Here is a 57671-nt window from a genome sequence, read left to right on the forward strand (position 1 = left end):
TTTTTTTTACCATTCCTTCATCAAGTATTTCAACTGCAGCCGAATGCTTATCCACTTCATACTCCAGAGAGATTATTGTGACCCAATGCCACTTATCAAGACACTTTTCTTCCCCGTTGCATAAATTTAAAAATGCAATGGGAATATCATTGTCCAAAGACGACTCAATAAAATCAAACATCATTTCATATGATGGGCGTAGTTCTTTTTCCTTAGGTATGTCCAATACCTTAAACAAAGCTTTTCTGCTATTTTCAGCAGCGTATTTCATAAAACCATCATAGAAAATTTCAGTTGTGTTCACTCCCATTAAAGTAGGAGTAACGTAATTCCATAATTCATCCATTATTTCTAAAGCACTGCGTTTGTTTATTATGTTTTTGTTGCTGTATATAACAATGTTGGACGCTGCCGTTGGTCCGCAGCCAGCCATCTTCCGCCACTTCTTTTTGTACCATACCTGGCTGCAGCCTTTGTAAACGGCTTTGTTTTCTTCATCCAGAATTTCAAAATATTCGAGATTTCTCAGAACTTTTTTTGTCATAATTTCACCGCCATAATAGTTCATAACCATAAACTTACATTTAGATTATGTATGAATTATAACATAGATTCATATCCATATACAAATGAACATTATGGAATTAACCAAATCATAAATAATGGAGCTTTGCAGGACTTCATTCATCATTTTAATTTACCTCATACATGAAGGTTTTAATAATATATGTTTCGAATTTATTCTGATTTTCCAATGAATTGTGACATATATTCCTGCCATTGTACAATTATGTTATACTGCTTGCCAAAAATGTTTCCAATTAGTGTTGACTTTTCATGAATTTCGTCTTATAATTTACTTAAACGTTTAAATAAGGAATTTATTATGAAAATAACTATAAAAGAAATTGCAAAAGAAGCTAATGTATCCATAGCAACCGTTTCCATGGTCATAAACAAAAAAGATCAAAACATTACAGAAGTTACAAGGAATCGTGTTCTTGAAGTTGTAAAAAAGTACAATTATCTTCCAAACGCCATGGCAGGAAGTCTTGTAACACAAAGAACACACATTATTGGTCTTGTACTGCCTGACATCACAAATCCATTTTTCCCAGGTATTGCAAGAGGAGCTGAAGACAAAGCCAATGAAAAAGGTTACAGCATAATTTTCTGCAACACAGACGATAAGCTGGAAGTCCAGGAAAAATACATTGAATCCTTAACAAAAAAAATGGCTGACGGAATTATTATAGCACATTCATCAAGCAGTGAGAAAATGCCTGAAATATTGGAAAGATGCAAGGTTCCAATTATTTTAATCGACAGGGACTTTGATTCTGAAAATATATGCGGCAAAGTTCTTGTTGACAACTCAAGTGGCGCTCATAAGGCTGTATCATTCCTCATTGAACAGGGATATAAAAAAATAGCGTATCTTTCAGGACCATTAAAGACAAGGACTGCATACGAAAGGCTTGAAGGTTATAAAAACGCACTTCGTGATTGTGAAATTCCTTTCAATGATAACCTTGTAAAATTCGGCGAATACAGAATTGAATGGGGTAGAAATGGAGTCAATGAACTTCTTGAGGAAAAGGAAGATTTTGATGTAATATTCTGCGGCAACGACCTAATTGCAATCGGAGCCATGAAACAACTCAAGGAAAAGGGCTATAGCATTCCGGATGACATAGGAGTTATGGGATATGATGACATTTACATGGCAAGTCTTGTTGAGCCATCACTCACCACAATAAGACAGCCAAATTACCAGATGGGTTACAAGGCAATGGAACTTTTGGAAGAAAGGCTTAAAAAGGCCCCCGGAAGTAATAACACCCCCTCTGAGATGAAAACAATCACTCTTAATACTGAAATAATTGTAAGAAATTCAGTAAAAATTAATAAGTAGGTGAAGTCATGAAAAAAGGAACATTATTAAATTCAGAAATTTCATATGTAATCAGTAAAATGGGACATACAAACACCCTTACAATTGGTGACTGCGGTCTCCCCGTTCCTGAAGGAGTTCAAAGAATAGATCTGGCCGTTATTAAAGGATTGCCTGAATTCATGCCAGTCTTAAAAGCTGTTCTTGATGAACTGTCAGTTGAAAAAATTATACTGGCTGAAGAAATAAGGGATAAAAGTCCTGATATTCTTAAAAATATACTTGAAATCATAAATTTGACTGAGGCAGAAGAAAACAAGAAAATTGATGTGGAGTTCATACCTCACGAAGAGTTCAAAGAAAAAACAAGAAGTTCGAAAGCTGTTATACGCACAGGAGAATATAAACCCTTTGCCAACATCATCCTTGTTTCTGGCGTGACTTTTTAGAATATTAACCAGGCGGTGATCTAGTGAAAGAAATTGTAGTATCCATGCAGCATATAAGCAAGGATTTTTCAGGAGTAAAGGTTTTGAAAGATGTAAGCTTCAACATATACAAAGGCAGTGTAATGGCTCTTGTAGGTGAAAATGGAGCAGGAAAATCAACGCTGATGAAAATACTTACAGGAGTATATTTAAAGACCCAGGGTGAAATTTTCCTGGAAAATGAATCAGTTAACTTTTCCGATACCAGTGCTTCTCAATCAAAAGGAATAGCAATAATTCATCAGGAACTCAACCTTGTAAAGGATCTTTCCATAGGGGAAAATATTTATTTGGGAAGAGAGCCTGTCTCTGGGGGGAAAAGAATAATTTGGAACAAACTCCATAAGGATGCAGGATATTGGCTGGATAAACTTGGCCTTAAGGAAGATTCAAGAGAACTTGTTAAAAATATAAGTGTTGGAAAGCAGCAGCTTGTAGAAATAGCAAAAGCTCTTTCCATTGATGCAAAAGTGATTATTATGGATGAACCTACAGGAGCCCTTACTCCTGCAGAAACCGAAAAGCTTTTTGAAGTAATAAAAGATTTGAAAAAGAGCGGCAAAAGCATAGTATACATTTCCCACAGACTTCATGAAATTTTTGAAATATGCGATGATGTAACTGTTTTAAGAGACGGTGAGCTCATAGGTGAAGAGGAAATTGCCGATCTTGATGAAGATAAAATCATAGAAATGATGGTAGGAAGAAAACTAAGTGAGCAATACCCAAGAATTGAAACTGAACCAGCTGAAGAAATACTTAAAGTTGAAAATTTGTCCAATCAGTTTGTGAAGGATATTTCCTTTTCTCTTAAAAAAGGAGAAACTCTGGGGGTTGCAGGACTAATGGGTTCTGAAAGAACAGAGCTTATGAGAAGCATCTACGGCATATATCCTGCAAAAGGTTCTGTTTACTTAAATGGAGAAAAAATAAAAATAAATTCTCCATTGGATTCGCTGAGGCACGGAATAGCCTATGTTACAGAAGACAGAAAAGCCAACGGAATTATAACCGGAATGAACGTCCGCGAAAATATAACACTTTCTTCCCTTGAACTTTTCAAAGGACCTCTGGGATTTGTAAGCAAATCCAAAGAAGAAACATCATCAAAAGAATATATTGAAAAAATGTCAATTAAGACTTCCGGAACAAAGCAACAGCTGAGGTTTTTAAGCGGAGGCAACCAGCAGAAGGTATCTATAGCTAAAAGTCTTATGACAAATCCTAAAATACTCATACTGGATGAACCTACAAGAGGCGTTGACGTTGGGGCAAAAAAAGAAATTTATGACCTTATAAACAAGTTTAAATCTGAAGGCATGAGCATCATCATGGTATCTTCAGACATTCCTGAAGTTCTTGGAATTTCGGATAGAATAATGGTAATGCACGAAGGCCGCGTTTCAGGTTTTCTGGATAGAGATGAAGCTACACAGGAAAGCATAATGACTCTTGCAGTAGGAAAGGATGTAATATGATGAACAATTTTAAAAAGTTTCTGAAAAACAAACCTCTGATTGTGCTTATTGCAACTTCTGTTGCAATAGCTCTTTTAAACCCCAGGTTTCTTTCATGGAGCAATATATTGACAGTGCTTAGGCAAACTTCCATCAATGCTGTAATTGCAACAGGAATGACATTTGCCATCTTAATTGGAGGCATTGATTTGTCTGTTGGTTCTGTTCTCGGGCTTTGCGGAGCCATTGCAGCTACAATGGTTTCTTCAGGGACAAATGTTGTGCTTGCAGTCCTCACAGTCTTGGTGCTTGGAACGGCCATAGGTTATTTAAACGGAACATTAATAACAACAGGAGGCCTTCAGCCTTTCATTGCAACGTTGGGAACCGTGACACTTTTAAGAGGAGCAATACTTGTATTCACCCAGGGTCGTCCTATCAGCACAGGAAATACTCCATCTTCTGAATATTTTTCAGAAATAGGAACAGGTTTTTTAGGTCCCATACCGGTTCCTGTGTACATCATGATATTGGTTTTCATTGTAGCTTATTACATTTTAAACCATACACGCATAGGAAGATATATTTATGCAACAGGATCAAATGAGGAAGCAACAATGTATTCCGGCATTAAAACAGCCCGTGTTAAGCGTTTTGTGTATGCCGTATCAGGAATGATGGCTGCTCTTGCAGGAATTCTTCTCACAGCAAGACTCGGGTCTGCTCAGCCAACTGCAGGTGCCGGATATGAACTTGATGCAATTGCTGCAGTTGTTCTCGGAGGAACAAGCATGGCAGGAGGCATAGGAACAATCGGGGGAACAGCAATAGGAGCACTTATAATAGGTGTTCTGAACAATGCCCTTAACCTCATGAAAGTATCATCTTACTATCAAGACGTTGCAAAAGGTATAGTAATACTTATTGCCGTTTTATTAGATAGAAAACAAAAATCATCAAGGTAGTAAAAAAAATATTATATGGAGGAGTATCATGAAAAAATTATTAAGTCTTGTAGTTGCATCAATAATGATAATGTCATTATTTGTGGGATGCACTAACACACAGGAACAACCTGCACCTGAAAAGCCTGCAGAAGAAGCAAAAACAATTGGTCTTGCAATTTCAACTTTAAACAATCCGTTCTTTGTTGACCTTGAAGCAGGAGCAAAGGCAAAAGCTCAAGAGCTTGGTGCAACACTTGTAACTTTGGATTCACAGGATGATTCAGCAACAGAAATGTCAAACGTGGAAGATTTAATCAATCAAGGCGTTGATTTAATCCTCATCAATCCTACAGATTCAGATGCTGTAAAGAGTGCAGTTGAAGCTGCCAACAAGGCAGGAATACCTGTTATAACTCTTGACAGAAGCGCTAACGGCGGCGAAGTTGTATCTCACATTGCTTCTGACAACGTAGCTGGTGGAAAACTTGCCGGTGAGTACATAGTAGAATTATTAGGCGGAAAAGGAAATGTTGTTGAACTTGAAGGAGTACCCGGAGCTTCTGCAGCAAGAGAAAGAGGCGAAGGCTTCAATGCTGCAATTGCTGAAAGCGACATCAAAGTAGTTGCAAAACAAACTGCTAACTTCGACAGAGCAGAAGGTTTGACAGTTATGGAGAATATTCTTCAGGCACAACCTGAAATAGACGCTGTATTTGCACACAATGATGAAATGGCTTTAGGAGCACTTGAAGCTATAAAAGCTTCAGGAAGAGATATAATAGTAGTTGGATTTGATGCTACTGACGATGCTAAAGCTGCAGTTGAAAGCGGTAAAATGGCAGCAACAGTTGAACAGCTACCAAAAGAAATCGGATCATTGGGAGTTGACACGGCAATTAAATTATTAAAGGGCGAAACAGTTGAAAAATCTATACCAGTAGCATTGCAGCTTGTTACAAAAAAATAAATTACACAAAAAAGGAGACGCAAGTCTCCTTTTTAAATGTTGTACAATATTTTAGAAAGAAATTCCTTTGACCTATCATGTACAGGATTTGAAAAGAAATCCTGCGGATTGTTTTCTTCAAGAATCTGCCCTTCGTCCATGAACAAAATTCTGTTTGCAACGCTTTTTGCAAAACCCATTTCATGAGTAACAACAACCATTGTCATACCTTCCTCAGCAAGATCCTTCATGAGCTTTAAAACCTCTCCAATCATCTCAGGGTCAAGAGCCGATGTAGGTTCATCAAACAGCATTATTTCAGGTTTCATGGCTAGAGAGCGCACTATGGCAATTCTTTGTTTCTGTCCTCCTGAAAGCAATGCAGGATATTCGTCTTTTTTATCAGACAATCCTATTCTTTCAAGCAGTTTCAGAGCATTTTCTTTTGCTTCTTCCTTTGTCTGAAGATTTAATTTAACAGGTGCCAGCACTATGTTTTCCAATACCGTAAGATGAGGAAACAAATTGAAGTGCTGAAAAACCATTCCCATTCTTTGCCTGATCTTATTTATGTCAGTTTTTTTATCAGTTATGTGGTCTCCTTGAAAAATGATGCTGCCTGATGTAGGTGTTTCAAGAAGGTTCATACATCTTAAAAGCGTACTCTTTCCTGAACCTGAAGGGCCTATTATTACAACCTTGTCCCCTTTTTTTATCTCAGTGTTTATATTTTTTAAAACTTCATTTTTACCAAAGTTTTTTCTGATGTTTTTAATTTCTATCACTTTCAGCCAGCCTCCTTTCAAGTCTTTTCTGCACTGCAGTAAGTCCTACTACCATTACAAGATAAAACAATGCAACTGAATACAGCGGAAAAAACGGCTCCCATGTCCTGCTTCTCACTATGTCTCCTGCCTTTGTAAGATCTATGATGGGAACATATCCTGCAACTGAAGTTTCTTTTAATAGGGCAATAAACTCATTCCCCAATGCAGGCAGAATATTTTTAAGAGCCTGTGGAAATATGATGTAAATCATGGTCTTCTTTCTGTCCAGCCCCAGGGACATGCCTGCTTCAATCTGTCCCTTGTCAACTGATTCAATTCCTGCCCTGGCAATTTCAGAAACATATGCTCCTGAATTGATGCCAAATGTGAGTATTGCAACTAATATGCTGTTGTCTATGTTCACAAAAATCACATAGTACATAATAAGAAGCTGAACAACAACCGGTGTTCCTCTTATAATGGTGACATAAAGGCTGCAGATTTTATCAAGAACAAAAAGTTTTCTGTTGTTTTTTGCATTTGTTTTTACCATGGCAATAAAAAGTCCTATGGCAATTCCCATGAGAGTTGCAAAAAAAGCAATAAAAATAGTGTTATATATACCAGAAGCAAATAACTTGTATCTACCTTCTACAATAAATGTTTTATTAAAACTGTTTATAAAATTTTCTAATTTTGTCATGGTGCCTCCTGCTGAAAAAAAGGCGATAATAACAAATTATCGCCTATAAGCATCTATTATTTTGAATGATTTTCTATGAACTCTGCGATTTTGCCCTCGTCAAGCAATCTCTGAAGTGTTGAGTTTATTGAGTTTAAAAGTTCTTCATTTCCTTTTTTAACACATATGCCGTATGCTTCGCTGATGTCCCCGAATACTACAGATTTAAGACCTTCATTGCCATTTACAATTTCTTCTGCAGGCAGCTTGTCTATTACCACTGCATCAACTCTTCCTGCAAGAAGGTCCTGGGATGCTTCAAGTGCATTTTTATATGTTTTCACTTCAGCCCCTGAATTATACAGTTCCCCTTCCGGAAGATTAACAGCATCTGATATGGCAAGGTCTCCGGTTGTTCCCAGCTGAACGCCAATTTTCTTTCCTTTTAAGCCTTCCATATCCAATATTTCAGCGTCATTTTTAGATATGATGTGCTGAATTGATTCAACATAGCTGATTGAAAAGTCAACTTGTTCCTGTCTTTCAGCAGTGATTGTCATTCCTGCTGCTCCAAAGTCAGCCTTATCATTTAAAACCGCAGGAATTATGCTTGAAAAGTCTATGTGCTTAACAACTAATTCTTTTCCCATGTCCTTTGCAATTTCATTTGCAATGTCAACATCAACACCTACTATTTTTTCGCCTTCAAAATATTCAAACGGCGGAAATTCCGCATTTGTGTACATTACCAAAGTGTTGTCTTCTGCCGGTGCAGCAGTTTCCTGACTTGTTGTATTTTCTGCTGTTTGTTCAGTTGTCTTTGAACTGCAGCCTGTAGTTAATGCAAAAATCATTGTTACAATCAATAATACCGATAATACTTTTTTCATTTTTCCCTCCAAGAAAGTAATTTTTACGATAAACGTATGGTATCACTTTTTGGAGCCCCTGTCAAATATTTTTTCATATTTTTGTATAAATATATATTTATTCTCTTGATGCATTCTTATACTTAATAAATGTTCATTGAAAATGCAGTTTATTTTTTATCAATTCGTTTTCCAACTTTAAACTTTTCTGAATTTTTTTGCATTTTATGTTTATCGTTCAACTTAATAAAAAGCTGTGCTGTTATGAGAGAGACTATTACTGCCAGAGCAGAAAAACCTTCTTTGTTATTTATTCCAGGAAGCAACTGTACAACTACAACGGATGTTACTACAAGTGATGCAGACAGGGCATAGAGCATGGCACTGCTTTTTGCAGTAACTTCGCCTTCTGCAATTATTTCAACATAATCTCCTTCTTTAACATTTTCTTCAACATGCTTTTCTATGCGTGCAGAATAGTGTTTGCAGCCGGCGGAACAATTTCTGCAGTTATCACCGCATGGGAGCACTTTTTTAATGTATATGGTTGCAGTTGTGCCTTTCTTTTTTTCAATTTTGCCTATGAGAGCCATTAAATTTTTCCTTTCGATAATTATTAAAAAGTATTAACTATGAGAATATTTTTACCCTGTTTCTAACAATTCAAATTTTAATAAATTGTAACAAATAAAAAAGGACTTAAGTCCTTTTTATGACAAAGTTGTTTAATATTCTAGCAGAGGACTACTGTCCTCCCGAAGATTACAAGATTTATTGGCTTAATAACACGGGCGGATACAAGATACCCCTATGTTTTTGATTATATCAACATCTTGCGATGAATTCGGTTACCGTTTCATTCCAGTTTGTAGGGGAGGACCTCGTGTCCTCCCGAAGATAACAAAATTATTAGCTTAATAACACGGGCGGATACAAGATTAATTCAAGATCCGCCTCATACGGTTTGTGAAAATCAGGTTTATCAATGGTCTGTGGACTTCCATCCCTTTTTAATCAACTATTTCAATTTCGACTTCATTCAGCCAGTTTATGAGCTCACTCTTTTCAAAAGGCTCCATGTGACCAAACAATGCAGTTTCAAATTCAAGTTCCTTGAACTTTTCAGTAAGGCTTAAAAGCTTATGTTTGTAATAGACAGGCTCTCCGTGATGGAAATCCTCGCTTATGATATCACCTATGAATATTGTTTTTTCCTCCGGAATGAATACAACAACGCAGTCATCGGCATGGGAGCTGTCAAGCTTCATTGCTTGGGCAACAATACCACCCAGATTTATGTTCAAATTTTCTTCAAACACTATGTCAGCAGTTGTGACGTTTATTTCTTTCCTGTCAGGATATTCTCTTCGTATCATTGTATCACAAAACTCTATGTCTTCTCCGGACTTAAGTCTTTCTTCCATTGCCTCATCAGACCACTGCCACTTGCTCATATTTTCAAGATACTCGTTTGTTCTCCTGCATACAATGCTTGGTGCATCAACATACTTCATGCCATATGTGTGATCCCAATGCGAATGTGTTATGACAACAAAATCAGGATATTTGAGATTTTCTTTTTTAATTTCCTCCATGAATAATTCAACATGTTTTTTTGAATTTCCTGCATCAACCATGAGAGAATATTTTTCTCCCTTTACATAACCTAATATCGGTCTGTCAGTTTCTTCATTAAATGGCAGGTAATAAATTTTATCTGTTAATTTTTTAAGCATATTGTCTCCTTAATTTTATTCATATCTCAGTGCTTCTATAGGATCTGCCTTTGCAGCCTTTCTCGCAGGATAGTAACCAAAAAATATACCGATTACCATGGCAAATACAACTGCTGCAACAACGGATACGGGATTTACAACTATTGGTATGGATATAAATGAGCCTCCAATCATTACAAGGCCGATGCCAAATGCTGTTCCTGCAATACCGCCTATGGCGGAAAGAGTTGCAGATTCTATTAAAAACTGAAAGAGAACGTCTTTTGTCCTGGCTCCAAGAGCTTTTTTAATTCCTATTTCCCTGGTTCTTTCTGTAACTGACACAAGCATGATGTTCATTATTCCTATGCCGCCAACAAGCAGGGATATGGCAGCAATGCAGGCAACTGCTATGGACATTCCTCCAACAATGCTGTCAACCTGTGCCTGATCTTCTTCAACAGTGTAAAATATGTAATTTTCAGGATTTCTGTTTTTCAAATTTGCAATGAAGTTAAGAATTTCATCTCCAGACTGTTCAACGGAATATTTTTCAGCAACAAACACATCAAGGCTGTAAAAACCGTAGGCTGACGAAAATGCCATGGTATAAGGAACGAAACTGTCCTCATATTCATCCTGCCCCTGAAGTAGAGACAGAACCGGTGATTTTTCTTCTTTGTATACTCCAACCACCAAAAGGTCTTCCATGCTGTTGTCAATTTTAACCCTCACTGTCATTCCGGTTGCATTTTCTTTTCCAAACATCTTCACTGCAGCATTTTGCTCAAGTACAATCACTCTTGATTTCCTATCAACGTCGTTTTTGTTTATCATTCTTCCGTAAAGCATTTTCACTTCCTGCACGCTGTCATAGCCATAATCCACGCATGCCATTCTTAGTTTCACAGTGTTTTTTTTAATTGTAACATCGCTTCTTAAATTTTCGTTAATGCCAAGGTATTCAATTTTATCCCCAAACCTTTCCTTTAGCAGTTCAATATCGTCTAAGTAGAAAAAATCCGTGGACCTGAAGTCGTCAACGTTGCCAACATAAAGTACAGCTCTGTTTTTGCCTATTCCCTTGTATATGTCATCCATAACTCCCTTCATGCTGTCTCCAATTGAAACTATTGCAATTACTGAGCTTATTCCAATTATTATTCCAAGCATGGTAAGAAGGGAACGCATTTTATTGGAAAGAATAGACCGGAATGCTATTTTAATGTTCTCCAGCCACATTATATTCACCTTCCTTCCTGCTGTCTTTTATAATTTCACCATCTTTGAACATTATAACTCTATTTGCATGTTCTGCAATGTCTGCTTCGTGTGTTACCAGTATTATGGTGTTTCCTTCCTTGTTGAGTTCCTTGAATATGTTTATTATTTCTTCTGAAGACTGCGTGTCCAGATTTCCTGTTGGTTCATCTGCAAGTATTATTGGAGGATGATTTGCAAGAGCTCTTGCAATTGCAGCTCTTTGTTTTTGCCCCCCTGAAAGTTCATTTGGAAGGTGGTCTATCCTTTCTCCAAGACCCACCTTATTAAGAAGCTCCAGTGCCCTTTCATGTCTTTCTGATGTCTTTATCTTTGCATAAATCATGGGAAGCTCAACATTTCTTAAAACATTGGTTCGTGGAATGAGATTGAATGCCTGAAACACAAAGCCTATTTTTTTATTTCTGATAAGAGACAGCTCATCTGCATTTTGTTTTTCTATTTCAAGTCCGTCCAGATAATATTTGCCTGTTGTGGGTCTGTCCAGGCAGCCTAAAATATTCATGAGCGTTGACTTTCCTGAACCTGAATGTCCCATTATGGCAATAAATTCTCCCTTTTCTATTTCAATGTTCACATTTTTTAAGGCATGAACTTCAACTGAGCCTGTTTTGTATATTTTATTTAAATTAACGATGCTGATTAACTTTTCCATAGGGCACCTATTTGTCTTCTTTATGTTCTTCGTTAAGTGATGCTGCCATGCCGTCAGTCAATGTGTTGTTGGGGTTCACCACAACATTCATTCCTTCTTGAAGACCTTCTCCCCATATTTCAGTTTCCAGGTCTGTTTCAAGACCAATTTCAACAGCAACGGATTTAACAGTCTTGTCATCATTCAGGATAAAAATTTTATGCTTTTCATTTTCATCCTGCAGTATTGCTCCGGCTGGAACAGCAAAAACATTTTCTGACTTGTCAACATTGATTTTGGCAGATGCAATTACTCCGGCTATGAGGGTGTCAGGCTTTTTTACAATATCAATTAATACAGGAATTACTCTTTCCATGTTGTTGCTGTCCTTTTGCTCAGCTGTAGGTGAAATTCTAGTAACTGTCCCTTCAGCAAACTCGTTTCCAAGAATATCAGAATAAACTTTAACAGTCTGACCGTTCTTTATTTTTCCAATGTCAAATTCGCTTATGGATACTTTCATCTGTAGATTTTGAAGATTTTCAACAACAAACATGGCTTTTTCGTCCTCTGTGTCCTTTGCATATCTTCCTATGTTTACATTGACTCTAGTGACTGTTCCGTCTATAGGACTTTTTATGTATATTTTATCAAGGTCTTCTTTTTTCTCTTCAAGCTGCTGTCTTTGTATTTCAAGCTGTTTTTCTTCAGCGCTGCTTAAAGACACCTTTCCGTTTACAGCATTATATCCTTCAACATTTTTTCTAGCTTCCACAAGACTTGTTTCTATTTTTTTAAAGTTCTCTTCCGTTATTATATCATTTTCGAAAAGAGCCTTGTTGCTTTCATAGCTGTCTTTCACATTTTCAAGTTCCAAAACTGCCTTGTCATACTCAAGCTGCAGAGATTTAAGCTTCTCCTGCTGCTGAAGATATGTAAGCTCGATTTGATTTTCTTCTGTCTTGATTTGTTTTTCAAGCTCTTCACTATCAAGAACTGCAAGAACCTGGTCCTTCTTGACAATATCACCTTCCTTAACCTTTATGTCTATAATTTCATAGTTAAGCGCTGAAACAACATCAGCCTTTTCTATACCTTCCAAAGGTGCCTTAACAGATATGATCTGTTCAATTGTCTTTTTCTCAAGAGGTGCAACATTTGCAGCAAATACATCCTCTGTCTTTGAATTGTTCAGCATTTTGAATACCACAATTACTGCAGCTAAAACAACAAGTAAAATCACTATTTTTTTTCGTGTAAATATTTTTTTCATTTCCCTCTCCTAATTATAATTCAATTTAACACTATTTTTAAATCCGGTAAAATCAAGCTTTAAATAATCCATGTTATCTTGTTTCACGGTGTTTATTGCCTTAATATTCCGGTATGTGTTGTCTATTTTCATATTTTCAAAGCCAAAGCCTACAAAATTGTAAAAGCTAATTCTGCATTCTCCGTTTTCATTTTCTTCAAGCACTGCTGCTACATGAAATCCAAGTCCAAAATAATCTCCAAATGCTATGTCTTTTAATTGCCACGAGCTAAAAAATGAACCCAGCCATTTCTTATTTAGTTTTTCTCCATCCCAGGAATAAAAAAACGGTCTTCTCATGACATTGTTATAAAACACCGTTTCTTTCTCAACGCCTATGAATATGTCAGAAATACTATCATTGTCAAGATCACATGCTTCAATCTTCCATGGCAATATATCAGAAAAATCTTCCCGGTAAATTTCCTCGGCAATAATCTTTCCTTCTGAAATTTTCACGTCATAAAAAACAGCATGTTTTCCCCATAAATCAGAGCCATCAGTCTTTGTCAGAGCAATGATTTCATCATCTTTGTCTCTGTCAATGTCATAAAAGCAATAATCAAACAGTCTTTCTTCAATTAATTTTTCTATACTCAGATTGTTCATTGAATAAATATATCCGCCAGCTTCAAATAAATTATATGTTACTCCGTCTGCTTCAATGCATAACTCAGGCTGCCTTGTAAAAAACCAGACAGCCACAAGCGATGAAAATATTAAAATTGTGAGTTTCTTTGTCATTTTAACCAGTCAAGCTCCATATTTTCTTTAATTGAAACATTGTTGCTTTCTGTGGAAACAAACGAATTTGTCCACTCCGGCTTTGAAACTACAGGTATATCAGGTTCTTCAACTTCAATAATTTCATAGTAATCTGAGCTTTGAAACAGATCAATTCCTTCATTGTTATATGTATCTGTTTCTTCATATTGGCCCGTTGCAGGATTTAATGCCATAACAACCTTTCTAATGCCAAGCATGTTATGCCATTTTAAATCCGTAAGTCTTTCATGGGACAAGAATTCATAATAGTTGAAAAGAGCACCCCTGGCAAGATACGTCTTTCCGTTTGTGCGGCATACAACATAAATTTCAAGAGGCAGTCCATTTCCTACTTCAAGATAATTTGATGCAGGGTAAAGTGAATTTGGAGCAATTGTTGCTATGTCTGCAACAAGAGCTGTAGTATAATCATTTCCCGCATCAATATTTTTTTCCCACATCATGTAGTTCATTATCTGAACCATGCTGTCGATTCTTCCACCGTATGTATAGAGCATATCATTTTCTTCAGCTGTAATTTCCTGGTTTGTAAGTTCCTTTACGGATACGTTCATCAGAACTTCCTGCATTTCTATGATGCTGTCAAGAACATTAGCTGATTGTTCATTTAACATATTCCTGATTCTAAGGTGTTCTTTTGTATACTCAGTAAGCCATTTTAGATTTGCATACACTTCTGCGTTAGGCTCAACATAATTGTAAGGAATGCTTAAGTCAGGTCCTCCTCCCATTTCTGCTACAGCCTGTTTCATGTATAAAATTGTGTCATGCTTAAGTTCTGCGTAACTTCCAAGTGCAGTGTGAATATTCTTGTCAGTCCATTTTTCACTTCTCATGAACTTTGGCATTCCATCTGTTTTTTCATAATTTGCAGCTGATGATTTTATGGTCCATAGCCAGCCTTTGTACAAATACTTCTGCCAATCATCAGTTGTAAAGCCTTCTTGTTTTTGTCTAAGCAGATTTAAATTGTATTCGTATTTATTCCACTTTATTTTAGGCTGATAGTACTTATCAAGAATTTCTTCAGCTCTTTCACTTCCAAGAGATGCAACAACATCAAGTCCTGAAGGTACAGGACGCTGTATTGGTTCCATGAGATTTTGAAGAGATTCTGCATCAAATGAATATCTCTGGCCCATGAAGCGGAACTGCCTGCCCGCAGGGGCTGTAGAATCTGTATATTTAGGCTTTATTTGAGGCTGGGGAAGAAGAAGCGCAGCCTTAAGAAGATCATCATTGTATGAACTGTCCTTGAATTTGTTCAAGTCCGGATCAGCTCCGTACACTTTAACTATCATATCCCTCAATTCAAACAAACCCAAATCGTCAGACATTCCTGTGTAAAGAGCAGTTGTGGAATATATGTTTTCAAAGTCCTTGAAGATTTCTTCCCTTTCCAGTGCAAGACATGTGATTGTCATTGCAATTGTAAGATTTTCCATGTCGAGCTCAGGGTCTATTTTTGTTTCATCAAAAATAGGAAAGCCGCACAATCCATACCACATCATTGCTTTAAAATATTTTTCAAGTTTCTCATTGCCTGCATAATGTCCTCGAACTGTGAACTGGGAATAATCAATATCTTTTTTAGTTATGGGTGATTTTGAATATCCTTCTGCTGCATCTATAAGATTTGTTTCCTCTTGTGCAAGAGAAATAACTTCTTCTGGAACATCAATGGACGAGGTTTCTATGTCAAGCAGCATGTCTGCAGTCAAAAAATAAGCTGCAACAGATTTAAGTTCTTCTCTCATATTGCTAAGCTTTTCATCTTTATATGCTTCAATGCTTTCAATGAGCATGTTTTTCGAAATGTTTTCAAGCTTTTCATATAGCACTGATGATTCCACCATTTTCAGCGAATTATCAAAATAAAGTCGGTACATATGAAGGGCGGAATCAACTGTTATGAAAGTTGGAATTTGCTTGTAAAGAGAACTTTCGTACAAATGATGCATCTTTAAAGCTTCATAGCTTGGTTTTAAAACTACAAAACCATCCTGATAAATCGCAGTTTTCTGATTGTCGGTAAAGCCTTCAAACTGCCCGGCATTGAAAAGCTCAACCAAATCTTGGCTGAGTCTCACTTCTTCAGCCTGAGGTTTAAAATCCGGAAGATCATAGGGTACCTTAACGTTGTATGAAGAAACATCAAGGTTCCAAGCTGTTGGAATCTGCTTTTCATCTTCCTGCTCAGGTTTTTCATCAGTATAGTCTTCAGTTTTAATTGTTCTGTCGGAACATGATGTTATAAAAATACTCATAACAACAATCAGAAACAAGAATTTAGTAAACTTTTTCACTTATACCTCCCTTGATAGCCTATGCTATACAGCCAAGAGCCATTGCTACGGGCTATTAATTTCTTTCCTGTATTACTACATGCACCGTATCTCCAGCTTGTTTGCCGATTTTAGAACGTATGTCTTTCTTAAGTCCTATAATGTGGCCAGGAGTTCCCATTCTCACAAGGCTTCCGTCATATTCTACTCCGTCAAATACAGCATGTACCTTGACCCTGCCCTTACCGAATTCATTTTTCACATCATATGGAAATTCCACATAGGCTCCGTCAATGTCCGGAACCTTCATAATAACTGCATCAAATTCATATTTTTTTTCGTTCATATAATCTCCTTTTCTGAACACTCAAAGAGCTTAGTTCTCAGATGATTTCTTGCATTGTTTAGTTCACAGTACAATGTTTGTTTGGAACATTTAGCTGCAACTGCCAAATCATCGATCTTAAAACCAAGCATGTCTCGCCACACTATGGCAGCCCTGTTTATGGGTTCAAGAGACAACACGGCTTTTTGCAGCATCAAATTTTGTGATACTGTATCATTTGATGTTTTATTGAAATAAAATGTTTGAAAATCAGGTTCAGAAAGAAATATTTTCATTATTTCCATGGCTGTATCCTTTAGTACAATTGAAGGAATGTCCCCAGTATTCATTTTTGGTGCAATATTTTCAATTGCTAAAACTGACATTTGGCTGGCAATACGTTCTTCGCCTGTCAATCGGAAAGCAATTGTATACACTTTGCAAAAGTACTCATTATTTCCCAAGGTATACCTCCATTGTAAATTTATCTCATTGAATATATCACAAAAAATTACAATGTGCGCGGAGTTGTAATAATTAATATGACTTCATGTAAAAACTTAAGCCTTGGCTTCTGAGCTGTAATTGTAGATTAAGACATCAGCAAAAAACATATTGTCGCTGTGATGTATGGACATTGTACCATTGTAATTTTCAACAGATTTCATGACGCTGTTAAGTCCTATACCATGCTTTTCATTATCTGTCTTTGTTGAATCAAGTTTTCCATCCTTATAGTTCAGCTTTCCGTCAAAGCTGTTTGCAATGTTTATGTAAAGAACATTCCTTTCCAGTTCTGCATTAACTCTTACCACCTTTTCTTCGGCTTTTGCAGCTGCTTCAATGGCATTGTCAAGAAGGTTTCCGAGAACAACGCTTAAGTCAAATGGCCTTATGTTCAGCTTGTCAGGAACCTTTAGGTTTATTTCTGATTTTATTCCATGCATCCTTGCCTTGTCGATTTTGTAATTAATAATGCTGTCAAATTCTGCATTTCCTGATTTTGCATATTCTCCTGAATAATTGATGTAATCAATCATTGTGTCAAGATAATCTGAAGCACCTTCCTTGTCTCCGCCTTCAATTAGCACTTTAAGTGAAAGCACATGATTTTTTATGTCATGCCTTATTGTTTTTATATTTTCCTGAGATTGATTTATTATATCCAGCTGTTTCATATATGCATTGTTTTGCTGCAGCAATATGAGTTTATCCATTTTTTCGTCATAAGACTTCATGAGAGCATCATAAAGATAAAAAACAAAAATATTAATTATGAACAATATTACAATGCTTGCTGTCATACCTGTAAGATTATTAGGATTAACCTGTGTCATAAGCATAAGAGCTGAAACAAGTGTACCTGCAGGTATAACAAAAATAGACAGCCAGTGCAGATACGAAACATTGATATTGTTCCTAACCATTTTAAAATTCGAAATAAAGAGCACAACAATGTATGAAACTATTTTTATGCTTACCATTCCTGATATTACAGCCAGGTCCTTGTCCCTGGAAATAATGCTTACATCAAAATGCTGCATTATTAGTATTACAAGTGTTTCTATTATCATAAGAACCGTGTACACAGAAACAGCTGCAATAAGCCTTGTTTTCATTGAAGAATGATAATTGTATGTAAGAAGAAAAAACATTATCAGATTAGCCGCAACATTCACTACAGGATTGTTAAATGCAAGAAATAAAAGGTTTATTATAAAATAATAAGCTGCATATGAAACGAATTCAATCTTTTTATCCGTTCCTGTACGGTCGAAAAAAACACTGATGAATCGGAAAATAATATAGGCACCAAACAAATTTACAATCAAGTACACTATTGTGGCACTACTTGTCATGATTCAGCCTCTGCTTCCTTCTAAGCAGCTGTTCTCTAACAGCCTTTCTGTTGTTCTGGCTTATTGTAAGTGTTTCTTTGTTGGACATTTTAACATAATCATAAGTGTATTCTATTACATGGTTGAAATTAATCAGATATGATTTATGTATCATTATAAAATCCTGGTTTCTCAATTTTTCTTCAACTTCTGAAAGCTTGCCGTAAAACGACTTAATATCATCCATCAAAATGATGTTTACCTTTCTTCCGTCACTTTCAAAATACAGTATATCTCCAACCGCAACGCTGAAATTAACATTACCGTTTTTATACTCATAAAAATGCTTGCTTTCACCTAAGATTTTGATTGCTTTGTTTACAGCAGCTTCAACCTTGTTTTTTGAAACAGGTTTAATGAGAAAATTAAGAGGCCTCACTTCAAATAAATCCATGGCATAGTCTTCTCTCCCAGATATATAAACAATCTGAGTTGTTTCATCGTTCATTTCATCACGGATTTTTTTGCCCACTTCCACTCCGTTTAAATCACGCATTTCGATATCCAAAAAAATCAGATTATATCTATTGTTTTTCTTTAAATATCTGTACAGTTCCTCACCGGAATAAAACACTTCCACTTCATACTGTTCATTTGTCTCTTCTTCAATGTCAGTCAGCATATCTTCAAGCTGCTGGCATATGATTTTATCATCGTCACAAATTGCAATTCGCAACATACTATCCCCGCTATCAATTGAAAATTTTATTATTTGATGTTAATTATATCATAATACAAGTTGTTTTTCATCTAATTAATTAAGATTAGGTATAAATATTTATTATACAAAGAAATTAATCCAAACTTATTTCTATTGTACATTCCATATTTTGTGAAATATAATACAAGTGTTGGAATTACTTATATTAGGAGGAAATAATGGAAAAGGAAGACATGGTTCAAAATGAAAAAGTGCCTTTTTTTGAAAGCAAAAAAGGTATTATTTTAACAGGCAGTGTTGTGGGTTTCATAGCAGTGCTGCTGGTTGCTCTTGGAAATCCCAAGAACATGGGTTTTTGCATTGCATGTTTTGAAAGAGACATAGCAGGAGCATTGGGGCTTCACAGAGCAGAAATAGTTCAATACATAAGACCAGAAATAATAGGACTGATTCTAGGAGCTTTTATATGTTCCGTAACCGGCAGAGAATTTCAGTCTAAAGGAGGTTCATCACCCATTACAAGGTTTTTCCTTGGTATGGCTGTTATGGTAGGAGCCTTGATGTTTTTAGGGTGCCCTCTTCGAATGGTACTGAGAATAGGAGGAGGAGACCTGAATGCTGTTGTGGGACTTGTTGGTTTCGCAGCCGGTATAGGTGTTGGAATATTATTTTTAAATAAAGGATTTACACTGAAAAGAAATTACAAAACATCTTCATTTGATGGATACATCATGCCTGTATTTGCTCTTTCACTGCTTGCACTTTTAATAATAGCTCCGGCATTTATATTCTTCAGCAAAGAAGGTCCAGGCTCCATGTATGCTCCAATGTTCGCATCATTGGCTGCAGGTCTTGTGGTTGGAGCACTTGCTCAGAAAACAAGGCTATGTATGGTTGGGGGTATGAGAGACAAAATTATGTTTAATGAAAATTACCTGCTCCTAGGCTTCATAGCAATAATAGTTGTCACTGCTGCAGGAAACATGGCCATGGGGAATTTCAAACTTGGCTTCACTGAACAGCCCATAGCCCATACAGACGGATTGTGGAACTTCATGGGAATGCTTCTTGTGGGCTGGGGATCAGTGCTTCTGGGAGGCTGCCCTTTAAGGCAGCTTATCTTATCAGGAGAAGGAAATTCAGACTCAGCGGTTACTGTTATGGGAATGATAGCAGGAGCTGCTGTGTGCCACAACTTTGCTCTAGCTTCAAGCGGAAAAGGACCTACAGCAAACGGCCAGACAGCTGTAATAATTTGCCTCGTTATGCTGTTAATATTGTCCGTAGCCAATTCAGATCTTGTTAAAAAAAATAATTTGAGGTGAAATATGAAAATAGATACATGCGGAACATCTTGTCCTCAGCCAGTCCTGATGACAAAAAAAGCACTGGAAACAAATCCTGGTTCTGTTGAGGTAATCGTGGACAACAACACTTCCAAAACAAACGTAAAAAAATTTCTTACAAGCAAGGGATATTCCGTGGAAATTGAAACTCACGACGACATTTCCACCATTAAAGGATTAAAATGAATTATACAATAGTATTTTTCACACATTCCGGTGCAATCAAATTTGAGAAAAAAATGATTAAAATGAACATTTCCTGTTTGCTGCAGCCAGTACCCAGAAAATTAAGCTCCAGCTGCGGAATTTGTGCAAGAATAAATTATGATGGCAGTATAACAGATTTGATTGAATCTGAAATTGAAAGCATTTACAAAGACATCTCAAAAAACCAGTATGAAAGAATGTATGATAGTCACAGTGCATAAAAAGTGTTAATTTTCAAACTAATTTGCACTATCAAACACGGTTACAATGAATTGATGCCTGATCAAAAGTATGCAATATTATTGTACAAGTATTCCCCAAAATGAAAAATGCAATAAAGACCTTTTGACATAACGATTTTATCAAAGGGTCTTTTATTGTACAATACGCATTGTTATAGTGTGCTTACTATATTTAATAAATCTCGTTTACTTACAAGCTACGACTTCAATTTCAACTAAAGCATCCTTAGGTAATCTGGCAACTTCTACGCACGATCTTGCTGGATAATTACCTTGGAAGAATGTTTCATACACTTTGTTAATTCTTGGGAAATCATTCATGTCCTTGATAAAAACAGTAGTCTTAATAACATTTTCTGGATCTACACCCGCTGCTTTAAGAATTGCAAATACGTTTTTTAAAGATTGTTCAGTTTGAACTTCAACATCATCAGACATTAATCCCGTTTTATAATCTATAGGCAGTTGTCCTGAAGTATAAACCATTCCATTTACTTCTATAGCTTGAGAATATGGTCCAATTGCTGCAGGAGCCTCTTCTGTAAAAATAATTTTCTTCATCAATTTATCTCCATACCTTTGTTTTTTCTGAGAACCTTACCAGGTCTTTTCCCAGTGTCCTCTCCTTCTTTTATTACTATTTCTCCATTTACAATTACATACTCAATTCCCACTGGATATTGGTTAGGTTCAGTGTAGTCACCTTTATCAATGATATTATCATAATCAATTATAACTAAATCTGCCTTATACCCTTCTTTTAGTAAACCTCTGTCTTTTAATCCTAAAACAGCCGCAGATTTACCTGTCATTTTGTAAATAGCAGTCTCTAAAGTGAAGGATTTTTCATCTCTGACATATTTACCCAATACTCTTGGGAATGCTCCAAACAATCTTGGATGAGGCTTCCCACCCATAATACCATCAGTACATACGTTTTGTTCAGCCCTGCTCATTATAAGTTTAACATGCTCTTCGGTACCGTAGAAGTCTACTAAACCAACAATATTTTCTTCTTCAAGAATAACATCAAATATTGCATCAAGAGGATCTTTGCCTTTACATTTACCAACTTCAATAAGATTCTTTCCAACAACATCTTGATTCTTTTCCGAACCGACAAATGTTACGAAAATACCTTCTAATCCTGCAAATTCGACAAAATTATCCCATCCAGGTATTCCGTTGGCAATATCTTCTTTCATCTTTTCTCTTAAGTCAGCATCTTTTAATCTTTCTATCAATTTATCCGTACCACCATCATGAACCCATGGCGGAAGAATAACACTCATCATTGTGCTTCCGGCAACGTAAGGATATTGGTCGTAAGAGACAATCATTCCCTCTTCTTTTGCTCTATCTAATCTGTCTAAAACTTTAGGGAATTTATCCCAATTGTTTTTACCGCATACCTTAAAGTGTGAAAAATGAACTTTACATCCACTTTCTTTACCTATGGTTAATATTTCTTCCATTGAATCTAAAATTGAATCTGCTTCACTTCTTTGGTGTGTTACAAATACTGCATCTTTGTCATGTAATACCTTGCCTAATTGAATAAATTCATCAATGTCAGCATAGCAGCAAGGGGGATATATCATACCAGTTGACATTCCAAATGCACCTTCATCTATAGCTTTAGCCAAATTAGCTTGCATTAAAGTCATTTCTTCTTCAGTTGGTTTTCTGTTATCCAATCCCATGGAAATCATCCTTACATTTCCGTGTGGAGCTAAATATGCAACATTGGGTCCTAACCCTACTTTTTCTATTCTCTCAAGATAATCAGCAACACTTCTCCAAGTCCACTCTACGTCATATTCACCTTCAAGACCTTTCATAGCCTTTATCCAAGAAGATAGATTTTTATCATCAACCGGTGCAGGACCCATACCATCTTGGGCAACCAGTTCAGTAGTTATACCTTGTCTTATTTTTGGAGTTAATAATGAATCTTTGAACAATAGCATACTTGAGTGACTATGAGTATCTATAAATCCCGGTGCCACAACTAACCCTCTAGCATCTATAATTTCAGCATCCTCACATTGAAGATTCTCTCCTATTTTTTCAATCTTATCTCCATCAAGAAGAATATCTCCTGTATACGAGCTGTTTCCACTACCATCAACTATTAAACCATTTTTTATTAGTTTCTTCACAATGTACACCTCTTTCGTTTATATTCACATCAACGTTCATTATTTATCAGTATATTCAATCATAGGTTGAGGCTTAATTCCCATCTTTTTGTCAATTGCTGAAACTAAGAAGATTACAGCAAATGCAACCAGCCCTCCCGGAACCATAGCATTTAATCCGTAAGGAGTATTTAATACATATATCCAATATGCTGCAACTGCTGTTCCAGCGATTATTGAGTAGAATCCGGCTCTCTTAGTAACATTTTTGTAGAATAACCCACAGATAAACGCTGCAAATGGACCAGCACTTCTAAGTGCAAATGCACCCATCATAACACTAATTATATTTGATGCTGTTATTGCAACAATTAAACCAACGCTACCTACTACAACCATTGTGATTCTTGATATCCAAACTTCTTTTAAGTCGTCACGAACACCCTTGTTAATGTAAGGTCTAAATATATCGTTAGTAAACATAGTAGCTGTACCTATCATGTTTCCTGATGCACTACTCATTGTAGCAGCTACAACAGCAGCTAATACAATACCTGAAACTATTGGTGGTGCAAAAGTAATTGTTGCTTGAGCCAATGCATTTTTTTGAGCACCATCAGCAGCAAAACCATCAATAGCAACATAAGCTACTAATCCTAATATAGCAGGTACTATTGCATAAGCAGCTGATACTAATCCAGCAATTACTGATCCAACTTTAGCTGACTGTCCATCTTTTGCAGAACAATAAGTTTGAACTATTTCTTGTCCTGTTGGGAATGTCATAAAGTACATGGCAATATATCCTATGATTGTTGGTAATCCAATTTTTGTCATGCTTACAAAGTTATAATTATTTCCTGATGCATCTGTCATAGCGCTTGCTTTATTAAGCAGTGCTGAGAAACCACCTACTGCACTATTGTTAACTACTATAAACATAGCTATAGTCATACCAATAGTAATAAATAAAACGTGCATCATATTTGCTGCTGTTACTGACTTGTATCCACCTATCATAGTGTATAGAATCACTATTATCGTAGTTATTATAGCTGCTATATTAAACTCAAAACCTGTTACTACATTAATTATTGATGCTGTAGCTATAATTTGTGCTCCAGTAGCCATAAATAATGCTGTAATAGATGTTAACGCTGTAAATATATGTGATCCTTTACCATATCTTTTACTTATAATCTCTGGAACTGTACTTGCTTGTGCTTTTCTAAAGAATGGAGCTATAAATGAAACTAAAACAAATCCGATACCTGCTGCAATTACATACCAACTTGCAGAAAGACCATACTTGTATACATTTGTTGCTATGCCAGTAGTACTTGCACCACCAGTATTAGCAGCAAATAGTGTTCCTGCTAAAACTAACGGTCCTAAAGATTTACTTGCCATTAAGAAATCATCATTACTTTGTTTTTCAGCTTTGTTTCTCTTTCTTTGTGATACGAATAACCCTAATGCTACTGTTGCTGCCATGTACAACAAGATAATAATAAGCGCTGTAATTTGTGTGCTGTTCATAAAATTGCCTCCTAGTTAATATTATTTTAGTAACGCGTTCATAACACCGTAATAGCATTGCGTAACAGATGTTAGTTGTTCCACTTCAATATATTCATTAACAGTATGAGCAAGATTTTCCTTAGATGGTCCAATTCCTAATGTCTTTATATTTGCTTCTCCTGCATAATGACTGCCATTTGTACAGAAATTATACTGTGTGATGGTTGGATCAAAGCCCATTGATTTTAATTCAGCGTACACATCCTGAACAAATTCTTCACTCTCATCATATAACCATCCCGGGAAGAATCTTTCTCCCTCAATTTCATTTCCTGTGTAGCACATTTCTTTACCAACAGAATATGATGCTTTAACTTTTAACTCTGGATCCCTTTTCATCATTTCATCTAATAATTGTTTAATTGGAGCAAGAACACTTTCCTTAGTTTCTCCAACCAGTAATCTTCTATCATAAGTTGCTCTACAGTATTCAGGAACTACAGATGCTCCAGGGTATGGGCTAGATTTAACATCTACTAGTTCAAGGATTCCATCTCCCAATACTTCATGATGAGTAGGAGTTAATTTTCTAATTTCACCAATTACTTCTGCCATTTTATATACGGCATTTATTCCTTTTTCTGGATTGGCAGAGTGGCAAGGAACACCAAATGTCTCAATTACAACTTCTCCTCTTCCTCTTTGACCAATTTTAATATTAAGCTGTGAAGCTTCTCCTATTACTACATAATCTGGATTTATTCTGTTTGATATTTCTCTTGCAGCAACACCTTCGAAACATTCCTCATGGACTACTCCGGCTACGAAAATATCTCCTGCAAAATCCTTTTTAGTATCTTCTGCAAAATTTGCAGCTGCACAAACCATTGCTGCTACAGCACCTTTCATGTCTGAGGTTCCTCTTCCGTAAATCTTTCCATCATGAATTTCTGCAGCAAACGGAGGATACTTCCATTCAGTTTCATTAGAAACAGGAACCGTATCAATGTGTCCGTCAAATACTATTTTCTTTCCTGGTTTATTGCCTTTTATATGACCGATAATATTTCCATACTTATCAACAACTACATCATCAAATCCCAATTCTTTAAAAGCCTTTTTAAGTTCTTCAGCAACTTTGTCCTCTTGTCCAGAATAGCTTGATGATTTAACAAGTCTTTGGCATAAACTTATTACAGTTTGTTCTCTTTCTTTGTTAAGCATTAAATTCACCTCTCTTAAAATTTTTTCTTTTCATAGCTTGGATACTTGCCATTCCATACAATATCTTGGTAGTTTGCTTTATCAGTGTCCCCTTCAGTACTAAAGAATAATATCTTAGAATGCTCATCGAGGTTAAGCTTTTCTTTAATATCTTTAAGATGTGGATTTGTCATTATTTCTGCAACACATCCTAATGTAACCGCTCCACTTTCTCCAGATATTACTTTCTCATCTCCTTTTGGAGGATTTCCTAAAATTCTCATTCCTTCAGCAGCAGTAAAATCAGGGCATGAGATAAAGTTATCTGCATAATCTTTAAGAATATTCCAACCAATGGTACAAGGTTCTCCACAAGCTAAACCTGCCATAATTGTGTCCATGTCACCTGTTACTATTCTAAGTTGTCCATCATTTGCTTCTGCAGTCCTATAAAGACAATCTGCTTTATTTGGTTCCACAATTGTTATTATTGGTCTGTTTTCACCGTAAAAAGATGAATATAGTCCTGTTATTGCAGAAGCCATAGAACCAACTCCTGCCTGTAAGAAGATATGTGTAGGTCTTTCTTCGCCAAGAGCAATTAATTGCTCATAAGCTTCATATCCCATGGTACTGTATCCTTGAATTATCCATGTAGGTATGTCCTCATATCCATCCCAAGCAGTATCTTGAACCATTACCCAACCGTTTTCTTCAGCCATTTTATTAGCTAATCTAACTGCTTCATCATAATTAAGTTCAGTAATTGATGCTTCGGCTCCTTCAGCTCTTATGTTTCTTAGTCTTTCTTCTGAGCTTCCCTTAGGCATAAACACAACAGATTTTTGCTTTAATTGTCTTGCTGTCCAAGCAACTCCTCTTCCATGATTTCCATCTGTGGCAGTAACAAATACTATATCTCCAAGCTCTTTTTTAATATCTTCCGATATGAGTTTTTCATAAGGCATTTGATCTATTGTCTTATTTAGTTTTTTTGCCAAGTAATTTCCTATTGCATAGCTTCCACCTAATACTTTAAATGCGTTAAGTCCAAATCTATATGATTCATCCTTTACATAAATTCCACCTACACCTAGTTCTCTTGCTAAATTTTTCATTTCTCTCAATGGTGTTTTAGTGTACATAGGGAAACTTTGATGGAAACTCATTACCTCTTTGGATATCTTTGTGTTAAGTATATCCAAAGTAAATGTCTCCCCTTCTTTTCTTTCAAATTGTACAATCTTGAAGGCTTCTTTCATTGACCTCCTCCTTAAATAAATACTATTATAATTAAATTATCTTTTGATACTAATTATACTATTAATTACAGCAATTCTCATGCCAAGTCTTTAATTCGTGAAAAATTTTTCATGCATTATCCTTCAAAATATTGAAATTATAATAACTAAAAATTTAGGAATTAAAAAGACGCCAATAATAGAATCATTATTAGCGTCAAGATTATTATATAATTTCCATAGATTATTTCTCAATTTTAAAATTGATTTCTCATATTAAGAATTTAGTTCTTTTGAATTTCCTCTAAGCGTCTATAATAAGTTGCTAAACTAATTCCTAAAGAATTTGCAGCTAGCTTCTTTCCTTCTGTGCTATCTCCGAATACCTGTGCTGCTTTTTTTATCTCCCTCTTTTCCAATTCTTTCAATGGGATAATTGTAGCACTTTCAATATCAGTTTTGTTTCCGCTTAACATGTCTTCAAAGAAATCAACAGGTAATGTCCTATTATTAATGATACCATCTGCCTCCATCATGTTTACCATGAATTCTATAGTGTTTTCCAGTTCTCTGACATTACCTTTCCAGTAATGATTTTTTAGTAAATTCATGGTATTTGAATCAATATGACTATATGTTTTGTTTAATAATCTTACATACTTACTGATAAAATGTTCCACTAGTTCTACTATATCATCAGGTCTTTCTCTTAAGGGTTTAATATTAATGGGAATTACATTTAGTCTATAATATAAATCTTCTCTAAATTTCTTTTTTATCATCATTTCTTTTAGATCTGTATTAGTAGCTGCAATAACTTTTACATCAATAGGGATAACTTGATTTGAACCTATTCTGGTAATATTCTTTTCTTGCAATACTCTTAGTAATTTCGTTTGAAGATAAATAGGCATATCTCCGATTTCATCTAAGAAAATTATCCCTTGATTCGCTAATTCAAACTTGCCTATTCTACCCTTGGGATCTGCTCCGCTAAAAGCGCCTTTTACATATCCAAATAACTCACTTTCCAAAAGAGATTCAGGTATTGCAGCGCAATTTATAGCAACAAATTTCTGGTCTTTTCTATCGCTTTCTCTCCATATAGAGGTTGCAACCATTTCTTTACCTGTACCGCTTTCACCGGTAATAAGAACTGTTGAGTTTGATTTAGCTACTTTTTTTATATTATTAATAAGACTCAGAGTCTCATTACTTTTACCAATAATATTCTTGGTCTCAAATGTTTCATGAGTGGATGTTGCTTCATAAATATCAGATTTAAATGATTTCATGTCTTTAAATACAAAGATGTTTTTATAAAGTTTGTCTTTTAATCCAAGTGAATACATTCCACCAATGGCAAATATGGTTTTTCCTTCTATCTCAATTTTATATTCAGCTATATTATTTATTGAGTCTCCTGTGCTGCGTACTATTATTTCTTTACCTTCTAATTCAGATAAACCCAAGTGTTTTTTTGCACTATCATTATCAGATCTGATTATATTATCATCACCTATTACAACTACACCTTGATCCATATAATTAATTACACTATCAAGAGTATCTATAATTGAGCCAAATATTTCTTTATTTCTTTCTTCCATGACCTTAGCTGAAATAAAATAGGATATTTGTTTAATAAATTCAAGAAATAATTTTTCATTTTGAAGTATTAATGTCTTTTGTTCTTCTGTACTGCCAACTAAACCAATAACTCCAATTATCTCCTCTTCTATCTCTATGGGCATTGAGATTTCAATTTTTTCTTTGCAACTGGTCTTGCTGGGACAACTTCTACAAAGCACATCATCCCCTGGACAATAAATCACCTTAGTTTCTCCAGTTTTTAGAATATGCTTATATACATAACCTTCATCTGACATATCAGTACTTATATTACCTGAATAAATACCAGTACCTGCCACTCTAAAAAGATTATTGTCCACTACTTCCACATCTACTCCTGAAACCTTAGATATAACATCAGCATATTGCTGAACTGTATCTTGAATTCTACTTAGGATAAAACCCATACAACCACCCTTTTTATTGTATTAAAAACATATACTAACATTTATTCTATCATTCTTAAATCATTTTTACAACGAAGAATTAGTCGCAACGGTAATGAGAAATAAATTTTTATAGATACCATCTCAATTAATATTTAATAATACATCAAAGATATTAAGCATAAAAGCAAGGTTTTCACCTTGCTTTATTTTTTGTTGTTAAGATATCTTTTTTTGTATTTAATGGTGCTGTATTTGCTTATTTTATTGATAATTTTGTAATTAGTGAAGCTTCCCACTGCTCCTACAACGGGTATACCCTGTACAAATTTTGATGCCAGCATTGAATCAGACAATATTTTTGATGCCCGTGAAATTTCTTCCTCCAGTTTATTATCCAGCAAAATATGATTGTCAATTTTAGCTGAAATTTCATCAACCCTTTCATTAAGAATCCGCTGCTTTTCACCCTTTGAAAGGGAAGCACATATGATGTTTAAAATATAAATTTTTTCATCATCCAAATCATACACAAAACCATAGCTCAGTGATATTTCATAAATTGTCTTCAATATCATTGCTGTGAAAAGAGGTATGTCCGGAAGACCCATTCCAAGAAATCCAAGCCCAGCTCCTTCAATTACTGATATGGAAGAGTTTATGATGCTGGCTTTCTCTGCATGTTTGTCTAGCTTTTTCAGTGTCTTTCTGTTTACAGAAGTATTCAGCTTAAAATCGTTCATGTTGTGTTCTGACTGAATTTTTACCTTATTGTAAAGCTTCTCGATATACTTAGTCCCATTTTTAAAAACAAGCTGAAAAGATTTACAAAAAGCAGCGTTCAAGGTGCTTTTAACATTTTCAGGAACTTTCGATTCAACTTTTTCCATGAAAGGTTCAAGCTTTTCATCCAACATGTTTTTTTTAGAGTTCAGTATTTTTCGTTCCTTTTTTTCCAGCTTGTCTAAATGATCATTTATTATTTTCTTCATCGTACTCACCATTCTGAACAGTCACTGTCTTTCCGGCCTCCAGCATAGAGTTATTTTTCATGAATAAAACTGTAAGCATCATGATCAATATTCCTGTACCAATCAACAGGTATTCAATTTTCACCTTATCTGCCGCAGGGCCGAAAACAAGCATTGCAGCAGGCATCATTATGCTTGAAATCATGCTCATGACGCTGAACACTCTTCCGAGGAAATTTCCGTCTACCTTCTCCTGCAGCAGCACCATGGCAGGTGTGTTAAAAATTGGCATCGCAGTTCCAAACAGTCCCATGAATAAAATATACACCCAGAAATCAGGAACCAATCCAAGGGCAATTGAACATAAACCCATTACAAGTCCTGACAATGTCATAGTGTAGATTTTATTTTTGTAACCTCCCCAGGATGCCATGATTAATCCACCAGCCATCATTCCTACAGAAAATACAACTTCAATGGCAGTAAGCCTCCATACATCGTCCCCGAATGTCCTTGTAACCTGAAGAGGTGTCAGAAACGCCGAAGGAGAAACCAGTATGTAGTAAACTGCCATAAACATAAAAAACACTTTTAAAAAACCATGTTCTTTGATGTAAATAATCCCGTCTTTCATGTCTTTTATGTAGCTTGTTTCCTGCCTTTCAAGAGCCCTTTTGTGAGGCTGTACATGAAGAAAAAACAGTATTACAACAGCTATTAAAGCCGTGAAAACATCAACAAGAAAAATCGTTTCAATTGATGTCACTGTAAGGAGAGCACCGCTTGCCATGGGAGAAAGAAGCGTAACCATGGACTGAATGCTTCCATTTGTAGCCATAACCTTTGTAAGCTTATCTTCAGGAACCATCTGAGGAATAAAGGCATTTACAGCAGGAGTCTGAATTCCGGTTCCAAATGCTCTTATGCTGGATGCTGCAAACAAAAGCCATATTTCTCTGTATCCCGAAAAAAACAAAATTGCCATAACAAGCGTACATACTGCTATGAGCGAATCAGAAAGCATAATTAAAATTTTCCTGTTGTAGCGGTCTGCCCACACACCGGCAAATGGCGACAGAAAAAAAACAGGGAGAAAACCGCATATGATTGATATGGTCATCATGAGACCAGACTTTGTCTGAAGGGTTATGTACCACATTATTGCATACTGAACAAGCGATGATCCAAACAATGATACTGTCTGACTGGCAAGAAAAAGGACGATGTCATTCTTCCAATTTTTTTCAATGTTCACATTTAATCTCCAATCGATATTTTTAAATTTCTCTTTGTTCCGCAAACTGAATTTTTACACCATTGGGGTCAAGTGCAATGAAATATTTAAGATCTGGATTTGGCTGTACCGGACCGGTTTTTATTTCAATGCCTTTTTCCTTTACAATATTTATCATTTCATCAAGTGATTCAACCTTGAATCCCAACGATACAGCATTGCCTGGCTGAATATTTTTAATTTTACTGCTGCATATAAGCTCTAATTTTGTGTCATCTTCTCCCATAAAACAAATTTCCATTTCAGGTCCTGCATTGAATCTGTTAACCAGTTTAAGCCCTACTACCTCCTGGTAGAAATTCAATGATTCTTCCATATCTTTAACATGAATTGTAGTCCACAAAAATTTCATATTCCCTCCATAATGCATTTTTATTTAAATATAATATAAATATTTAATTCCTGCAATAATTTTCTCTTGTTGCTCTTATTATATTCTACTAATAATAAATTATTTTTTCATTAAATTTCCATAATATCCTCATTAATTAATTTTTTGTATTTCACATAAGTTAAATAATCTTTCTTTCTGAATATACTTTAATAAATTAAGAAAGGCGGTTATATAATGTCGAGAAATTATATGGATAACTTATCTCAACAAAAGACTATGATACTAGCAGGTCAGGGACGGGTATACACTGCACCTGACACTGCGGTGATACGCTTGGGAGTACAGACTACAGGAAATAATCTGCTCCAAATTCAGGCATCAAATGCAAGTACAATGCAGTCAATTCTTCAAATGCTTCAGAGGATGGGAATATCAGATGTAAAAACATATCAGTATTCCATTGACAAGATATATGATTATGAAGAAGGCAGACAAATAGACAGAGGTTACTCCGTCAGAAACATCCTTGAAATAAGGACGAATAACATTGACATGGCAGGCAGCATCATTGATTCTTCCGTAAATGCAGGAGCCAATGTAGTTGAACTCATAACATTTGATGTTTCAAACAGGGAAATGTACTATCAACAAGCCCTTAATATGGCAGTAATGAATGCTTTTGAAAAAGCAAAATCAATTTCTATGAATCTGGGTACAGGAAAAAATCCAATAATTGTTCATATAACTGAAAACAGCTCATTTCCAATTGAGCCATACAGGCGTGAGCTTGCTGCTTCAACACCAGTTGTTCCTGGAAGCCTCATAATAGAAGCATTTGTAACAGCTGAATTCACTTTTTAATTATACAATAATGCGTGGGGGCCTTTTGGCTCCCTTTTAGTATAACTCAAAATTTCATTTGTCTATACTTACTTGTTAGATTTCGGCAACACATATTTCCAGAACAATGGAATAAATACAACAAGAACAGCAGCATAAATCATTGTACCATTATGTATTAAACGAAATAGTGCATGAAGTCCTGCAAACGCACCTGCAATAAGAATGGTAAGCAGCATCTTATCAATTGATTCCTTTTGGTTTGATTCTTCAAGAGGTCTTGAAAAAGGATATTCACAGATGTATACTTTGCCTATGAGCGGCAATGCTGCAATTCCTGCAATAAAAACAACAGCAATGTCAAATAAAAATAAATTCCTGAACAACGCAATGTAAATTATTGCTCCAAGCATTTCAACCGGCACCATAAAACGGAACAAGATTGTTTTGAGCACTCCCCTGTACACTTCTTCCATGCGTTCGAATCCAGAAGAAATGTATACATAGGAACCCTTCCATGCTGAAGAATAATTGACAAGCCTCACTACAGACGAAATTGCTACAATCACAAAGTAAAGATAAAGATATTCAATTCCGGTTGCCTGATATTTTTCGCCTCTTATTCCCATGTTAAAAATCATCAATACAGGAAGAAGTATTCCAGTTGACAAAGCAGGATAAATTTTCAGTTTCAGACTTCTGTCGCTTCTTAACACTGCATTGGCAAAATGAAATGACTGGTATTGAACAGTGTTTCTGCATAAAATTTTCCCTACAAGTTCCTGAATAAAATGTTTCTTAAGTCTTTCTGTTTCTCCTGATTCAAGCTTAAGAAGCAGCTGCTCCATAACTTTGCTCAGTTTTAGATAAAAAACAAAGCTTATTAATGGAACAACAACAAGCAAAGCCGAAAAAACATAAAGATATGATGCCTTTCCCCCTGAGAATATGATTTCAAATGGAGCACCGAACCACAAAACAGGATTGAAATAATCCCTGAAACTGAAATTGTAGTTCATGCTTTTTATCGATGTGAAATCTATCATCCTGACTGCTACCTGGTATCCTATGGACAACAACACAGTCAGAAGAATTTGTATGGTGTTTATTATGTTTCTTAGAAGTTCTCCGTCAAAAAAGCGCAGCACAGCAAAATATATAAAGATTGTCATAATGAATATGAGTAAATCCATAAATATTACTTCAAGCACAAATATGAAAGCAGCAGCTAATCCATATGATAATATGAATACAACCATGGATGGTCCAGCCAGGAAAATATTGAGCCTTACCATGTATATAAATATGTGAACAAATTTTGAGACAGAGACAGTCTTGCTTTCCACCGGCTTGGTCATTATGATATTCTTGTCCTTTGTGTCAAGCAGTACAAAGGAAAAATCAGATACAAGGTACATGGTGGTCATAAAAAAGAATGCTCCTGCGAAATAAGCCATTCTAAGCATGTTATCTTTAATTATGTATATTATGGCAGCCAGGAATATTCCAAATATAAGATGAAATAAATATCCCTGCAAATATGATTTCTCCGATTGATTTTCACTGTTGCTTCGTGGCATTGCAGGAGCCCTTCTTCTGTCAAGAACAAGCTTTGTGCTTACTATGGCTCGCATTGTTAAATAATCCACTCCGAGTTTTTCAAAAATAAATCTAAACAAATCAAGAATCCTAAGCGATATATCCATAACCCCTCCTAATTCATGAACGCATCAACAAACTTGTCAGCAAGCATTTCATGATCATGAAAACCGGTTACATCGTTGAAGATTGACTCAAGAGATGTGTCCGACTGTTTTTTCATAACTTCTTCAACAGAACCGTCAATTATTATTGTACCGTCATTTATAAGGAGAATTCTGTCGCTTAACTTTTCCACAACCTCAAGAATATGCGAAGAATAAAAAATTGTTTTTCCTTTGTTTTTAAGCTTTTGAATTATTTCCTTGAATACAAGGACACTGTTGGCATCAATTCCTCCTAATGGTTCATCCAAAAATAAAATGTCCGGATTGTGAAGCATGCCGGCAACAATTGAAAGTTTCTGTCTCATACCCTTTGAAAACGTGTGAATTCTGCCTTCCATTGCGCCTTGTATTCCAAACACGCCCATCATTTCAGCGGCCTTTGCTACAGCAGCATTAGAGTTTATTCCATACAGCATGCCGATGAAGTCTATATATTCCTTTGCAGTAAGATTGTCATACATATCAGACACTTCCGGCACATATCCTATTTTTCTTTTGTACTCTGTCTTCCCTTTGACTTTATCTCCAAAAACATACACGTCTCCTTCATAGTCATCAATGAGTCCCAGTATAATTTTTATCGTTGTGCTTTTACCTGCCCCGTTTGAACCTATATACCCAATAATTTCTCCGCTGTTCACATGAAAATTTATGTCCTTCAATACTTCCTTGTTTCCAAAGCTCTTACTTACGTGCTCTAATCTTAATACTTCAGTCATACTAACTCCTTACTTATTATCATGGAAATCATCATATGAGATTTTCTGACAAAATTAATAAATTCTGTAAACACATGTGATAAAGAAAGGGATAAACATGAGTTTATCCCTTTCACCCCTCTTTAATTATATAATTGCTCTGAGCTTCAAATATAATTTATGCGTACTAACGCTCATTCCTAATGCTTATTTCGGATTATAACATAAAATTCATCACTTTAAAGTGGGATGTAATAATTAATAGGGTTTATTGTAATAATTAACAATTTTTATTTTTACTATCATTTCGGCTGTATCTAAAGTATCAACCTACTGTAGTAGTCTTGGATTCCTGTAATGCCCTCTTGCGGCAATACAGGAATCTATTGTTATTTGTAATTTCCCATTACAACATTGCTTATAACCCAGGAACCATTAATTTTTTCAACATCAAGTGTAATTTCCCTCTTTGCTGCAATTTCTCCTGAAGTCTTTTCCGCACTTGTGACTTCTATGATAAATCCTTTGATTTTGTATTTGCCGTCTGAAACTCTCTCGTAACTTTCAATATCTATTCTTTCAGGCCATGGACTTGAAACTGCTCTTCCAGGTGCTTCTGAAGGATTTTTGATCCATTTTTCAATAAGTTCTTTTGTTACAATTTTACCGTAATTTTCATTCATACTCTCCTTAAGCAATTCATCAGGAGCAAGAAGTGAAACCATCTTAAGCTTGCTACCAAAGCTTCGGACAATATTTTCAACATCAGCTGCTTCTTTGTTAAGTTCCTTGTCAATCAAATCATATTGAATTTTATTGATTTTGTCTTTTTCAAATTTGACCACAACATTTGGATAGGTGATTGCTTGTGCCACAAAGTCCCCTTCTGCATATGTCAATGTAGCATGAACATATGCATTCATTGGTGAAACCTCTGTAATGCTGTCAACGTTAACGGAATAACCAGCTGTCTTTTTTTCTCCTGCAGAAATTAAGACATAAATGAAACCCTGGTCTTCCAGGAAATGCAGTCCTTTTATTTTGTAATTGTCTCTATGCCATTTTTGAATTTTTTCATTGCTTCCGTCAATTACAACTTCTTCATAGTCTATTGGCCTTTCAACAGTTATTAAATCATCTTCAATATCTATAATAACTGAACGAAGCTCATTGTCCCAGCTTACTTTTGCTCCCAGATTCTCTGCCACATAACGTACCGGTACAAATATTTCTTTTCCCGCCATTTGAGGCACAGCATCTATTTCCAGTGTTTCCATAAAAACAGACCCGCCTTGGTTTTTATGTACTTTCACATATTTTTTCCCTGATTCAAATACCAATTCAGTGTGTCCTTTGACAACAGTAATTTTTCCATCCTTTGATAAGCTCGCTTCTGCTCCAAGTTCTTCTCTTATGAAATCAATATCCACCAGAGTTCTGTTATTTTCTATAAAAGGATTCACTTCCATCTGAACCCACTGATTGTTCAACTTGATTCTAATGATACCGGCAGTATTTGCAGGCGCTCCATAAACTGTATTTGTTGTCAGTACTGCGCAGCATAATCCTGCTGCTACAACTTTTTTAAATTTATTTAAGTAATGCATACAGCCTCCTATTTTGTTTTTTACTTAGACGCATTTTAAGAATGTTTGTTCCATAATAATTCTCGTCTTTTTATTTTGTGCTTTTGTCTGATTAAAATTCATTACATAAAAAAAATTGATCCGCATAGTATATAAAAAAGTTGCTCCGCAACTCCGCTAGGGGGACCTATGTCCCCCTTCGGCGCAAAAAATACTAACGTATTTTTTGCTGAGCACCCCCCTTGACGACAAGGGCGTCCCGCCCTTTGCAATCCCCGTTTTTTATATACTAGGAAAGAGAACTTTCCTTAGTATATAAAAAAGCTTGCTGAATTCAGCAAGCTTTACTTATACACAACTTCAAATTTTTCGCACACTACAAGCATGTTTTCATCAGCTTGTTTTCCTATGGCTTTTGCTTCCCTTGAAAAATAATCCCAGTGACAGTTTTTCCAGTATCTTAAGGACTTGTCACCCTCTCCTTCGGTTCTTGCAAATTCTTCTGTAACATTTTTGAATGGTACAACTTCTATATTTGTTGTTTTAATGATGCATATTGCTTCTCCCTGCCAGTTAGTAATGATGCTGTGATCTCCCTTTTTGGGAAGCGAATCATTTTCAAATTCATATGAGTCAAACAAAGAAGCCGTTGCTTTCTTAGTTCCTTCTAAAACAAGCTGTGCAAGTTCATGTGCATCCTGTTCATTGTCGCAGAAATACCAAGCGCTGTATGTTTTGTCTGTTTGTTTTTCATCTTCACCCAGTGAAAGAATATAATCTTTCCACATTTTTATTACTGATTCTTTTTCCATATTATCCCCTATACTTTTAAAATTTCCTTTACCATGTCTGATCTGATTTCCCATATGTTGGCCTGAATCCTGAACTTATCCCAGACGTCAGTTTCAAAAACCCTCATCCAGCTGTCCATAACCCTTTTTCTTTCTTCAGGATAAAAGTGAGCTGTTTTTTCATCTACAAAAGAAAAGGAATTTTTGTATCCCTTGCTTTCTATGTCTCTGGCATATTCATTCTCGTCATTTTCATCCTTTGGCACATAGTGGTGATTGAGAACATAATCCCACTTCAAACCGTCAAAATATATTATTTCAGATCTGTCAACCTCAAGCACATACACAACCTGATCTATTGTGGGGCGAAGCATGTATTCTTCGCTTATGGAGCACCATACGGGGAACTCCACATCTTCCGGCTTTGGAACAATTTTTTGTGCAGCCTCAACAAACCACATGTACAAATATATGATGTGATCTGAAATTAAGTCGAATTTTTCAACCAGGTTTTCTCTTGTAATCCTTACTACCCCGTTTTTTTCAAGTTCCTGAAGGCTTCTTATGTCCTGTCTGGTCCAGAGAGTAACCTTTCCTGAATCTTTAATAATATTCTCCATTTTACCCCCACAGTCAATTATTTAATCAGTTGTAATTTACCTTGCTTTTTCCTGTACCTCTCACAAGAATCCTGTCCTTAACCCTCTGGACATTTTTAAGTACAGCCTCTGTATCTTTCACTAACTTTCCGTCAAACTTTAAAAATTCCCCCTGAACCATGGTGTGTACAATGTTCTCAGGATTTGAGCTATAAATTATGGAAGTAAGCGGATCATACACAGGAAATGTGTTGACTTTGTTTAAATTCCAAAACACAAGATCAGCTTCACAACCTTCCTTGATTCTGCCCGTATTAAATTTTAATGCACTGTGGCCGTTCATTAAGCCCTTCCATATTTCAGCAGTCGTGAAATTTTCTGCATCACTTGTGGCATTCTTTCCGTTCAATGCAAAAATTCTTGCCTGTTCCAGCGGATTTAATGTATTTGAGCTTGCTGCCCCGTCTGTGCCGAATGTATAGTTCAGATTATCTTTAAGTTCGTATATATTTCCATTCCCCATGCTTAACTTCAAATAAGTCTTGGGACAAAATGAAAAATAGGCATTTTCATTTATATATTTTAAATCATCACTTGTTGTCCAAAGACCATGAGCAATTATAACATCCACATCAAATCCTCCGCTTTCATAAAGGACCTGCATCGGAGTTTTTCCTGTAAGTTTAATGCTGTCCTGAACCTGATCAAGAGTTTCTGAAACGTGCAGGTGTATTCCAACACCCAGTTTTTTTGCAGAATTTATAATTTCAGTCAGTATTTCTCCAGGGCATGTGTATGGTGCGTGAGGACCTAATCTTAAATGGATTCTTGAATTTGTATTTTTGTATTTTTCAACAAATTCCTCTGCTCTTGTAAGCTGTTCCCTGTAATCATCTGCAAGTCCGAAAATGGTTGGAGCTATGTCTGCCCTTATTCCGGAGTCCAAGACTGCCTTAAACACCGATTCCTGATTGAAATAATGGTCTGCAAATGCAGTGACGCCGCAGTCTATCATCTCAAGAGAAGCAAGCATGGCTCCCCAGTACACATCCTCTGCTTCAAGCTTGCTTTCATAAGGAAATATTTTTTCATTAAACCACCTGTCTATTGATATGTCTTCAGCAATTCCTTTCATTATGCTCATGGGAGAATGTGTGTGAAGGTTCACAAGACCAGGCGTTATGTAAAGATTAGAACAGTCCACAGTTTCATAATCACTGAAATCTTTTTGAATAAATGAAGAAATTTTTTCAATTTTTCCATCTGAAATCAACATGTCGGATACTTCATGGACATTACCGCTTTCGTCTATTATTCTTCCGTTCTTAAGCAATATTTTTTTTGAGTTCATTTTCCACCTCTTATATGAAATCTTACTGCAAACATAAATTATCTTTTACTTTCAACATAAACAACACCCACATTTGTTATGTATGTCAATGAGCTTCTTCCGCTTATGTTGTTTAAAACTCTGTTCAGCGTTTTTTTAAGGCTGTCCATGGTATAATCGCTGCTTGTCCTGAAGGTTACATAATCATATTTTTTTATATTTTCTAATATATAATCATATATATTATCTTTTTCAACATATTTTCCCATGTAATTGTAGTATTCGTATTGTTCTGAAGTTCCTCTTTCCAATTCGCCGAAGTTATCGTCAGTTATGTAGTATGAATCTTCCTGCAAATACTGGTCTGAAATAGCCATGGGTATGTTTATGTGGGAATTTGCCATTTCTTCCTTGTCATTGTTTGTAACGTCCACATCATACCATTTGTCATTTATTCTCACCCTGTTCCAGGCATGCCCTACTCCGTCCAGTTCTCCTGTAACAATTATGCAGTCGATTCCTGCTCTATCGCACAAAAGCTTGAATGCTTCGGAATAACCTTCGCATACTGCTATTCCTTCAATTAGTGCTCCATAAGCATTGAATGAATTATAATATTTTTCATCAACTTTTCCATATTTAATAAGCTGATCTGCAGCCTCTTTGTCATATTCTATACTGCTCACCAGATAATTGTTAATAGCGATTTCTCTTTCAATATATGACATTCCGGGCTTTAATATTTCCCCGGCAATTTCCTCAACTTTTTCTTTCACTGCATCCTGAATAACCTTCTTTTCTTCCAGGTCATAAGTATAGTTAACTGTAAGCAGTTGACTTACATCATTGTAAACAAATGAATCAACCCCAAGAATGAGAGGATTTTGAATGTTAGCTGACAATATGAAGTCTTTTAATGATTCTACCCTTTCATTTCTTGTGTCTTTCTCGTCAAACAGTTTGTGGCCGTTCAAGTTTATGATGTATTTACCTTTTATCATCTGAGAGGCAATGTACTGTTCGTCAGGAGAAAAAGAAGTTACAGTAAAACCGTCAATTTCATTTATGAGCACATGGTCCTTATCATTTACAAGCCTTGCTGAAATCCTTTTTTCTTCATCAGCTACCCTGTTTACAATTGCCGATGCTTCAGCCCTTGTAATAAAGCTGTCCGGATTAAATGTTCCGTATTTGTCACTTCCTGCAACAATACCTGAATTATAAAGAGTGAAGATTTCTTCATGGTACAATGTGTCTTTATCTACATCGGGAATGGATGTTATGTTGTTTATATTATATAGATTTTCTTTTCCGAGTGTGTTGCAAAAAACATATGCAACTTCAGCCCTTGAAGCAATTTTCTCAAAATCCCTGAATTCTCCTTCCATCATCAGTCCGTTTTCTACTGCATAGTCAACATACGGCTGGTACCATGGACCGGTGATGTTATTATTTTCAATTGGCGAAGAATTGCCATTATATATGTTGTTTACTCTTGCTGCCAGCGTTATGGCTTCTGCCAGTGTTAAATTTCCGTAGGGGTCAAATGTGTTAGTTTCTTTTCCCTTTAACAGTCCTGTTTCAAAGGAACTGATAACATCTTCCTTAAACCAGTCTGTATCTTTAATATCTGTAAAATTTCCTGTATATTCATTAACCTTTGTAAAATTTGATACTTCAGCAAATGCATTGACTGGACATGCTGTTAATACAAATGCTGAAATCAGTGTAATTTTTATTATTTTTAATATTGTTTTCATCGGTCCCTTTCTTCTTTACTAGTAGTATTAGAAAAAATTATACCATATTTATGTTGAAATGGAAATACGAAATTAACTCATCCATTATGCAAAATGATTCATAATTTTTTCCCATGCATCTTGTGTTTCCTTAAACTTAATGAAATGTTTTTTTGCATTTTTATTATATTTATCTAATTCTCCCAATATGCTCATGAATTCAGGGTGTTGAAAATAATCGCAGATTTTCGGCAATGTTTCTTCAAGTTTTTTGTGCATGTCCTTCATTGTTTCTTCATAAATTTCTGGTTGTGTGATGTAGACAAGAAGAGGCTTGTACCTTACCCATCCAATGCATGCTTTATAAAAACGTTCTATAATTTTTTCATTGTTTGCTTCAATAAATTTAAGCTTTGTAGGAAGTACCCCGGATAAAAGGCTGTTATAGGTAGAAAACCCGTCGTGAAATGTGTAGCATGGCACTTTTAGAACTTTCCTGCCACTTAAGCATGTGCTTAAAAATGTGTCCTCGCCCCTAGCTCCGGGAGGATTGTAAAATGGATAAACTCTTTTAGGATTTTTAAGATTAATGCACAGGTTTGCTCCTGAAATAAACTTAGTTTTTTTTGATTCTTCAACTTCAACGGCTTCATTGCTTGTCAATATGCCTGTGTCGGCATATGTTACGCCTCCGTTGTTCATAACACTTATAATTTTATCCCAGTTTATGATATCGTTGCTTATTGCTTCAATAAAAGTTCTAAAGTCATTTTCGGACATTTTTTCATTGAAACTCAAATGTGGAATTGGAGAAATGTACCCGCAGTGGTTGCCATGAGTTATATCTGCACTTTCAATATTTGCAAGATGGGTACTCAGTACATGCTGACCTCCCCATATGGCTGAATTCTTTGTATTTGTAACAGCCAGCGGATATTCATCATCATCTAAAAATATCAAATAATCAATCTTGTTTTTTAAAGCATAATATAAAATAGAATTACGCTTTGCTGCATAGCCCTTACCGAATATGAGCGCAGCTTCCTCTGCAGTGATTATATTTTCTCTGTTTAAATATTCTATTTCTTCTTTTATACATGCACTGCCTATAAAAGTGCTGCTGTCAATTTGTTCTGCAAGTTCAGGATGAATGTTTGTATAATCTGAAACACTGGTTTTATTGTAGTTAAGATCGTATGCAACAAACAAGTTCAAATTGATATTTGCATTTTCAACAAGTCCTGATTCATTCCAATTGTAGATGTATGTCCTCAACACCTTTTGAAAGCTCTTTCTTCCTGTGGCAAAACCAATTCCCACTTTAATATTTTTACCTTTTTCCATTGTTCCTCCTTTAAAATAAAATAATACAAACAGGACTAAAGTAATCCTGAATTTGAATTTTATTTTTTTATTATTTATTGTAAAACTTCAGCTTGTCATATTATATGGATAATTAAAGATAGATTGTAAGAAATGAAATTTATGAATATTCATATCGATATTATTATATCTATTTTACATTATTTTACTTTGATTGTCAAATTGACAAGATTGTATATCTATTGCTGTATAACAAAATATTATTAATCATTTCTTTGAATATTAAATATTACCATGGCAAGACTACTAAAAAAGTGGAGGAAATTATGAAAGCAATAGTATATGACGGAATTCAGGATGTAAAAGTAAAAAATGTAAATGATCCTTCCATAGAAAAAGCAGACGACATTGTAATAAAGGTAACTTCTACAGCCATATGCGGTTCGGATCTTCATCTGGTTCACGGCATGATACCAAACATGCCAAAGGGCTTTGTGCTGGGACATGAAACAATGGGAATAGTAGTAGAAGCAGGAAAAGATGTTACAAAGGTAAAAAAAGGCGACAGGGTAGTTGTTCCGTTTCCTATAGCCTGTGGCCACTGCTGGTACTGCGAGCATGATTTGTTCAGCCAGTGCGACAATTCAAACCCTAACGGTGAAAATGCAGGAATATTCGGTTACAGCCATACATTTGGAGGATATGACGGAGGTCAGGCAGAACTCCTTAGAGTACCTTATGCAAATGTGGGTCCGGTGGTTATACCTGAATCTCTTACTGACGAACAATCTTTGTTCCTTACGGATATTCTTCCCACTTCTTTGTGGGGTGTGGATATTGGAGGCGTCAAAACGGGAGATACGGTTGTAGTCCTTGGTTGCGGTCCTGTTGGCCTCTTGTCCATAAAATGGTCCATAAAAAAGGGAGCCAAGCGAATAATTGCAGTTGACCGAGTTGGCTACCGCTTAAAGCATGCCCATGACAATTATGGAGTTGAAGTTTTAAACTTTGAGGAATATGACAACACAGGAGAATATATTAAGGAACTAACTCACGGCGGTGCCGACGTGGTTCTGGACTGCGTGGGAATGGACGGAAAAATGTCAACGTTTGAAAAAATTGAAACAGCACTTAAACTCCAGGGCGGCTCCAAATCTGCAATAGAAATCGCAACCCAGGCCGTGCGCAAGGGAGGAACTGTCGTCCTTGTTGGAGTTTACGGAAGCAGGTACAATTTATTTCCTCTTGGAGACTTTTTTTCAAGAAACATTACCCTCAAGATGGGCCAGTGTCCGGCTCAGGCATATGTGGAACCAATTCTTGAAATGTTAAAGACAAACCAGTTTGATGCAACGGATATAATCACCCACCGTCTTACTCTTGATCAAGGCAAACACGCCTATGAAATATTCGACAAAAAAGAAGATGAATGCATTAAAGTTATTTTAAAACCATAAAAATTGCTGCACCATTGGTGCAGCAATTTATTTGTCCATTATGTTATCTATATTTTTTAAAACTATGGAAATTGTTCCGTCAGGATTTGTTATGAATTCAACTTTGTCCTTGTTGCTTATCATTTCATAAGGAATGTTAATTTCAATTCCCTCATCAGTGACAAATTTCTGCTTTGTCTTTATTTTGTTGGCATAGTTGAAGTTTACCTTTACTTCAGGTTCCTTGATGCCCTTCATTTTTATTTCTTCGCTGTATGCTTTTTTTATTTCCCTGTCTTCAAAAACCTGGTCCGAAATATCCTCAACATTGAACTTCAGTGATTCCTCAACATTTTCCCTGATGATGTTTTTCACTTTTGTTTTCATCATCACATCGTCGTCATAAAATTCCTTGATTATTTTATCCGTAGCCTGAGTTATGATTTTCACCTTTTCCTTGTCAGGCTTTTCTTCCCTGCATTCAAGAAGGTGCTTTGAAATGTAGTAACACGGTTCATTGTAAACCTGGCATTTCTTTTCCTTCACAAACACTTCTAATGTGTTTAAATCAACAAATATACATTCATCGATTTTCCCGCTTGCTGATGGAAGGGCACATGGCTGTTCAATGATTATATTTTTTGTTCCTTCTTCCTGCTTGGTGAAGTGGATGTATCCGTTTTTGTAATTAAGCTTAAGCATTACTATGTAATCCTTGTTGAACACATTGGCCTGCAGGAACAAAAGGTCACAAGGCTTTATGTCCTGATTTTCTGCTATTAATTTAAAGAAAAATTCTGCTATTTCATTTGTGAATTTTTTAAATTCCTCGTTTAACTTGTATTCCTTTATGAGTTTAAGAAACAAACCGTCTTCATTGATAAATTTCGTTTTTTTAAGGTCTGCATCATTGAAACATTTCAAAACATGTTTTTCAGTGTATTCCCTCATCTGGTCGTTAAAGCTCATTAAATTATCTGAAAGTACAGGTACTCCAAGACTTGGATCAAGAATGTGAAGGATTGCCCTCGATATTGATACGCTCATTTTTACCTCTTCTTATGATTGATATTTTTAAATTATATATCAAATCATAAAATTTTTCACGTATAATTTAATTAATTATAACAGTTAGACTGTTTTGGTGATATTCCACATTGCGTCCAAATGCAGTGAGAACCGCCCTCAAAGGAATATACGTCCTGCTATTTATTATTTCAGCACATGTGTCAGTCAGAGTTTTTTCCCCGTTCACTGATATGTAATTTTCTCCTATGGGAATTATAACTGTTGTTTCATTTTTTATGGCTGTAACTGTTTGTTCTTCCTGGTTGAAAGACACTTCGGCTCCTATTGCTTCAATTGTTTTTCTAAGAGGTATCATTGTGCGGTTGTCAGAATTTATGTACGGAATTCCAAATCCGTCTTCTTCTGAAAACTCAACCTCCCTGTTGTCAAGGACCACTGTTATGTACTTGTTCTTTTCATCACTGCTGTTGTATCTTTTAACCATGCTGTCAATCATGGAAACAATGCTGTATTGTCCTGAGGCATCTTCGTTGACGTCAAAAAGCATTACCCCTCCTGCCCTGAACATGGCCAGTTTAGTTTTTTCTCTCAGGGTGTTCATGCCGTTGTAATAAGACGCAAGCGGTGAGGTTGGAGCATAGTCCACATATGCATAATTGCTGTCAAGTTCAACAAGATGTCTGTACTGCATCCAGCTGGGGTGCGCATAAAGAGGCATTCCAAGAACTATATCCTCAGATTTAACTCCCCTGTTCAGCCAGTAGTCGATTGATGTTTCAGAAAACCAAAACGGACTGTGGTTGTCATTGTTTATGTCATAAGCCATTACATTGATGAAGCTGAAGCTGTCAAGGCAGTTTTTTGTTATGAGCTTAGATGTTTCCGGGCTGCCTGTCACAGACCATGCTCCGTTAAGGGCTGCAGTAAGTTCTTTGTTTTTTAATTTAAGTCCCTGGCTCAGTTCAACCACCAGCTTTTCATAACTTGCAATTGTATCTTTGTTTGGGTGTTCCCAGTCCACTTCCACGCCGTCAAGATTGTATTGTTCTGCAAAAGCAACTACATTTTCAATAAGATTTTTTCTTATTTCATCATCGGCGCAAGCTTCTTTAAAAACAGGCTCAAGTACTTTTCCTTCATATGACCAGCCACCAAGAGCAACAAAGACTTTTGCCCCGTCCCTGTGAGCCTTGTCAACAAGCTCAAGGAGCTGCTCAGGTTTTTTTAGTTCTTCCAGCGTGCCGTCACTTTTTGGTATCAAGAATGCATAAATTACGTGAGTCAGTTTGTCTGTCTGGAGTTTTTCCAGCGGCTCATTAAACAAATCTCCCGAATAATAACCTATTACCTTGAACTCTTTTTCATTTGAAAATCTATTTTCTGCTCCGTAACATGTATAAATGCTAAGCATTAAAACAGCCGCAAATATTAAAATTATCTTTTTTTTCATTTTTCTTCTCCCTCTTATAGTCATTATATCATAGACGTTCTATTTATGTAAATGTTCCATAGTTAAATAATTGTTAACCAATATTTTTATTTTGGTTGACAATTCATCAAGCAGAATGTATAATGCAACAGAGGTGAGCTCATGTCAGTAAAAAATGAAGTATTAAATATTTTGGAATCAAACAAAGGCAAGACCATTTCCGGACAGGAACTGGCAGACATTCTGGATGTTTCAAGAACAGCAGTATGGAAATCAATCAATTTATTGAAGCAGGATGGCTACATAATAGATGCCTCATCTAACAAGGGATACTCTCTGTCCATTTCATCTGATGTTGTATCAGAAGAAAGCATACGAATGTTTTTAAATGAAGAATTCAAGGAAATCCCCATTTCAGTGTTTAAATCTTTGCCTTCTACAAACACAAAGGCAAAGGAAGAAGCAATTTCAAACGCAGTTCACGGCACAGTTATTTTTTCCGATGAACAAACAAGCGGAAGAGGACGCTTCGGCAGAGAATTTTTTTCTCCTGCGGATTCGGGAATTTATATGAGCATTATTTTAAAACCAAATTTAAACCTGTCGAGCTCTGTGCTTGTTACAACAGCAGCAGCTGTTGGTGTTTTGAAAGCTCTTGACAAGTTTACGGATGAAAAATCTCAAATAAAGTGGGTTAATGACATCTATATAAACGGGAAAAAAGTATGCGGAATTCTTACTGAAGCTGTTACGGATTTTGAAAGCGGTACTGTTGAAAGTTTAATTGTAGGCATAGGGCTAAACGTAAAAACTAAAATGGAAGATTTTCCTGATGAACTTAAAGACAAAGCTGGTTCATTGCTCTTAAACCAAAATGACAATTCAATCCGCAGCCAGTTGGCAGCAGAAATAATAAACAACATTTTATCCATAAGCGAAAATCTTGAAAACAAAGAATTTTTAAAAATTTACAAAAATAGATCTCTAATTCTTGGAAAACAAATTATATACACAAAAAACAACAAAGTTGAAGAAGCCTGTGCCCATGATATTGATGAATTCGGAAGACTTGTGATTTTAAAAAATGACGGAAAAATTGAACATCTGAGTTCAGGTGAAGTTTCAATAAAAAATATAGTTCAGGAGAAATAATATGAAATTAAGCATAAAAGACATTACCTATTCAGGAATATTTACAGCTCTTACAGCCATTGGAGCATTTATAAGCATACCAGTAGGACCTGTACCCATTACCATGCAGACATTCTTTGTACTGCTATCGGGTGTAATGCTTGGCTCTAAAAAAGCACTGCTGTCTCAGGCAGCATACCTGATTCTTGGACTTGCAGGACTACCTATATTCGCAGGATTTTCAGGCGGATTACAAACAGTCTTGAAACCAAGCTTTGGATTTTTAATAGGGATGGCAGCTGCTGCTTACATTGCAGGAAAGATTACTGAATCAAAAGAAAAGACTACATTAAACATAACTATGGCAGTGCTGGCAGGAACAGCAGTAATATATGCAGTTGGGCTCCCCTACATGTACTACATCCTAAACATCATGCTTGTTAAAAATTTTGATATTGCAAAAATCCTTGAGATCGGAATGATTATTTTTATTCCAGGCGACATATTAAAAGCTGTCATTGCTGTGATACTTGGAAAAAAACTTCGTGGAAGGATCTTTTAAACCATACATCTATTGACAAAACCAATTTCCCACAATATACGGGCGGACCTATTGTCCGCCCGTGTTATTAAACCAAGAATTTTATTTATTCAATTTCCTTGAATCTTTCAATCATTTTACCTTCAAATTCCACTAACTCTTCAAACATTGCAACAGGCCTTGCCCACATTCCTCTTTCACCGTAAAGTGCCTGATAAATAACAAGTTCCTCCTCTGTTTCCGAATGTTTTGCAATAAAGAGCACAAGATATTCATTGCCCTTGAAATGTCTGTATTTTTTTCCTTCCTTTATCATACGAACCCTTTCTGTTTTTATTTAGAAGCTCAACTACAATCTAATTTTCCCTCCAGTTTACTTTGATATTATACCTCAGTCTTCTTCAATGCACAAATACATAACATTAAAATTTACTGTTGACTGTACAGAATTTTGTTTATATAATAGTTGATATATCAACTAAGGGGGACGCAATGAAAAACAGCATTGGAAGATTGATTTCCATACTTCACCGGAAGTCACAGGTATACATCAATTATGCCTTGAGCGAATTTAACATAACTTCTGCAGAATATTCCTTTCTTCTCTGCCTTTACAGAAAAGACGGCAAAACACAGGAAGAGCTTTCATCCTTTCTGGACATAGATAAGTCTGCAACAACAAGAGCCATAAAATCTCTGGAAGAAAAGGGATATGTAACAAAGCATAAAGATGATGATGATAAGCGGTTTAATCGTATTTATCTCACTGACAAAGCAAAAGAAAACCAGGATAATATTAAAAAGCAAATTTTTCACTGGAGCGAATTTCTCATGGAAGATGTTTCTGAAGAAGATGCAGCTATTTTATTCAATGTGCTGGAAAGCATGACCAACAAACTGGACAAAACAAATTTGAAAAAACTGGGAGATGACATCTAATGGAGAATACAAATCCAATAGAAACCGAAAAAGTTTCAAAACTTTTGTTTAAGTTTTCAGTTCCTGCAATTGTCGGCATGATGGTCAATGCATTGTACAACATAGTTGACAGAATTTATATAGGCAACAGCCCTGATCTTGGTGCAAACGGCATAGCAGGCATAACCATAGGCTTCCCAATTACAATAGTACTTTTATCCCTGGGAATATTGTTTGGAGTAGGTGGAGCTACACTGTTCTCCATGAAGCTTGGGGAGAAAAATGATGAAGAAGCAGAAAATGCACTTGGTAACGCATATGGGGTTTTATTAATAGCTGGATTTTTATACATGACACTTGGTCAGATATTCTTGAAACCTTTAATGATATTGTTTGGGGCAAGCTCAACAATTTTGCCTTATTCCATGGAATACATGCGTGTTGTTCTATTCGGAGCTGTTTTCCAGGTTGTGAGCATGGGAATGAATAACTTCATCAGAGCTGATGGAAACCCGAAGCTTGCCATGTACACAATGTTTCTCGGAGCCGGGACAAACATTGTTCTTGACCCTCTGTTTATTTATGTCTTCCACATGGGTATGGCAGGAGCAGCTCTTGCAACAATATTCTCGCAGCTATTGTCATTTATATGGGTTACATCTTATTTCCTTGGTGGAAAAAGCAGACATAAGTTGTACATTAAAAACATGAAACTAAAATTTAAAATTGTTGCAAGAATAACATCTCTTGGACTTCCGGGATTTTCACTTCAAATAGCAAACAGCGTGCTCAATGCAGTACTGAACAAAAGCCTGCTGTTTTACGGAGGCGACCTTGCTGTATCAGGAATGGGAATAATAAACAGCCTTCAGACAATTTTCCTTATGCCTATCATAGGCTTGAACCAGGGGACACAGCCAATTATAAGCTTTAATTACGGAGCCAGGAAATTTGACAGGGTAAAAACAGCAGCAAAGCTAGCCATAACTGCAGCAACAGTTACAGTTATTGTAGGATACATAATCATACGATTATTTCCGGTGCAGCTTATTTCAATGTTCAACAGAGAAACAGAGCTTCTGGAGTTTGGCAGGACAGCACTTTTATCATGGTTTTTGTGCATGCCTGTTGTAGGTTTTCAAGTTATTGGAGCAAACTTTTTTCAGGCAGTTGGCAAGTCCCGCAGGGCAATGTTTTTAACACTCACAAGGCAGCTGATATTTTTGATTCCTGCAATAATTATTTTTCCGAAATTCTGGGGCATTGAAGGGTTGTTTTACGCAGCTCCATTTGCAGATTTCATATCGTTTTTAATCACTGCATCATTTTTCTTTTACGGCATCAGGACTCTTGAAAAAGCATAAACAAAAAAGTATTATTGAACTTCAATAATACTTTTTTTATTGCATAATGTGCCATGTTATGCACTCAACTAAATACTGATTCAAGCATACCAAAAAAAATCGTAATGGATAACAAATCAGCCGAGCCTCCAGGGCTTATGTTTTTTTCAACGAACAAATTATTCATTTCCTGAATTTTTTCTCTGAACCCGTCTTCAAAAATTATTCCTGTCATGAGGAACTCCTTTGAGACAGATTTGACAAATTCCAGCCCTTCAAGTCCTCCCCTGTTGATTATGTTTGAATCATCAGAAATGCTCATTAAATGAAAAAGCACGTCCAACAATTTTTGTTCCATGCTCATGTCGCTATGACCAATTTCCCTGAGGCGTGGAAGGGAAGTTTTCTCAACTGTGGGAAATCCCCTTTCTGCTTCTCCCCTAATGCCTGAAAATCCCTTTTCAACATACAGCCTTTCGCCGTGGGTGAGTTTTTCCTTTTTCTTAATATTCTCAAAATCGCTCTTCACCAGTCCTTCAGTCATAACTCTGACTGTATTTAAAATCTCATCCGTATCTGAAGGTGCAAGTATTATATTTTCATCAATATCCTTGTCTCTTAAATAATATCCGGCTGCAGCCAGCACTATTCCCATTGAAAAATTAATGCCTTTGTGAGTATTGATGTTTTTTGTTGCTTTGAACATATCCTTTTCAACTTGAATTCCTATTTTTCTTATGGCGCTGAAAAGCTCTTTCTCGCTTCCCGTACATTCAAGACCAGCTTTTGCGTAGAGATAAAAGCCCTTGAAAAGATTTGAAGAGCTGTCAATGAATGTGAAAATGTCCATGTCATGGTGAGACCCCGTATTCACAGCATCTACAAGTCCTGGTTTTGGAGTGAGCACCGCTTCATACAGTATTGCTCTTTGGGCATATTCAGCAAATTTAAAACTTATTTTATCTATATTTTTGTTCATTTGATTTCCTTTTCTCGAAGATATTCTATGAATTTAGGCATTATAATAATAAACCATGGAGTGAATTCATGAGGACTTTTCTTCATCCAAGACATAAGCTCTGAAATGCTCACCCACTTGGCACAAACTGCCTCTTCAGGATTTACGCTGAAATCTCCGTCATATTCCCCTGCAAATACATGGTCGTATTCAAATTCTGCAAGTCCGTTTTCAAACTTGTAGTAATATGTGAAGCTTGATATTTTTTCAGTCCTGGCTTCTATTCCCATTTCCTCCATCAGGCGCCTGTTAACAGCCTCTTCAAGACTTTCCATCCAGCGTGGATGGGAACAGCATGTGTTGGTCCAGAGTCCTCCGCAGTGGTATTTATCATGTGCCCTTTGCTGCAGAAGTATTTTGTCCCCTTTGTACAAAATGACCGAAAAAGCACGGTGCAATATTCCATCCCTGTGGGCTTCTTCCTTTGTTATTTCTCTTAATGAATTGTCTAGGAAATCAACTTCTGTAATTTTATCCATATTTTCTCCTGTTTTATCTGTCACATAGTTCATATTTTTCTAATGGAACTACTTGACTATATATATAAATTATTTCATTTTCAACTCATTGTCAATTTATTTTTCTATTTACATATAATGTTGAATCAAATTGACAAATAGGATAAAATAAAATGAATGTCAAACAGTTATGGAGGAATTATGTTCTTACTTAAAAATGTCAAATACAAAAACATACTTGATATAAACAATCTTGAAATAAAAAAGAACCTGACAACATGTATTGTGGGTGAAAGCGGAAGCGGTAAAACTACTCTTTTAAGGCTCTTAAACAAAATGATAAGCTGTGACAGCGGAGAAATTTACTACAACAACAGACTTCTCAGTGAAATTGATTCAGTAAACTTAAGGCGAAGCGTTGTAATGCTTCCTCAGTCACCTGCCGTATTCAAGGGAAACATCAGGGACAATCTGCTCATGGGACTTAATTTTTCAGAAAAACCTGCTGTTAGTGATGAAATTCTTAATTCAATCCTAAAGACTGTTAAGTTGAACAAGGATATAAATGACAATTCAGAAAAATTATCAGGAGGAGAAAAGCAAAGACTTGCCCTTGGAAGGATTTTAATAATGAATCCTGAAGTACTGCTGCTGGATGAACCTTCATCTGCCCTGGATGAAGACACGGAAAACATCATCATAGAAGCTCTGGTGGATTATTCAAGAAAAAACAAAAAGACCCTTGTGATGGTCACCCATTCAAAATCTGTGGCTGAACGCTTTTCCGACGAAATTGTCACCATAGAAAAAGGAAAATTAAAAATCCAGGAGGATAAATAAATGGATGGAGTAATTAATTTAAACCTTAAGCAGCTTGCTTTTGCATATGTGTTTGTTTTGTTGCTTTTATTAATAGTTAAACATAAAGGAATATCAAGAGAAAAGGAAATTATCATCGCATCAGTTAGAATGACATTGCAGCTCATATTAACAGGTTATGTGCTTGTTTACATATTTGGTAATCCAAATCCATTGTCAACAATTGCCCTTATGGCTGTTATGGAAATTTTTGCAATCTATACAATCATTAAACGGTCAAAACTTCCTCTTTCAAGCGCACTGAAAAAAATCATCAGTTTTTCCATGGCTGCCGGAACAATAACCACAATTTTTTATTTTCTTATTGTGGTTGTCAACATTAATCCATGGTACGACCCTCAGTACTTCATCCCAATTGGCGGTATGCTTGTAGGAAATTCAATGACCGGAATATCATTGGGAATTTCCAGGCTTGTGGATGGCATGCACCAGCAAAAACACCTTGTTGAAGCAGCCCTGATGCTTGGAGCCACACCTAAGAAAGCAGCAAAGGAAATAGTAGACAGTGCCTTTGATTCAGCTATAGTACCTACAATTAACTCCATGCTTGGTATGGGAATTGTCTTCCTGCCGGGAATGATGACAGGCCAGATTTTGTCCGGAACTTCTCCTCTTATTGCCATAAAGTATCAAATTGCAATAATGCTTGGAATTATGGGCAGTGTGGCTCTCACAGTCATTTTAGTTGTACAGCTGGGGTACAAAACCTTTTTCAACCATGAAAGCCAGCTCATAATTGAAGATTGATAAATACTTAAGAATTTTGTCCTAAGGACAAATATTTTGTGTGTGAAACTGCAGAATCTCATGTTTTCAATAAAGATGAGATCCTTCACTGTCGTTCAGAATGAAAGCGTCGGAGTTTTTCAATTGTACAAAATTTGTTTTCATAAATCATTGACATTCGGGAAACCATATTTTGATTTCTCTTTTTGCGCTTTCCTTTGAATCTGAACCGTGAACGCAGTTTTCTGATTTTGACATGGCATATGTTCCCCTTATGGACCCTGCTTCTGCATTTAAAGGATCAGTTGCTCCGTTTATTTTTCTGACTGCTTCAACAGCATTTTCTCCTTCAACAATCATGGCACACACTTCTCCTCTTTTTAAAAATTCTATGAGATTTGAAAAAAATGCTTTGCCCTTGTGTTCGGCATAATGCTCTTCTGCAATTTCTTCTGACGGAGTCATAAGCTTTAAAGCGCATATGTGAAGTCCTTTTTTTTCATAGGCAGAAATAATTTCACCCATCAATTTTCTTTCAACTGCGTCAGGCTTAATCAATACCAGTGTTTTTTCCATAAATCCTCCTACATGTTTGTTATAATCTTACAATTATTACACAAAATATTCAACAAAATAAAATTTTACATATTATTTTATTTTATGGAACATTTAAAAAAAACGTCCGTCTAATTAATAAAATCAAAAGGAGGTACATCATGAAGAAGACATTAAGATTAATCGCATTGATTTTGACATTAACAATGACATTTTCAACTTTTGCAGCAGCAGAAACTATTCAGGAAAACCAGGAGGCAGAAGAAATCGCTGTTGAACCTGCTGTTCCCTTTTCCTTCTATACATCTTTTACAGGCACAGTTAAAAGCATAGAAGAGGGCAACCAAGGAACAATAAAGGTATACCTTGAGGACAAGGACAATTCGCCTGCATACTTCGTTTTAACGGAGCAAACATATTATGTTGATGATGTAAAAATTGAGGAAGGAAAAGAAATAACCGGATATTACGAGTCGGGAAAACCAATGATTTTAATTTATCCTCCTCAGTATTCCATAGACATCGTAGCCGCTAAACCCGCTGATGGGTTCATGAAGGCTGACAAATTTGATGCAAATCTATTAAGCAGTGATAAACAGCTTAAGCTTAACATTTCCACAGATACTGAAATTATCTGGGAAAACAACACACAAATAAATTGGTTCAAGGCTCCAACAGCTGAAGAACTACAAACAGTTCTCACAAACAGAAAAATGATAGTGTTTTATGATTTTACTACTAAAAGCTTACCTGCACAGACAACTCCATATAAAATAATAGTATTGTCACAGCAGGAAGTAGATCCTCTAAGCATATTCGTGGAAGATGCAGCAATAGAAGCACCATCTGCATTTATTGACGAAGACGGTACTGTTATGGTTCCTCTAAGAGCTATTTCTGAAGCTCTTAAGCATGAAGTTACATGGAACAACAAAGAAAGATGTATTATGGTAGGAAGTGATGTTCAGGTAAGAATAGGAGAAAAAAGCATAACTGTTGCAGGAAAAGATACTGTTCTTCTTGAGTCTGCGCCATTAATTAAAGATGACAGATCATATGTTCCTTTGAGCTTCTTCAAAGAAGCACTTGGCGTCAAAATAGTTAGTTTTTTTGAAAACAACATCATTATTAACACCGGCCGTTACATGGCCGATTAATATAACGGGCGGGGCTTTCCGCGCCCTGCTCTCCTCCCTATGGTAAATATAAAAGCAAGAGTCAGCATTGCTGACTCTTGTTTTTTTCACATTTTTGATGCAGCATCATTAAACTCAATTGATGCTTGTTCAAGTTCATGTCTTAGCTTTTTAACCGAGTAACTGCTCAGATTTTTATTGTGTACTCTTTTTACACCATCTACATATACAGTGTGAACATTTCCTGCATTAGCCTGATAAACAAGAGCTGCATATGGATCATGCATTGGGTACATGTTGATGCTCTCTGTTTCCACAATTGTAACATCTGCCCTTTTACCAACCTCCAGAGAACCGGTGTATTTATGAATACCAAGGCTCTTTGCACCGTCAATGGTAGCCATTTTTAAAATTTCCCTGGATGTGTAGGCAGAACGGTCATGCAAAAATGTTTTTTGAGCAAGTGCCACAGTTTTCATCACAGTAAACATATCAAGAGTGTTTCCGCTTATGGGACCATCTGTTCCAAGTCCCACACATACTCCTTTTTCCTGCATGAGCTTTACCGGCGATATGCCCTTTCCTGACTTTGTGTTGGCAACAACACAGTGAGATACATTTACACCGTAATGAGCCATGATTTCTGCATCACTTTCATTCATAAAAATGCAGTGGGCTGCAACCAGATTGCTGCTTAGAAACCCAATGCTTTCCAGATATTCAACAGGCGTCATGTTGTATTTATGTTTTAGGAGAGCAACTTCATAATCCATTTCAGCAAGATGAATCATGTATGGAACATTATATTTATCTGCAATTATTTTGCTCGTAACAAGAGAGTCTTTAGTGTTTGAATAAGGTGCATGAGGGGCTATGGACGGAGTGATGAGATTGTTTTTGCCAGACCACCTTTCAATGAACTTTTCAGCATACACAAGACCTCCGTATGGCTCTTTTGAATCTATGGTATTTTCTATGATTGTTTCTGCCAGTACTGCTCTTTCTCCCATTAGGGAAACTTCCTCAGCAATATCATCTTCAAAATAATACATGTCAAAAAAAGTTGTAATTCCTGAAAGCTGCATTTCTGCTACTGCATATTTTGCACTTGCTTTTGCCAATGAAGAAGTCATCATTTTTTGTTCCAGAGGAAATAAAAAACGATTCAGCCTGTCCTTCATGTCTTCACCCAAACCTCTGAATGGAATCATTCCAATATGAGTGTGTGTGTTTACAAAACCTGGAATCAATATTCCTCCTTCTGCATCCACAACCTCCATGTTCTCAAAGTCATCAATACATTGTTCCATGGGACCAACAGCTTTAATAACCCCATCTTCAGCAATAAGATAACCTTTGTTGAAAACATCAAAGCAATCATTCATTGTGACTATTACGGCATTCATAAAAATAGTTTTCATATGAGTTCCTCCACCAATGGAATTTTTTCCTGAGTTAAAGAGTCGAATATCCCCTTGTCTGTTACCTTTATAGTTGGAGACACCGGAAGAGACAAAGTTGAAAAAGACATGACCACATTAGAATTTTCATATCCCAAATCAATCATCTCTTGCCTTACTCGGCACAAGTTTTCTCCAAGGATTTCAATGGGTTCATCACTTATGATTCCTCCAATGGGCAGAGCACAAAATGCTTTGATTTCATTTTCAGCACATACACCGTAACCACCTTGTTCCTTTAATAGTTTGTGCTGCAATGTTATGATGTCTGAAGGATCTGTTCCCATAATCATTAGGTTGTGGTGATCGTGGGCCCATGTTGTACCAACAGCTCCCTTAGATTTAAGAATATCTGTCAGAGCAAACGTAATTTGCCCTGTTTTTCCGTATCTCTCCATTACAATCAAAAGCGACAGATTTTGTTCTTCCCAATTTAACACTCCATTTACAACAGGAACATTTCTTTTTGTCTTTCTTGTAAATGTACCGAACTTTTCAATTTCAATGATGTTGCAAACTGCTTCTTTCACGTTTTCATCATCTGTTACTTTGATTTTTAAATCTTCAGTTGTCAACTCTCTGCACTTAATGCTTTTGTACAGCATGTCAGGAAATACTGATTTGATAACAGCCTGTGGCTCACAATCTATTTTGTTCACAATTTTTCCGTTTTTATATACACTTACTATGCTGAAATCATCAATGCTGTCAAGAACAACCATGTCAGCAATTTTTCCCGGAGCAATACATCCTCTGTCTCTTAATCCCATGTGTCTTGCAGGAGTGTAGGTGCACATGTAAATTGCAGTTTCCACAGGAAGCCCGCTGTGGACTGCAAGCTTTAAAATATCATTTAAGTGTCCGTTCCTCAAATCATCAGCCATTACATCATCGGTGACAAAGCAGCCATACTCACAAAAATTATTTTGGGCTACAACATCCATGTTTTCCTTAGAAACTGATTTCTTCTGAAACTGGAGGAACACTCCGCTTGATATTTTTTCTGCAATTGACTCTGGACTTTGTTGAGTGTGGTCTGAATTGATTCCCTCAAATAAAAACCTTGCAAGGTTAAGGCCTTTTACTTTTGGAATGTGACCTTCCACGGGAAAATTCGGCCTTTGTTCTCTGAAAGTTTTTACAATACCTTTAATCACAGAATTTTCATCGTTCACAAGACCGTTAAAATCCATTACCTCTCCAAGGCATATTACATTTTTGTTGTTGAGAAGGGCTATGGTTTCATTTTTTCCGATTTTTCCACCGGTGGTTTCCATAGTCTCGTTTGTTGAAGGAACTGATGAAGGAACTGCATAAAAAATGTCAAGAACAGTATCAGCATCGGCAAAGTCGTTCAAGCCTTCAAGACCGGCTACATTTGCAATTTCGTGGGCATCGGCAACAACGGTTGTTGTACCCCAGCGTATTGCTGCTTCAGAAAATCTTAAAGGTGTTGTCATTGAACTTTCTATGTG

The 57671-nt window shown here is 36.1% G+C and carries 57 protein-coding genes (2 of these 57 running past the window's edge); 17 read left to right on the top strand and 40 right to left on the bottom strand.

Annotation, left to right across the window (positions count from 1 at the left end):
* Window positions 1-544, bottom strand: partial view of a hypothetical protein gene (locus LY60_RS08665; RefSeq protein WP_145082480.1) — the 5' portion only. 68 nt of this gene lie to the left of the window's left edge; only the first 544 of its 612 coding nucleotides appear in the window; it begins with the start codon at window positions 542-544; its stop codon lies off the left edge, out of view.
* Between the two features lie 342 nt (window positions 545-886).
* On the opposite strand from LY60_RS08665, the gene LY60_RS08670 reads away from it, so the two are divergent.
* The 5 genes from LY60_RS08670 to rbsB are packed head-to-tail and all read left to right on the top strand — an operon-like array spanning window position 887 to window position 5753.
* Window positions 887-1915 carry a LacI family DNA-binding transcriptional regulator gene (locus LY60_RS08670; RefSeq protein WP_145082482.1) on the top strand — a complete coding sequence of 343 codons (1029 nt, stop codon included), beginning with the start codon at window positions 887-889 and terminating at the stop codon, window positions 1913-1915.
* A gap of 8 nt (window positions 1916-1923) precedes the next feature.
* Window positions 1924-2343 (top strand): D-ribose pyranase, encoded by a 420-nt coding sequence (gene rbsD / locus LY60_RS08675; RefSeq protein ID WP_145082484.1) that lies wholly within the window; start codon window positions 1924-1926, stop codon window positions 2341-2343.
* A 44-nt stretch (window positions 2344-2387) separates the two neighbouring features.
* Window positions 2388-3860 carry a sugar ABC transporter ATP-binding protein gene (locus LY60_RS08680; RefSeq protein WP_145082937.1) on the top strand — a complete coding sequence of 491 codons (1473 nt, stop codon included), beginning with the start codon at window positions 2388-2390 and terminating at the stop codon, window positions 3858-3860.
* Window positions 3857-4804 carry a ribose ABC transporter permease gene (gene rbsC, locus LY60_RS08685; protein ID WP_425347871.1) on the top strand — a complete coding sequence of 316 codons (948 nt, stop codon included), beginning with the start codon at window positions 3857-3859 and terminating at the stop codon, window positions 4802-4804. Before LY60_RS08680 ends, rbsC begins: the two co-directional genes overlap by 4 nt.
* A gap of 28 nt (window positions 4805-4832) precedes the next feature.
* Window positions 4833-5753, top strand: a complete 921-nt coding sequence (gene rbsB, locus LY60_RS08690; RefSeq protein WP_145082486.1) for a ribose ABC transporter substrate-binding protein RbsB — start codon at window positions 4833-4835, stop codon at window positions 5751-5753.
* Between the two features lie 32 nt (window positions 5754-5785).
* On the opposite strand, the gene LY60_RS08695 is transcribed toward rbsB, so the two are convergent.
* The 14 genes from LY60_RS08695 to LY60_RS08760 form a co-directional block, all read right to left on the bottom strand.
* Window positions 5786-6517 (bottom strand): amino acid ABC transporter ATP-binding protein, encoded by a 732-nt coding sequence (locus LY60_RS08695; RefSeq protein WP_145082488.1) that lies wholly within the window; start codon window positions 6515-6517, stop codon window positions 5786-5788.
* Window positions 6504-7202 (bottom strand): amino acid ABC transporter permease, encoded by a 699-nt coding sequence (locus tag LY60_RS08700; protein WP_145082490.1) that lies wholly within the window; start codon window positions 7200-7202, stop codon window positions 6504-6506. Before LY60_RS08700 ends, LY60_RS08695 begins: the two co-directional genes overlap by 14 nt.
* A 56-nt stretch (window positions 7203-7258) precedes the next feature.
* Entirely contained in the window at window positions 7259-8071 is an 813-nt protein-coding gene (locus LY60_RS08705) for a transporter substrate-binding domain-containing protein (RefSeq protein WP_145082492.1), read from the bottom strand.
* Between the two features lie 149 nt (window positions 8072-8220).
* A complete protein-coding gene (locus LY60_RS08710) occupies window positions 8221-8643 on the bottom strand; it encodes a SoxR reducing system RseC family protein (RefSeq protein ID WP_145082494.1) in 423 nt (140 codons plus the stop codon).
* 417 nt (window positions 8644-9060) lie between these two features.
* Window positions 9061-9786, bottom strand: coding sequence for an MBL fold metallo-hydrolase (locus tag LY60_RS08715; RefSeq protein WP_145082496.1), 726 nt, complete (start codon window positions 9784-9786; stop codon window positions 9061-9063).
* A 15-nt stretch (window positions 9787-9801) separates the two neighbouring features.
* A complete protein-coding gene (locus LY60_RS08720; RefSeq protein WP_145082939.1) occupies window positions 9802-11007 on the bottom strand; it encodes an ABC transporter permease in 1206 nt (401 codons plus the stop codon).
* Window positions 10988-11701: an ABC transporter ATP-binding protein gene (locus LY60_RS08725; RefSeq protein WP_145082498.1), complete on the bottom strand. Its 714-nt coding sequence runs from the start codon at window positions 11699-11701 to the stop codon at window positions 10988-10990. The genes LY60_RS08720 and LY60_RS08725 overlap by 20 nt, the downstream gene beginning before the upstream one ends.
* A 7-nt stretch (window positions 11702-11708) precedes the next feature.
* A complete protein-coding gene (locus LY60_RS08730; protein WP_145082500.1) occupies window positions 11709-12953 on the bottom strand; it encodes an efflux RND transporter periplasmic adaptor subunit in 1245 nt (414 codons plus the stop codon).
* A gap of 9 nt (window positions 12954-12962) precedes the next feature.
* Entirely contained in the window at window positions 12963-13736 is a 774-nt protein-coding gene (locus LY60_RS08735; protein WP_145082502.1) for a hypothetical protein, read from the bottom strand.
* Window positions 13733-16084: a DUF3160 domain-containing protein gene (locus tag LY60_RS08740; RefSeq protein ID WP_145082504.1), complete on the bottom strand. Its 2352-nt coding sequence runs from the start codon at window positions 16082-16084 to the stop codon at window positions 13733-13735. Before LY60_RS08740 ends, LY60_RS08735 begins: the two co-directional genes overlap by 4 nt.
* A 55-nt stretch (window positions 16085-16139) precedes the next feature.
* On the bottom strand, window positions 16140-16409 hold the full coding sequence (locus tag LY60_RS08745) for a DUF1905 domain-containing protein (protein ID WP_145082506.1): 270 nt from the start codon (window positions 16407-16409) through the stop codon (window positions 16140-16142).
* Window positions 16406-16852: an RNA polymerase sigma factor gene (locus LY60_RS08750; RefSeq protein WP_145082508.1), complete on the bottom strand. Its 447-nt coding sequence runs from the start codon at window positions 16850-16852 to the stop codon at window positions 16406-16408. Before LY60_RS08750 ends, LY60_RS08745 begins: the two co-directional genes overlap by 4 nt.
* A 96-nt stretch (window positions 16853-16948) precedes the next feature.
* Complete coding sequence (locus LY60_RS08755) at window positions 16949-18247, bottom strand: sensor histidine kinase (protein WP_145082510.1); 1299 nt, start codon at window positions 18245-18247, stop codon at window positions 16949-16951.
* Window positions 18237-18965 carry a LytR/AlgR family response regulator transcription factor gene (locus LY60_RS08760; RefSeq protein WP_145082511.1) on the bottom strand — a complete coding sequence of 243 codons (729 nt, stop codon included), beginning with the start codon at window positions 18963-18965 and terminating at the stop codon, window positions 18237-18239. The genes LY60_RS08755 and LY60_RS08760 overlap by 11 nt, the downstream gene beginning before the upstream one ends.
* Window positions 18966-19165: 200 nt before the next feature.
* Here LY60_RS08760 and yedE point away from each other — a divergent pair, with 200 nt between their 5' ends.
* The 3 genes from yedE to LY60_RS08775 are packed head-to-tail and all read left to right on the top strand — an operon-like array spanning window position 19166 to window position 20721.
* Entirely contained in the window at window positions 19166-20272 is a 1107-nt protein-coding gene (gene yedE, locus LY60_RS08765) for a YedE family putative selenium transporter (RefSeq protein ID WP_246145405.1), read from the top strand.
* Window positions 20273-20275: 3 nt separating this feature from the next.
* A complete protein-coding gene (locus tag LY60_RS08770) occupies window positions 20276-20479 on the top strand; it encodes a sulfurtransferase TusA family protein (protein WP_019227537.1) in 204 nt (67 codons plus the stop codon).
* Window positions 20476-20721 carry a putative Se/S carrier protein gene (locus LY60_RS08775; RefSeq protein WP_145082513.1) on the top strand — a complete coding sequence of 82 codons (246 nt, stop codon included), beginning with the start codon at window positions 20476-20478 and terminating at the stop codon, window positions 20719-20721. Before LY60_RS08770 ends, LY60_RS08775 begins: the two co-directional genes overlap by 4 nt.
* A 207-nt stretch (window positions 20722-20928) precedes the next feature.
* Here LY60_RS08775 and LY60_RS08780 read toward each other — a convergent pair whose 3' ends face one another.
* The 9 genes from LY60_RS08780 to LY60_RS08820 all read right to left on the bottom strand — a co-directional run bounded on the left by LY60_RS08780 (window position 20929) and on the right by LY60_RS08820 (window position 31483).
* A complete protein-coding gene (locus tag LY60_RS08780; RefSeq protein WP_145082515.1) occupies window positions 20929-21303 on the bottom strand; it encodes a RidA family protein in 375 nt (124 codons plus the stop codon).
* On the bottom strand, window positions 21303-22904 hold the full coding sequence (locus tag LY60_RS08785; RefSeq protein ID WP_145082517.1) for an N-acyl-D-amino-acid deacylase family protein: 1602 nt from the start codon (window positions 22902-22904) through the stop codon (window positions 21303-21305). Before LY60_RS08785 ends, LY60_RS08780 begins: the two co-directional genes overlap by 1 nt.
* Before the next feature lie 39 nt (window positions 22905-22943).
* Window positions 22944-24422, bottom strand: a complete 1479-nt coding sequence (locus tag LY60_RS08790) for a sodium:solute symporter family protein (protein ID WP_145082519.1) — start codon at window positions 24420-24422, stop codon at window positions 22944-22946.
* 21 nt (window positions 24423-24443) lie between these two features.
* Window positions 24444-25628 (bottom strand): YgeY family selenium metabolism-linked hydrolase, encoded by a 1185-nt coding sequence (locus tag LY60_RS08795; protein ID WP_145082521.1) that lies wholly within the window; start codon window positions 25626-25628, stop codon window positions 24444-24446.
* A gap of 14 nt (window positions 25629-25642) precedes the next feature.
* The gene (dpaL, locus tag LY60_RS08800) at window positions 25643-26869 is read right to left on the bottom strand and encodes a diaminopropionate ammonia-lyase (RefSeq protein WP_145082522.1); all 1227 of its coding nucleotides are present in this window, start codon (window positions 26867-26869) and stop codon (window positions 25643-25645) included.
* A gap of 263 nt (window positions 26870-27132) precedes the next feature.
* Complete coding sequence (locus LY60_RS08805; protein ID WP_145082524.1) at window positions 27133-28887, bottom strand: sigma-54 interaction domain-containing protein; 1755 nt, start codon at window positions 28885-28887, stop codon at window positions 27133-27135.
* A gap of 185 nt (window positions 28888-29072) precedes the next feature.
* Window positions 29073-29858: an EcsC family protein gene (locus tag LY60_RS08810; protein WP_145082526.1), complete on the bottom strand. Its 786-nt coding sequence runs from the start codon at window positions 29856-29858 to the stop codon at window positions 29073-29075.
* On the bottom strand, window positions 29839-31092 hold the full coding sequence (locus LY60_RS08815; protein WP_145082528.1) for an MFS transporter: 1254 nt from the start codon (window positions 31090-31092) through the stop codon (window positions 29839-29841). The genes LY60_RS08810 and LY60_RS08815 overlap by 20 nt, the downstream gene beginning before the upstream one ends.
* A gap of 22 nt (window positions 31093-31114) precedes the next feature.
* On the bottom strand, window positions 31115-31483 hold the full coding sequence (locus tag LY60_RS08820; protein ID WP_145082530.1) for a VOC family protein: 369 nt from the start codon (window positions 31481-31483) through the stop codon (window positions 31115-31117).
* Between the two features lie 231 nt (window positions 31484-31714).
* Between LY60_RS08820 and LY60_RS08825 the strand changes: the two genes are divergently transcribed.
* Window positions 31715-32326, top strand: coding sequence for an SIMPL domain-containing protein (locus tag LY60_RS08825; protein WP_170226154.1), 612 nt, complete (start codon window positions 31715-31717; stop codon window positions 32324-32326).
* 68 nt (window positions 32327-32394) lie between these two features.
* On the opposite strand, the gene LY60_RS08830 is transcribed toward LY60_RS08825, so the two are convergent.
* From LY60_RS08830 to LY60_RS08865, 8 genes are all read right to left on the bottom strand, one after another.
* Window positions 32395-34011, bottom strand: coding sequence for a hypothetical protein (locus LY60_RS08830; RefSeq protein WP_145082533.1), 1617 nt, complete (start codon window positions 34009-34011; stop codon window positions 32395-32397).
* An 8-nt stretch (window positions 34012-34019) separates the two neighbouring features.
* Window positions 34020-34790 carry an ABC transporter ATP-binding protein gene (locus tag LY60_RS08835; protein WP_145082535.1) on the bottom strand — a complete coding sequence of 257 codons (771 nt, stop codon included), beginning with the start codon at window positions 34788-34790 and terminating at the stop codon, window positions 34020-34022.
* A gap of 368 nt (window positions 34791-35158) precedes the next feature.
* Window positions 35159-36376 (bottom strand): stalk domain-containing protein, encoded by a 1218-nt coding sequence (locus LY60_RS08840; RefSeq protein ID WP_145082537.1) that lies wholly within the window; start codon window positions 36374-36376, stop codon window positions 35159-35161.
* A 323-nt stretch (window positions 36377-36699) separates the two neighbouring features.
* A complete protein-coding gene (locus tag LY60_RS08845) occupies window positions 36700-37167 on the bottom strand; it encodes an ASCH domain-containing protein (RefSeq protein WP_145082539.1) in 468 nt (155 codons plus the stop codon).
* 8 nt (window positions 37168-37175) lie between these two features.
* Window positions 37176-37766 carry a DUF3841 domain-containing protein gene (locus tag LY60_RS08850; RefSeq protein ID WP_145082541.1) on the bottom strand — a complete coding sequence of 197 codons (591 nt, stop codon included), beginning with the start codon at window positions 37764-37766 and terminating at the stop codon, window positions 37176-37178.
* A 25-nt stretch (window positions 37767-37791) separates the two neighbouring features.
* Window positions 37792-39096 (bottom strand): amidohydrolase family protein, encoded by a 1305-nt coding sequence (locus LY60_RS08855; RefSeq protein ID WP_145082543.1) that lies wholly within the window; start codon window positions 39094-39096, stop codon window positions 37792-37794.
* A gap of 38 nt (window positions 39097-39134) precedes the next feature.
* On the bottom strand, window positions 39135-40835 hold the full coding sequence (locus tag LY60_RS08860; RefSeq protein ID WP_145082545.1) for an S-layer homology domain-containing protein: 1701 nt from the start codon (window positions 40833-40835) through the stop codon (window positions 39135-39137).
* Window positions 40836-40919: 84 nt separating this feature from the next.
* Window positions 40920-42158, bottom strand: coding sequence for a hypothetical protein (locus tag LY60_RS08865; protein WP_145082547.1), 1239 nt, complete (start codon window positions 42156-42158; stop codon window positions 40920-40922).
* A gap of 305 nt (window positions 42159-42463) precedes the next feature.
* On the opposite strand from LY60_RS08865, the gene LY60_RS08870 reads away from it, so the two are divergent.
* The gene (locus LY60_RS08870) at window positions 42464-43594 is read left to right on the top strand and encodes a zinc-dependent alcohol dehydrogenase (protein WP_145082549.1); all 1131 of its coding nucleotides are present in this window, start codon (window positions 42464-42466) and stop codon (window positions 43592-43594) included.
* A 27-nt stretch (window positions 43595-43621) separates the two neighbouring features.
* On the opposite strand, the gene LY60_RS08875 is transcribed toward LY60_RS08870, so the two are convergent.
* Complete coding sequence (locus LY60_RS08875; RefSeq protein WP_145082551.1) at window positions 43622-44620, bottom strand: nucleoid-associated protein; 999 nt, start codon at window positions 44618-44620, stop codon at window positions 43622-43624.
* A 67-nt stretch (window positions 44621-44687) separates the two neighbouring features.
* Window positions 44688-46052 carry a glycosyl hydrolase family 18 protein gene (locus tag LY60_RS08880; RefSeq protein ID WP_170226155.1) on the bottom strand — a complete coding sequence of 455 codons (1365 nt, stop codon included), beginning with the start codon at window positions 46050-46052 and terminating at the stop codon, window positions 44688-44690.
* 141 nt (window positions 46053-46193) lie between these two features.
* On the opposite strand from LY60_RS08880, the gene LY60_RS08885 reads away from it, so the two are divergent.
* Entirely contained in the window at window positions 46194-47183 is a 990-nt protein-coding gene (locus LY60_RS08885) for a biotin--[acetyl-CoA-carboxylase] ligase (RefSeq protein ID WP_145082555.1), read from the top strand.
* A gap of 1 nt (window position 47184) precedes the next feature.
* Window positions 47185-47724: a biotin transporter BioY gene (locus LY60_RS08890; RefSeq protein WP_145082557.1), complete on the top strand. Its 540-nt coding sequence runs from the start codon at window positions 47185-47187 to the stop codon at window positions 47722-47724.
* Window positions 47725-47809: 85 nt separating this feature from the next.
* Here LY60_RS08890 and LY60_RS08895 read toward each other — a convergent pair whose 3' ends face one another.
* Window positions 47810-48019, bottom strand: coding sequence for a DUF1653 domain-containing protein (locus LY60_RS08895; RefSeq protein WP_145082559.1), 210 nt, complete (start codon window positions 48017-48019; stop codon window positions 47810-47812).
* A gap of 176 nt (window positions 48020-48195) precedes the next feature.
* Here LY60_RS08895 and LY60_RS08900 point away from each other — a divergent pair, with 176 nt between their 5' ends.
* On the top strand, window positions 48196-48642 hold the full coding sequence (locus LY60_RS08900; RefSeq protein ID WP_019228957.1) for a MarR family winged helix-turn-helix transcriptional regulator: 447 nt from the start codon (window positions 48196-48198) through the stop codon (window positions 48640-48642).
* On the top strand, window positions 48642-49985 hold the full coding sequence (locus tag LY60_RS08905; protein WP_145082561.1) for an MATE family efflux transporter: 1344 nt from the start codon (window positions 48642-48644) through the stop codon (window positions 49983-49985). Before LY60_RS08900 ends, LY60_RS08905 begins: the two co-directional genes overlap by 1 nt.
* A 64-nt stretch (window positions 49986-50049) precedes the next feature.
* Here LY60_RS08905 and citG read toward each other — a convergent pair whose 3' ends face one another.
* Together citG and idi are read right to left on the bottom strand one after the other, a co-directional pair.
* The gene (citG, locus tag LY60_RS08910) at window positions 50050-50943 is read right to left on the bottom strand and encodes a triphosphoribosyl-dephospho-CoA synthase CitG (RefSeq protein ID WP_145082563.1); all 894 of its coding nucleotides are present in this window, start codon (window positions 50941-50943) and stop codon (window positions 50050-50052) included.
* Window positions 50940-51461, bottom strand: a complete 522-nt coding sequence (gene idi / locus LY60_RS08915) for an isopentenyl-diphosphate Delta-isomerase (protein ID WP_145082565.1) — start codon at window positions 51459-51461, stop codon at window positions 50940-50942. Before idi ends, citG begins: the two co-directional genes overlap by 4 nt.
* A 180-nt stretch (window positions 51462-51641) precedes the next feature.
* Here idi and LY60_RS08920 point away from each other — a divergent pair, with 180 nt between their 5' ends.
* Window positions 51642-52280, top strand: coding sequence for an ABC transporter ATP-binding protein (locus LY60_RS08920; protein WP_212633470.1), 639 nt, complete (start codon window positions 51642-51644; stop codon window positions 52278-52280).
* Window positions 52281-53066, top strand: a complete 786-nt coding sequence (locus LY60_RS08925; RefSeq protein WP_145082568.1) for an ABC transporter permease — start codon at window positions 52281-52283, stop codon at window positions 53064-53066.
* Between the two features lie 147 nt (window positions 53067-53213).
* On the opposite strand, the gene ndk is transcribed toward LY60_RS08925, so the two are convergent.
* Window positions 53214-53621, bottom strand: a complete 408-nt coding sequence (gene ndk / locus LY60_RS08930; protein ID WP_145082570.1) for a nucleoside-diphosphate kinase — start codon at window positions 53619-53621, stop codon at window positions 53214-53216.
* Between the two features lie 140 nt (window positions 53622-53761).
* Between ndk and LY60_RS08935 the strand changes: the two genes are divergently transcribed.
* Entirely contained in the window at window positions 53762-54757 is a 996-nt protein-coding gene (locus LY60_RS08935; protein WP_145082571.1) for a copper amine oxidase N-terminal domain-containing protein, read from the top strand.
* An 86-nt stretch (window positions 54758-54843) separates the two neighbouring features.
* On the opposite strand, the gene LY60_RS08940 is transcribed toward LY60_RS08935, so the two are convergent.
* Both LY60_RS08940 and LY60_RS08945 read right to left on the bottom strand, forming a co-directional pair.
* Window positions 54844-56157, bottom strand: a complete 1314-nt coding sequence (locus LY60_RS08940) for an amidohydrolase (protein WP_145082573.1) — start codon at window positions 56155-56157, stop codon at window positions 54844-54846.
* Window positions 56154-57671: the 3' portion of an adenine deaminase C-terminal domain-containing protein gene (locus tag LY60_RS08945; protein WP_145082575.1), read on the bottom strand. 195 nt of this gene lie beyond the right edge of the window; only the last 1518 of its 1713 coding nucleotides appear in the window; the start codon falls outside the window, past its right edge; the stop codon is at window positions 56154-56156. Before LY60_RS08945 ends, LY60_RS08940 begins: the two co-directional genes overlap by 4 nt.

It is taken from the genome of Sedimentibacter saalensis (assembly GCF_007830175.1).
Taxonomy (GTDB): domain Bacteria; phylum Bacillota; class Clostridia; order Tissierellales; family Sedimentibacteraceae; genus Sedimentibacter; species Sedimentibacter saalensis.

Excerpts from the sequence above, each read along its gene's own strand:
- LY60_RS08720 (WP_145082939.1), bottom strand. The coding sequence starts at position 11,007 with ATGTGGCTGGAGAACATTAAAATAGCATTCCGGTCTATTCTTTCCAAT.
- LY60_RS08715 (WP_145082496.1), bottom strand. The coding sequence starts at position 9,786 with ATGCTTAAAAAATTAACAGATAAAATTTATTACCTGCCATTTAATGAA.
- LY60_RS08775 (WP_145082513.1), top strand. The coding sequence starts at position 20,476 with ATGAATTATACAATAGTATTTTTCACACATTCCGGTGCAATCAAATTT.
- LY60_RS08730 (WP_145082500.1), bottom strand. The coding sequence starts at position 12,953 with ATGAAAAAAATATTTACACGAAAAAAAATAGTGATTTTACTTGTTGTT.
- LY60_RS08920 (WP_212633470.1), top strand. The coding sequence starts at position 51,642 with ATGTTCTTACTTAAAAATGTCAAATACAAAAACATACTTGATATAAAC.
- LY60_RS08875 (WP_145082551.1), bottom strand. The coding sequence starts at position 44,620 with ATGAGCGTATCAATATCGAGGGCAATCCTTCACATTCTTGATCCAAGT.
- LY60_RS08935 (WP_145082571.1), top strand. The coding sequence starts at position 53,762 with ATGAAGAAGACATTAAGATTAATCGCATTGATTTTGACATTAACAATG.
- ndk (WP_145082570.1), bottom strand. The coding sequence starts at position 53,621 with ATGGAAAAAACACTGGTATTGATTAAGCCTGACGCAGTTGAAAGAAAA.
- rbsC (WP_425347871.1), top strand. The coding sequence starts at position 3,857 with ATGATGAACAATTTTAAAAAGTTTCTGAAAAACAAACCTCTGATTGTG.
- LY60_RS08830 (WP_145082533.1), bottom strand. The coding sequence starts at position 34,011 with ATGGATATATCGCTTAGGATTCTTGATTTGTTTAGATTTATTTTTGAA.
- LY60_RS08700 (WP_145082490.1), bottom strand. The coding sequence starts at position 7,202 with ATGACAAAATTAGAAAATTTTATAAACAGTTTTAATAAAACATTTATT.
- LY60_RS08670 (WP_145082482.1), top strand. The coding sequence starts at position 887 with ATGAAAATAACTATAAAAGAAATTGCAAAAGAAGCTAATGTATCCATA.
- LY60_RS08940 (WP_145082573.1), bottom strand. The coding sequence starts at position 56,157 with ATGAAAACTATTTTTATGAATGCCGTAATAGTCACAATGAATGATTGC.
- LY60_RS08855 (WP_145082543.1), bottom strand. The coding sequence starts at position 39,096 with ATGAACTCAAAAAAAATATTGCTTAAGAACGGAAGAATAATAGACGAA.
- citG (WP_145082563.1), bottom strand. The coding sequence starts at position 50,943 with ATGAACAAAAATATAGATAAAATAAGTTTTAAATTTGCTGAATATGCC.
- LY60_RS08835 (WP_145082535.1), bottom strand. The coding sequence starts at position 34,790 with ATGACTGAAGTATTAAGATTAGAGCACGTAAGTAAGAGCTTTGGAAAC.
- dpaL (WP_145082522.1), bottom strand. The coding sequence starts at position 26,869 with ATGAAAGAAGCCTTCAAGATTGTACAATTTGAAAGAAAAGAAGGGGAG.
- LY60_RS08860 (WP_145082545.1), bottom strand. The coding sequence starts at position 40,835 with ATGAAAACAATATTAAAAATAATAAAAATTACACTGATTTCAGCATTT.
- rbsB (WP_145082486.1), top strand. The coding sequence starts at position 4,833 with ATGAAAAAATTATTAAGTCTTGTAGTTGCATCAATAATGATAATGTCA.
- LY60_RS08680 (WP_145082937.1), top strand. The coding sequence starts at position 2,388 with ATGCAGCATATAAGCAAGGATTTTTCAGGAGTAAAGGTTTTGAAAGAT.
- LY60_RS08825 (WP_170226154.1), top strand. The coding sequence starts at position 31,715 with ATGGATAACTTATCTCAACAAAAGACTATGATACTAGCAGGTCAGGGA.
- LY60_RS08755 (WP_145082510.1), bottom strand. The coding sequence starts at position 18,247 with ATGACAAGTAGTGCCACAATAGTGTACTTGATTGTAAATTTGTTTGGT.
- LY60_RS08810 (WP_145082526.1), bottom strand. The coding sequence starts at position 29,858 with ATGAAGAAAATAATAAATGATCATTTAGACAAGCTGGAAAAAAAGGAA.
- LY60_RS08735 (WP_145082502.1), bottom strand. The coding sequence starts at position 13,736 with ATGACAAAGAAACTCACAATTTTAATATTTTCATCGCTTGTGGCTGTC.
- LY60_RS08885 (WP_145082555.1), top strand. The coding sequence starts at position 46,194 with ATGTCAGTAAAAAATGAAGTATTAAATATTTTGGAATCAAACAAAGGC.
- LY60_RS08770 (WP_019227537.1), top strand. The coding sequence starts at position 20,276 with ATGAAAATAGATACATGCGGAACATCTTGTCCTCAGCCAGTCCTGATG.
- LY60_RS08870 (WP_145082549.1), top strand. The coding sequence starts at position 42,464 with ATGAAAGCAATAGTATATGACGGAATTCAGGATGTAAAAGTAAAAAAT.
- LY60_RS08790 (WP_145082519.1), bottom strand. The coding sequence starts at position 24,422 with ATGAACAGCACACAAATTACAGCGCTTATTATTATCTTGTTGTACATG.
- LY60_RS08845 (WP_145082539.1), bottom strand. The coding sequence starts at position 37,167 with ATGGAAAAAGAATCAGTAATAAAAATGTGGAAAGATTATATTCTTTCA.
- LY60_RS08780 (WP_145082515.1), bottom strand. The coding sequence starts at position 21,303 with ATGAAGAAAATTATTTTTACAGAAGAGGCTCCTGCAGCAATTGGACCA.
- LY60_RS08805 (WP_145082524.1), bottom strand. The coding sequence starts at position 28,887 with ATGGGTTTTATCCTAAGTAGAATTCAAGATACAGTTCAGCAATATGCT.
- LY60_RS08880 (WP_170226155.1), bottom strand. The coding sequence starts at position 46,052 with ATGAAAAAAAAGATAATTTTAATATTTGCGGCTGTTTTAATGCTTAGC.
- yedE (WP_246145405.1), top strand. The coding sequence starts at position 19,166 with ATGGAAAAGGAAGACATGGTTCAAAATGAAAAAGTGCCTTTTTTTGAA.
- LY60_RS08745 (WP_145082506.1), bottom strand. The coding sequence starts at position 16,409 with ATGAACGAAAAAAAATATGAATTTGATGCAGTTATTATGAAGGTTCCG.
- LY60_RS08760 (WP_145082511.1), bottom strand. The coding sequence starts at position 18,965 with ATGTTGCGAATTGCAATTTGTGACGATGATAAAATCATATGCCAGCAG.
- LY60_RS08865 (WP_145082547.1), bottom strand. The coding sequence starts at position 42,158 with ATGGAAAAAGGTAAAAATATTAAAGTGGGAATTGGTTTTGCCACAGGA.
- idi (WP_145082565.1), bottom strand. The coding sequence starts at position 51,461 with ATGGATAAAATTACAGAAGTTGATTTCCTAGACAATTCATTAAGAGAA.
- LY60_RS08895 (WP_145082559.1), bottom strand. The coding sequence starts at position 48,019 with ATGATAAAGGAAGGAAAAAAATACAGACATTTCAAGGGCAATGAATAT.
- rbsD (WP_145082484.1), top strand. The coding sequence starts at position 1,924 with ATGAAAAAAGGAACATTATTAAATTCAGAAATTTCATATGTAATCAGT.
- LY60_RS08840 (WP_145082537.1), bottom strand. The coding sequence starts at position 36,376 with ATGCATTACTTAAATAAATTTAAAAAAGTTGTAGCAGCAGGATTATGC.
- LY60_RS08705 (WP_145082492.1), bottom strand. The coding sequence starts at position 8,071 with ATGAAAAAAGTATTATCGGTATTATTGATTGTAACAATGATTTTTGCA.
- LY60_RS08850 (WP_145082541.1), bottom strand. The coding sequence starts at position 37,766 with ATGGAGAATATTATTAAAGATTCAGGAAAGGTTACTCTCTGGACCAGA.
- LY60_RS08795 (WP_145082521.1), bottom strand. The coding sequence starts at position 25,628 with ATGCTTAACAAAGAAAGAGAACAAACTGTAATAAGTTTATGCCAAAGA.
- LY60_RS08905 (WP_145082561.1), top strand. The coding sequence starts at position 48,642 with ATGGAGAATACAAATCCAATAGAAACCGAAAAAGTTTCAAAACTTTTG.
- LY60_RS08925 (WP_145082568.1), top strand. The coding sequence starts at position 52,281 with ATGGATGGAGTAATTAATTTAAACCTTAAGCAGCTTGCTTTTGCATAT.
- LY60_RS08725 (WP_145082498.1), bottom strand. The coding sequence starts at position 11,701 with ATGGAAAAGTTAATCAGCATCGTTAATTTAAATAAAATATACAAAACA.
- LY60_RS08890 (WP_145082557.1), top strand. The coding sequence starts at position 47,185 with ATGAAATTAAGCATAAAAGACATTACCTATTCAGGAATATTTACAGCT.
- LY60_RS08710 (WP_145082494.1), bottom strand. The coding sequence starts at position 8,643 with ATGGCTCTCATAGGCAAAATTGAAAAAAAGAAAGGCACAACTGCAACC.
- LY60_RS08820 (WP_145082530.1), bottom strand. The coding sequence starts at position 31,483 with ATGAAATTTTTGTGGACTACAATTCATGTTAAAGATATGGAAGAATCA.
- LY60_RS08900 (WP_019228957.1), top strand. The coding sequence starts at position 48,196 with ATGAAAAACAGCATTGGAAGATTGATTTCCATACTTCACCGGAAGTCA.